This is a genomic window from Microbacterium sp. STN6, from assembly GCF_026410545.1.
GTDB lineage: Bacteria > Actinomycetota > Actinomycetes > Actinomycetales > Microbacteriaceae > Root112D2.
The window spans coordinates 230,687-287,861 of sequence record NZ_JAPMIT010000003.1 but is presented as its reverse complement, the minus strand read 5'-3'; the positions used below and the strand labels follow the sequence as shown (position 1 = coordinate 287,861).

At 69.3% G+C, this 57,175-nt stretch carries 54 protein-coding genes (2 of these 54 cut by a window edge); 39 read left to right on the top strand and 15 right to left on the bottom strand.

The window, feature by feature from the left end:
- Positions 1–248 carry the beginning of a transketolase gene (locus tag OSC27_RS10490; protein WP_267181409.1) on the bottom strand. The gene continues 673 nt to the left of window position 1, outside the view, so the window shows 248 of its 921 coding nt (coding positions 1–248); its start codon is at positions 246–248; its stop codon lies off the left edge, out of view.
- A 92-nt stretch (positions 249–340) separates the two neighbouring features.
- On the opposite strand from OSC27_RS10490, the gene OSC27_RS10485 reads away from it, so the two are divergent.
- Positions 341–1,276, top strand: a complete 936-nt coding sequence (locus OSC27_RS10485; RefSeq protein ID WP_267181408.1) for a nucleoside hydrolase — start codon at positions 341–343, stop codon at positions 1,274–1,276.
- A gap of 11 nt (positions 1,277–1,287) precedes the next feature.
- On the opposite strand, the gene OSC27_RS10480 is transcribed toward OSC27_RS10485, so the two are convergent.
- Positions 1,288–1,896 (bottom strand): TetR/AcrR family transcriptional regulator, encoded by a 609-nt coding sequence (locus OSC27_RS10480; protein WP_267181407.1) that lies wholly within the window; start codon positions 1,894–1,896, stop codon positions 1,288–1,290.
- Complete coding sequence (locus OSC27_RS10475) at positions 1,896–2,510, bottom strand: TetR/AcrR family transcriptional regulator (RefSeq protein WP_267181406.1); 615 nt, start codon at positions 2,508–2,510, stop codon at positions 1,896–1,898. Before OSC27_RS10475 ends, OSC27_RS10480 begins: the two co-directional genes overlap by 1 nt.
- Before the next feature lie 124 nt (positions 2,511–2,634).
- Between OSC27_RS10475 and OSC27_RS10470 the strand changes: the two genes are divergently transcribed.
- From OSC27_RS10470 to OSC27_RS10440, 7 genes are all read left to right on the top strand, one after another.
- Complete coding sequence (locus tag OSC27_RS10470) at positions 2,635–4,161, top strand: ABC transporter substrate-binding protein (protein ID WP_267181405.1); 1,527 nt, start codon at positions 2,635–2,637, stop codon at positions 4,159–4,161.
- Positions 4,162–4,229: 68 nt separating this feature from the next.
- Positions 4,230–5,171: an ABC transporter permease gene (locus OSC27_RS10465; RefSeq protein WP_267181404.1), complete on the top strand. Its 942-nt coding sequence runs from the start codon at positions 4,230–4,232 to the stop codon at positions 5,169–5,171.
- Positions 5,168–7,039: a dipeptide/oligopeptide/nickel ABC transporter permease/ATP-binding protein gene (locus OSC27_RS10460; RefSeq protein WP_267181403.1), complete on the top strand. Its 1,872-nt coding sequence runs from the start codon at positions 5,168–5,170 to the stop codon at positions 7,037–7,039. Before OSC27_RS10465 ends, OSC27_RS10460 begins: the two co-directional genes overlap by 4 nt.
- Positions 7,036–7,914, top strand: a complete 879-nt coding sequence (locus tag OSC27_RS10455; RefSeq protein ID WP_267181402.1) for an ATP-binding cassette domain-containing protein — start codon at positions 7,036–7,038, stop codon at positions 7,912–7,914. The genes OSC27_RS10460 and OSC27_RS10455 overlap by 4 nt, the downstream gene beginning before the upstream one ends.
- On the top strand, positions 7,915–10,041 hold the full coding sequence (locus tag OSC27_RS10450; RefSeq protein ID WP_267181401.1) for a beta-galactosidase: 2,127 nt from the start codon (positions 7,915–7,917) through the stop codon (positions 10,039–10,041).
- The gene (locus OSC27_RS10445) at positions 10,038–11,810 is read left to right on the top strand and encodes a glycoside hydrolase family 3 protein (protein WP_267181400.1); all 1,773 of its coding nucleotides are present in this window, start codon (positions 10,038–10,040) and stop codon (positions 11,808–11,810) included. The genes OSC27_RS10450 and OSC27_RS10445 overlap by 4 nt, the downstream gene beginning before the upstream one ends.
- Positions 11,811–11,840: 30 nt before the next feature.
- Positions 11,841–13,595 (top strand): DUF5605 domain-containing protein, encoded by a 1,755-nt coding sequence (locus OSC27_RS10440; RefSeq protein ID WP_267181399.1) that lies wholly within the window; start codon positions 11,841–11,843, stop codon positions 13,593–13,595.
- 7 nt (positions 13,596–13,602) lie between these two features.
- Here the strand turns inward: OSC27_RS10440 and OSC27_RS10435 are convergent, their stop codons facing one another.
- Entirely contained in the window at positions 13,603–14,847 is a 1,245-nt protein-coding gene (locus OSC27_RS10435; RefSeq protein ID WP_267181398.1) for an aminotransferase class I/II-fold pyridoxal phosphate-dependent enzyme, read from the bottom strand.
- Positions 14,848–14,877: 30 nt separating this feature from the next.
- Between OSC27_RS10435 and OSC27_RS10430 the strand changes: the two genes are divergently transcribed.
- The 7 genes from OSC27_RS10430 to OSC27_RS10400 all read left to right on the top strand — a co-directional run bounded on the left by OSC27_RS10430 (position 14,878) and on the right by OSC27_RS10400 (position 21,429).
- A complete protein-coding gene (locus OSC27_RS10430; RefSeq protein WP_267181397.1) occupies positions 14,878–15,684 on the top strand; it encodes an ABC transporter ATP-binding protein in 807 nt (268 codons plus the stop codon).
- Positions 15,685–15,781: 97 nt separating this feature from the next.
- Positions 15,782–16,882 carry a type III polyketide synthase gene (locus OSC27_RS10425; RefSeq protein WP_267181396.1) on the top strand — a complete coding sequence of 367 codons (1,101 nt, stop codon included), beginning with the start codon at positions 15,782–15,784 and terminating at the stop codon, positions 16,880–16,882.
- Entirely contained in the window at positions 16,879–17,424 is a 546-nt protein-coding gene (locus OSC27_RS10420) for an isoprenylcysteine carboxyl methyltransferase family protein (protein WP_267181395.1), read from the top strand. Before OSC27_RS10425 ends, OSC27_RS10420 begins: the two co-directional genes overlap by 4 nt.
- On the top strand, positions 17,421–18,512 hold the full coding sequence (locus OSC27_RS10415; RefSeq protein ID WP_267181394.1) for an NAD(P)/FAD-dependent oxidoreductase: 1,092 nt from the start codon (positions 17,421–17,423) through the stop codon (positions 18,510–18,512). The genes OSC27_RS10420 and OSC27_RS10415 overlap by 4 nt, the downstream gene beginning before the upstream one ends.
- A gap of 50 nt (positions 18,513–18,562) precedes the next feature.
- On the top strand, positions 18,563–19,744 hold the full coding sequence (locus OSC27_RS10410) for a sensor histidine kinase (protein WP_267181393.1): 1,182 nt from the start codon (positions 18,563–18,565) through the stop codon (positions 19,742–19,744).
- Positions 19,737–20,423, top strand: a complete 687-nt coding sequence (locus tag OSC27_RS10405) for a response regulator (protein ID WP_267181392.1) — start codon at positions 19,737–19,739, stop codon at positions 20,421–20,423. Before OSC27_RS10410 ends, OSC27_RS10405 begins: the two co-directional genes overlap by 8 nt.
- Positions 20,424–20,547: 124 nt before the next feature.
- A complete protein-coding gene (locus tag OSC27_RS10400) occupies positions 20,548–21,429 on the top strand; it encodes a CPBP family intramembrane glutamic endopeptidase (RefSeq protein ID WP_267181391.1) in 882 nt (293 codons plus the stop codon).
- Positions 21,430–21,474: 45 nt separating this feature from the next.
- Here OSC27_RS10400 and OSC27_RS10395 read toward each other — a convergent pair whose 3' ends face one another.
- The 3 genes from OSC27_RS10395 to OSC27_RS10385 form a co-directional block, all read right to left on the bottom strand.
- Positions 21,475–22,176 carry an HAD hydrolase-like protein gene (locus OSC27_RS10395; protein ID WP_267181390.1) on the bottom strand — a complete coding sequence of 234 codons (702 nt, stop codon included), beginning with the start codon at positions 22,174–22,176 and terminating at the stop codon, positions 21,475–21,477.
- A gap of 123 nt (positions 22,177–22,299) precedes the next feature.
- The gene (locus OSC27_RS10390; RefSeq protein ID WP_267181389.1) at positions 22,300–22,953 is read right to left on the bottom strand and encodes a response regulator; all 654 of its coding nucleotides are present in this window, start codon (positions 22,951–22,953) and stop codon (positions 22,300–22,302) included.
- Entirely contained in the window at positions 22,953–23,945 is a 993-nt protein-coding gene (locus tag OSC27_RS10385) for a sensor histidine kinase (RefSeq protein WP_267181388.1), read from the bottom strand. The genes OSC27_RS10390 and OSC27_RS10385 overlap by 1 nt, the downstream gene beginning before the upstream one ends.
- A gap of 166 nt (positions 23,946–24,111) precedes the next feature.
- Here OSC27_RS10385 and OSC27_RS10380 point away from each other — a divergent pair, with 166 nt between their 5' ends.
- A complete protein-coding gene (locus tag OSC27_RS10380) occupies positions 24,112–24,414 on the top strand; it encodes a hypothetical protein (protein ID WP_267181387.1) in 303 nt (100 codons plus the stop codon).
- Between the two features lie 3 nt (positions 24,415–24,417).
- Complete coding sequence (locus OSC27_RS10375; protein ID WP_267181386.1) at positions 24,418–25,704, top strand: ArsB/NhaD family transporter; 1,287 nt, start codon at positions 24,418–24,420, stop codon at positions 25,702–25,704.
- Between the two features lie 20 nt (positions 25,705–25,724).
- Here OSC27_RS10375 and OSC27_RS10370 read toward each other — a convergent pair whose 3' ends face one another.
- From OSC27_RS10370 to OSC27_RS10355, 4 genes are all read right to left on the bottom strand, one after another.
- Entirely contained in the window at positions 25,725–26,138 is a 414-nt protein-coding gene (locus OSC27_RS10370; protein ID WP_267181385.1) for an SseB family protein, read from the bottom strand.
- Positions 26,139–26,216: 78 nt separating this feature from the next.
- On the bottom strand, positions 26,217–26,912 hold the full coding sequence (gene nucS / locus OSC27_RS10365) for an endonuclease NucS (RefSeq protein WP_267181384.1): 696 nt from the start codon (positions 26,910–26,912) through the stop codon (positions 26,217–26,219).
- A 485-nt stretch (positions 26,913–27,397) separates the two neighbouring features.
- Complete coding sequence (locus OSC27_RS10360) at positions 27,398–28,366, bottom strand: hypothetical protein (protein WP_267181383.1); 969 nt, start codon at positions 28,364–28,366, stop codon at positions 27,398–27,400.
- 413 nt (positions 28,367–28,779) lie between these two features.
- The gene (locus tag OSC27_RS10355) at positions 28,780–30,051 is read right to left on the bottom strand and encodes an MFS transporter (RefSeq protein ID WP_267181382.1); all 1,272 of its coding nucleotides are present in this window, start codon (positions 30,049–30,051) and stop codon (positions 28,780–28,782) included.
- Positions 30,052–30,258: 207 nt separating this feature from the next.
- Between OSC27_RS10355 and OSC27_RS10350 the strand changes: the two genes are divergently transcribed.
- Entirely contained in the window at positions 30,259–31,308 is a 1,050-nt protein-coding gene (locus OSC27_RS10350) for a LacI family DNA-binding transcriptional regulator (protein WP_267181381.1), read from the top strand.
- A gap of 8 nt (positions 31,309–31,316) precedes the next feature.
- Here OSC27_RS10350 and OSC27_RS10345 read toward each other — a convergent pair whose 3' ends face one another.
- Complete coding sequence (locus OSC27_RS10345; protein WP_267181380.1) at positions 31,317–32,627, bottom strand: MATE family efflux transporter; 1,311 nt, start codon at positions 32,625–32,627, stop codon at positions 31,317–31,319.
- A 98-nt stretch (positions 32,628–32,725) separates the two neighbouring features.
- On the opposite strand from OSC27_RS10345, the gene OSC27_RS10340 reads away from it, so the two are divergent.
- From OSC27_RS10340 to OSC27_RS10330, 3 genes are read left to right on the top strand one after another with little or no spacing between them, the layout of a single operon-like run.
- The gene (locus tag OSC27_RS10340) at positions 32,726–33,694 is read left to right on the top strand and encodes an ABC transporter ATP-binding protein (protein ID WP_267181379.1); all 969 of its coding nucleotides are present in this window, start codon (positions 32,726–32,728) and stop codon (positions 33,692–33,694) included.
- Positions 33,691–35,316 (top strand): ABC transporter permease, encoded by a 1,626-nt coding sequence (locus OSC27_RS10335; RefSeq protein ID WP_267181378.1) that lies wholly within the window; start codon positions 33,691–33,693, stop codon positions 35,314–35,316. The genes OSC27_RS10340 and OSC27_RS10335 overlap by 4 nt, the downstream gene beginning before the upstream one ends.
- Before the next feature lie 42 nt (positions 35,317–35,358).
- Positions 35,359–35,826: a GbsR/MarR family transcriptional regulator gene (locus OSC27_RS10330; RefSeq protein ID WP_267181377.1), complete on the top strand. Its 468-nt coding sequence runs from the start codon at positions 35,359–35,361 to the stop codon at positions 35,824–35,826.
- Between the two features lie 43 nt (positions 35,827–35,869).
- On the opposite strand, the gene OSC27_RS10325 is transcribed toward OSC27_RS10330, so the two are convergent.
- Positions 35,870–36,445 carry a dienelactone hydrolase family protein gene (locus OSC27_RS10325; RefSeq protein ID WP_267181376.1) on the bottom strand — a complete coding sequence of 192 codons (576 nt, stop codon included), beginning with the start codon at positions 36,443–36,445 and terminating at the stop codon, positions 35,870–35,872.
- 79 nt (positions 36,446–36,524) lie between these two features.
- On the opposite strand from OSC27_RS10325, the gene OSC27_RS10320 reads away from it, so the two are divergent.
- The 8 genes from OSC27_RS10320 (at position 36,525) to OSC27_RS10285 (ending at position 47,306) form a co-directional block, all read left to right on the top strand.
- On the top strand, positions 36,525–38,495 hold the full coding sequence (locus tag OSC27_RS10320) for a M13 family metallopeptidase (RefSeq protein WP_267181375.1): 1,971 nt from the start codon (positions 36,525–36,527) through the stop codon (positions 38,493–38,495).
- A gap of 247 nt (positions 38,496–38,742) precedes the next feature.
- Positions 38,743–39,648 (top strand): serine hydrolase, encoded by a 906-nt coding sequence (locus OSC27_RS10315; RefSeq protein ID WP_416348844.1) that lies wholly within the window; start codon positions 38,743–38,745, stop codon positions 39,646–39,648.
- Between the two features lie 312 nt (positions 39,649–39,960).
- Positions 39,961–41,517 (top strand): HNH endonuclease signature motif containing protein, encoded by a 1,557-nt coding sequence (locus tag OSC27_RS10310; protein ID WP_267181374.1) that lies wholly within the window; start codon positions 39,961–39,963, stop codon positions 41,515–41,517.
- A 236-nt stretch (positions 41,518–41,753) separates the two neighbouring features.
- Positions 41,754–42,161, top strand: coding sequence for a hypothetical protein (locus OSC27_RS10305; protein WP_267181373.1), 408 nt, complete (start codon positions 41,754–41,756; stop codon positions 42,159–42,161).
- A gap of 137 nt (positions 42,162–42,298) precedes the next feature.
- Positions 42,299–43,684 carry a glycine--tRNA ligase gene (locus OSC27_RS10300; RefSeq protein ID WP_267181372.1) on the top strand — a complete coding sequence of 462 codons (1,386 nt, stop codon included), beginning with the start codon at positions 42,299–42,301 and terminating at the stop codon, positions 43,682–43,684.
- A gap of 24 nt (positions 43,685–43,708) precedes the next feature.
- On the top strand, positions 43,709–44,905 hold the full coding sequence (locus OSC27_RS10295; RefSeq protein WP_267181371.1) for a VIT1/CCC1 transporter family protein: 1,197 nt from the start codon (positions 43,709–43,711) through the stop codon (positions 44,903–44,905).
- A 55-nt stretch (positions 44,906–44,960) separates the two neighbouring features.
- Positions 44,961–45,707, top strand: coding sequence for a class I SAM-dependent methyltransferase (locus tag OSC27_RS10290; protein WP_267181370.1), 747 nt, complete (start codon positions 44,961–44,963; stop codon positions 45,705–45,707).
- A gap of 54 nt (positions 45,708–45,761) precedes the next feature.
- Complete coding sequence (locus OSC27_RS10285) at positions 45,762–47,306, top strand: FAD-binding oxidoreductase (protein ID WP_267181369.1); 1,545 nt, start codon at positions 45,762–45,764, stop codon at positions 47,304–47,306.
- Positions 47,307–47,323: 17 nt separating this feature from the next.
- Here the strand turns inward: OSC27_RS10285 and OSC27_RS10280 are convergent, their stop codons facing one another.
- Both OSC27_RS10280 and OSC27_RS10275 read right to left on the bottom strand, forming a co-directional pair.
- Complete coding sequence (locus OSC27_RS10280) at positions 47,324–47,941, bottom strand: GNAT family N-acetyltransferase (RefSeq protein WP_267181368.1); 618 nt, start codon at positions 47,939–47,941, stop codon at positions 47,324–47,326.
- Between the two features lie 24 nt (positions 47,942–47,965).
- Complete coding sequence (locus OSC27_RS10275; RefSeq protein ID WP_267181367.1) at positions 47,966–49,312, bottom strand: glutamyl-tRNA reductase; 1,347 nt, start codon at positions 49,310–49,312, stop codon at positions 47,966–47,968.
- Positions 49,313–49,426: 114 nt separating this feature from the next.
- On the opposite strand from OSC27_RS10275, the gene hemE reads away from it, so the two are divergent.
- The 10 genes from hemE to OSC27_RS10225 all read left to right on the top strand — a co-directional run.
- Positions 49,427–50,584, top strand: coding sequence for a uroporphyrinogen decarboxylase (hemE, locus tag OSC27_RS10270; RefSeq protein ID WP_416348843.1), 1,158 nt, complete (start codon positions 49,427–49,429; stop codon positions 50,582–50,584).
- The gene (gene hemG, locus OSC27_RS10265) at positions 50,584–52,113 is read left to right on the top strand and encodes a protoporphyrinogen oxidase (RefSeq protein WP_267181366.1); all 1,530 of its coding nucleotides are present in this window, start codon (positions 50,584–50,586) and stop codon (positions 52,111–52,113) included. The genes hemE and hemG overlap by 1 nt, the downstream gene beginning before the upstream one ends.
- Positions 52,114–52,130: 17 nt before the next feature.
- Positions 52,131–52,571, top strand: a complete 441-nt coding sequence (locus OSC27_RS10260) for a hypothetical protein (RefSeq protein ID WP_267181365.1) — start codon at positions 52,131–52,133, stop codon at positions 52,569–52,571.
- 62 nt (positions 52,572–52,633) lie between these two features.
- The gene (locus tag OSC27_RS10255; RefSeq protein WP_267181364.1) at positions 52,634–53,047 is read left to right on the top strand and encodes a phage holin family protein; all 414 of its coding nucleotides are present in this window, start codon (positions 52,634–52,636) and stop codon (positions 53,045–53,047) included.
- The gene (locus OSC27_RS10250) at positions 53,037–53,276 is read left to right on the top strand and encodes a hypothetical protein (RefSeq protein ID WP_267181363.1); all 240 of its coding nucleotides are present in this window, start codon (positions 53,037–53,039) and stop codon (positions 53,274–53,276) included. The genes OSC27_RS10255 and OSC27_RS10250 overlap by 11 nt, the downstream gene beginning before the upstream one ends.
- A 55-nt stretch (positions 53,277–53,331) precedes the next feature.
- Positions 53,332–54,102 (top strand): hydrogen peroxide-dependent heme synthase, encoded by a 771-nt coding sequence (hemQ, locus tag OSC27_RS10245; protein ID WP_267181362.1) that lies wholly within the window; start codon positions 53,332–53,334, stop codon positions 54,100–54,102.
- Positions 54,099–55,340, top strand: coding sequence for a ferrochelatase (locus tag OSC27_RS10240; protein ID WP_267181361.1), 1,242 nt, complete (start codon positions 54,099–54,101; stop codon positions 55,338–55,340). The genes hemQ and OSC27_RS10240 overlap by 4 nt, the downstream gene beginning before the upstream one ends.
- Positions 55,337–56,305, top strand: coding sequence for a hydroxymethylbilane synthase (gene hemC / locus OSC27_RS10235; protein ID WP_267181360.1), 969 nt, complete (start codon positions 55,337–55,339; stop codon positions 56,303–56,305). The genes OSC27_RS10240 and hemC overlap by 4 nt, the downstream gene beginning before the upstream one ends.
- Positions 56,305–57,078 (top strand): uroporphyrinogen-III synthase, encoded by a 774-nt coding sequence (locus tag OSC27_RS10230; RefSeq protein ID WP_267181359.1) that lies wholly within the window; start codon positions 56,305–56,307, stop codon positions 57,076–57,078. Before hemC ends, OSC27_RS10230 begins: the two co-directional genes overlap by 1 nt.
- A gap of 4 nt (positions 57,079–57,082) precedes the next feature.
- Positions 57,083–57,175, top strand: the start of a protein-coding gene (locus OSC27_RS10225; RefSeq protein WP_267181358.1) for a pyrimidine dimer DNA glycosylase/endonuclease V. It continues 384 nt past the right edge of the window; the window shows 93 of its 477 coding nt (coding positions 1–93); it begins with the start codon at positions 57,083–57,085; its stop codon lies off the right edge, out of view.

Here is a 57,175-nt window from a genome sequence, read left to right as displayed (position 1 = left end):
GCGTACAGCGTGGTGAGAATGTCGGTCACCGAGAAGTCGCCGCCGATGTGCCCCTGGCCGGCGCTGTCGATCATGCGAACGACGCTGCGTCTGGTCTGTCGTGCCGCCGTGGCCAACGCGGCCGCGCGCTCTGCGGGTGGCGCATCCGCAAGCCTGGCTCGGAGCGCCCGCCAGCTCTCGAGCTGGGCGGGATCGGGGGTCAGCGCGGTCGCGTGCGGCTCGCCTCTCGTGAGTGTCTGTTCTGTCATGTCTTCCGCTTGCATATCTATTCATTAGTGAATTGAACTTGCATGGAGTGTGACATGACGGGCATGATGATGTCAATCGATCAAGGAGGATCATGCAGCCGCGTGCACGCGTCATCATCGACAACGACTTCTCGGGTGACCCCGATGGTCTCGTTCAGCTCGCCCACCACGTGCTTTCGCCGTCAGTCGAGATTGCGGCGATCATCGGGTCGCAGCTGGGGCAAAGCGTTCCGTTCGGGGACTGGCGAGGCGGCGCAGCCCGAGCCGCGGATCGAATTCGCGACGTGCTCGATGCGCTGGGGCGTGCGGGCGAGGTGCACGTGATCGCCGGTTCCGACGTCGGCCTGACCGACACGCAGACACCCGTGGATTCAGACGGAGCCCGGGCGATCGTTGCCGAAGCGATGCGCGACGACACCGACCTGCCGCTGTTCATCGCGTGCGGCGGATCACTCACCGAGCTCGCGAGTGCATGGCTGCTCGAGCCCCGCATCGCCGAGCGGCTCACACTCGTCTGGATCGGGGGTCAGGAGTACCCCGGCCTGGCGGTGCCGCCGCCCGGGTACGACGCCGTCGAGTACAACTTGAACATCGACATCACCGCGGCCAGGGTCGTGTTCAACGACTCGTCGATTCCGATCTGGCAGGTGCCGCGTGACGCGTATCGGCAGGCGATGCTCTCGCGACTCGAGCTCGAAGAGCGCATTCGGCCGTGCGGTGCGATCGGCGCCTTGCTCTTCGACGCGATCGATGAAGTCGAGACCATGGCCGCGCAGTACGGGTTGCCGGCGGGCGAGACCTACATCTACGGCGACAACCCGCTCGTGCTGCTCACGGCACTGCAATCGTCGTTCCAGGCGGATCCCTCCTCCAGCCGGTACGAGGTGCGGCCTGCTCCCCGGTTCGGCCCGGACGGCATGCCCGATTTCGACGGCGGCGGGCGCAGCATCCGCGTCTATACGCAGCTCGACAACCGGCTCATGTTCGAGGATCTGTTCCTCAAGCTGAAGCGGGCAGGGCGTGAATGATGCGTGCCACCTCAGAGGTCGACGGTGAGCAGGGGCTGCACGTGATGCCGCAACTCGAGCGCCATATCGAGGCTCTCGCGGTTGAGCAGCCACTGTACTTGAAGGCCGTCCATGACCGCGATCATCGACCGGCCGGCGCTCGCCGGCTCGACTCCGTCGGCGAGCTCCCCCCGCTGGCGCATGAGCTCGAACGATTCGACCGCATAGCCGACGACGGTGCGGTAGCGGTCGATGAAGTATTGGTGGGCGGGGTGATCGGCTGATGTCGCCTCGGCTGAGAGAGTGCAGTAGAGCTCGACAAGCCCCGGCACGCGGGAGTTGTGCTCGACCAGCTCGAGAAGGCTGCGGACGGCCTCGAGCCCCTTGGGTTGGCCCTGGAGGTCCAGGCGCTCGCGATCTTCATGGTCACGCCACTCGAGAATCGCCGTCAGAAGGTCGATCTTGCTGGCGAAGTGATGGAGCAGTCCGGCCTGACTCATGCCAACGCGGTCAGCGATGTCGCGGATGGAGCCGTTGCGAAAGCCGGAGCTCGAGAAGACCTCGATGCCGGCCGCGAGGATCTCTCGCCGACGTGCCGCCGTCTTGGCGTACGCGCCGCGCGGCTTTCCGTTTCCCGTCATCACACCTCCACCGTGAGCAGTGGGCGCAGGTACGCGCGCACCTCGTCAGACATGCTCACGCTCTCGCGATCGAGGAGCCACTGCACCTGCAGCCCGTCCATGAGGGCGATGAGGTTGCGGGCGGCCGCGAGCGGCTGCACGCCGTCGGCGAGCTGCCCGTTTTCGCTCATCGTCGCAAACGATTGCCCAGTCGATGCGACGAGGGAGCGATAGCGTTCCTGAAAGTACGGGCGTGCCGGGTGGTCCAGGGCTGTGGCTTCGGCCGAGAGCACGCAGTGCAGCTCAACCTGGCCGGGGACGCTCTCGTTGAAGCTCACGAGATCGACGAGCTGGCGCAGCCGATCTATGCCGACGGGCGCGAGCCCCGTTCCCGCATGCATTCGCTCCCACGCCGCGTCGTCACGGGCCTGCAGCACCTGCGCGAGCAGTTCATTCTTGCTTCGGAAATGGTGCAGGACCCCCGCCTGGCTCATGCCGACCCGGTCGGCGATGTCGCGAATGGAACCGCTTCGGAACCCGGAGCTGGAGAAGACCTCAAGTGCGGCGTCGAGTATCTCGCGACGCCGGGCTGCCGTCTTGGCATAGCTGCCACGAGTGCGGCCGATCGTGCTCATGGGGCGAGAGTAGCAGCGATCTCGTCTCGAAATTGCGAAAACCTACTAGGTGCTCGCTTTTTGTGTTATCTTCGCTGATCAGAGATAGCCCGATGGGGGGCTATAAGACCGAAAGGGACCAAGGATGTTCCGATGGAAGAGGCTGACGGCAGTTGCTGCCGTCGTTGCGTTGGGGCTCACCGGCTGCTCTGCTGCCGGTGGTGACTCCTCAAGCGACACCGCATCACAGACACTCAATCTCGGCGTGATCGTTCCCGCGACCACGTTCTCGGCGGCCGACGCCAACTGGGCCAACGAGTCGCCGTACATGCAGGCCGTGTACGACACGGTGCTCAAGGCGGACCCGGACGGCACGGTTGAACCCAACCTTGCCACGAAGTGGTCGTACAACAGCGACAAGACTGAGCTGACGCTCACGCTGCGCACGGATGTGAAGTTCACCGATGGCACGAAACTCGACGCGGATGCGGTGGCGCAGAACCTCCTTCGGTTCCGCGACGGCGTTTCGCCGAACAAGTCGCTGCTCGCGAGCCTGAAAGATGCGACGGCGGTCGACGATAAGACCGTCAAGCTCACGCTCACCGACTCGGACCCCGCGCTGCTCACCTCGCTGACGCAGAACGCCGGCCTGATCGAGAGCCCAAAGGCCTTCTCGAACAAGGATCTCAAGACCAACCCGGTCGGCAGCGGCCCGTACACGCTCGACACGAAGAAGACGGTCGTCGGCACCTCGTACGTCTTTGAGAAGAACACGAAGTACTGGAATCCTTCTGCGGTGCACTACGGCACCATCGTCATGAAGGTGTACCAAGATCCGACCGCCATGCTCAACGCGATCAAGGGCGGTCAGGTCAACGCGGCCAACACGCCCAACAACAACAGCATCGATGAGATCAAGGCATCCGGCTTCACCATCGTGAACGGCGAGCTGAACTGGGAGGGGCTGCTCCTGTTCGATCGCGGCGGCACGATGAACCCCGCCCTCGGCAACGTCAAGGTGCGACAGGCGATCAACTACGCGTTCGACCGCCCTGCGCTGCTCAAGACAATCGGTCAGGGCTATGGAACCGTGACCGAGCAGATCTTCCCGCCCAGCTCAGTCGGCTTCGACAAGTCGCTCGACACGCACTACACCTACGACGTGAAGAAGGCGAAGGAACTCATGGCCGAAGCCGGCTATGCCGACGGCTTCACGCTGAACATGCCCTCGAGCGCGTTCTTTGGCACCGCACCCTTCTCGCTCCTGCAGCAGCAGCTGAAGGAGATCGGCATCACCGTGAAGTACACGGACCCCGGAAACAACTTCATCCCAGACGTTCTGGCACCGAAGTACCCCGCGATCCTGATGGTTCTTCAGCAGGACCCGACCGACTGGCAGCTGATCAACTTCCAAATCGCTCCGAAGGCGTCGTGGAACCCGTTCCACTATGAGGACCCGAAGGTCAACGAGTTCATCGACACCATTCACCATGGCTCGAAGGCCGACTCGGATGCCGCGGTGAAGGATCTCAACGCCTATCTCGTCGACCAGGCGTGGTTCGCACCGTGGTTCCGCCCCGCGTCGAACTTCACGGTCGACGGCAACACAGCCGCGGTCTTCCAGACCGGCAATGCGGTTCCATACCTCTGGAACATCAAGCCGAAATCCTGACCGACTGAGGACCGGGGCGCGCGCATCCGCCGTGCGCCCCGGTCCGCACCTTCTCCCTAAGGACCACCGTGATCAAATTCATCGTGCGGCGGCTGATCTCGGGTGCGGTACTGCTGTTCCTCATCTCCACGATCTCGTACGTGCTGCTCTACCTCGGCGGCGGGGATATCGCCCGACGCATTCTCGGCCAGACCGCGACCGCGCAGACCGTCGCCGACAAGGCGCATGTGCTCGGGCTCGACCGGCCCCTGTTCGTGCAGTACTCCGACTGGCTCAGCCACGCTCTGAGCGGCAACCTCGGCGAATCGTGGTTCACGGGCCAGCCCGTCACAATCGCGATCACCAGCCGGGTCGCGGTCACTCTCTCGCTCGTGCTCGGGGCGACGCTGCTGACCGCCGTCATCTCGATCGCTCTAGGCGTGTGGGCAGCCGTGCGGCGCGGGTGGGTCGACCGCGTCGTCCAGTTCATCTCCGTGCTCGGCTTCGCGGTCCCCGGCTTCCTCATCGCGCTTGGCCTGGTGATCGTCTTCGCGCTCAACCTGAGGTGGTTCAAACCCACCGGGTATGTCAACCTCACAGACTCGTTCCCCGGCTGGCTGGCGACGGTCACCCTGCCGGTGATCGCTCTGGCGGTCGGCGGAATCGCCGGCGTCGCCCAGCAGGTGCGTGGCTCTGTCATCGATGCGCTGCGACAGGATTACGTCCGCACGCTGCGCAGCCGCGGGCTCTCGCAGAACCGCGTGGTCTTCAAGCATGTGCTGCGCAACGCGGGAGGCCCGGCGCTCGCGGTGCTCTCTCTGCAGTTCGTGGGACTTCTCGGCGGCGCCGTCATCGTCGAGCAGATCTTCGCTATCCCCGGTCTCGGGCAGGTGGCCGTCACCGCGACATCGCAGGGTGACATTCCGCTCGTCATGGGCCTCGTGCTCGCGACGGCCATCATCGTTGTCATCGTCAACCTGGTCATTGACCTGCTCCAGGGCTGGCTGAATCCGAAAGTGCGCCTCTCATGATCGACTCCCAGGCAACGGAATCACTCGCCGAGGCGTCGCAACGCAGCGCCTCCCATGCCTCGCTCTCGAAGCGAATGCTCACGAATCCCACGGGGCTCGTGGCCATCGTGCTTCTTGCGCTCGTGGTGCTGAGCGCCGTGTTCGCACCGCTGCTGACAAGCCACGACCCGAACACCGCGTCGCTGCACGATGTGCTTGACCCGATCAGCGGCGCGCATCCGCTTGGTGCTGACAGCTCGGGGCGTGACGAGCTCGCCCGACTGCTGTTCGGTTCGCGCTTCAGCCTCGCCGGAGCCGCACTGGCGCTCGCGATCTCGGCCGTCATCGGCGTAACGGGCGGCCTTATCGCCGGCTACTACGGCAAGTGGTTCGACTCACTCTCGCAGTGGCTCACCGGTCTGCTTATGGCCCTGCCGGGCATCGTTGTGCTGCTGGCGGCAAGCTCGGTTCTCGGCCCGTCGATGTGGATGTCCATGGCGATCTTCGGCGTGATCATGTCACCGGCGTTCTTCCGTCTCGTCTACGCCTCGGTGACCGCAGTACGCAGCGAGTTGTACGTGGACGCAGCTCGCGTCTCAGGTCTCGGTGATTCTCGTATCATTGCTCGCCATATTCTGACGGTCGTGCGCGCGCCGGCCATCATTCAGGGCGCCATGGTCATGGGAATCGCGATCGCCATCCAAGCCGGCCTTGAGTTTCTGGGGTTGGGCGACATGACGATCCCCACGTGGGGATCCATGCTCAACGACGGGTTCGTGAGCATGTACAGGGCACCGCTTCTGCTGCTCTGGCCGAGCGCCATGATCGGCATCACGTGCGTCTGCCTGACGCTGTTCGCCAACGCCATGCGCGATGAGCTGGAGCGCAGCAGCACGAAGCCGTCGCGGCGACGTCGTCGTGCCGCGTCACGGGCGGCGGCGTTCGAGCATGAGCCGGTTGAGCGCCATGACGACGACGAGCGCTCCCGCGAGATCACGGGTGAGGAACTGCTTCGCGTCACCGACCTCGCCGTCGGCTACGACAAACCTGACGGCAGCGTCTCCACGGTCGTCTCCGACGTGTCGCTCACCGTGCAACGCGGCGAGGTGCATGGTCTCGTCGGCGAGTCCGGCTCGGGCAAGACCCAGACGGCATGGTCGATCCTGCGGCTGCTGCCAGACGGCGGGCGCGTGACGAACGGCTCCATCGTCTTCGAGGGAGAGGACCTCGCCGGCGTCTCCGAGAAGGCGATGCAGCGAATCCGCGGTAAGAAGATCGCGTACATTCCGCAGGAGCCGATGTCGAACCTCGACGCCTCGTTCACGATCGGCAGCCAGTTGGTGGAGCCGATGCGCGTTTCCCTGGGACTGTCGAAGAAGGAGGCAACCGAGCGCGCACTGGCGCTGCTGGCGAGAGTCGGCATTCCCGAGCCCAAGCGCACGTTCGCGGCGTACCCCCATGAGGTCTCCGGCGGCATGGCCCAGCGCGTGCTCATCGCTGGCGCGGTCTCATGCGACCCGGACCTGCTGATCGCCGACGAGCCGACCACCGCGCTCGACGTCACCGTGCAGGCCGAGGTGCTCGACCTGCTGCGCGGGCTGCAGGCCGAGATGAACATGGGCATGATTCTCGTTACGCACAACTTCGGCGTCGTCGCCGACATCTGCGACAGGGTCTCGGTCATGCGCAACGGCCGCATCGTGGAGACCGGCCCGGTGCGCGCAATCTTCCGGCAACCGCGGCATGAGTACACCAAGGCGTTGCTCGGCGCGATTCTCGACGAGGGTCCGGCGCGCGGGCCGCTGGCGAGCGGCGTCACGAGCCAGACGACGGATGCCGCCGCAGCGTCGCCTGCGGCCGGAAACGTCAGCGAGGGGGCACTGAAATGACCGAATCTTCTCTGACCGAGACCCTCCTCGACGTGCAGAATGTCACGGTCGAGTACCCGGTCAAGGGCTTCCGTGCCCAGCCGTTCCGCGCGCTGAAGGGCGTGAGCCTGGACATCCGACCGGGGGAGACCGTGGGACTCGTGGGCGAGTCCGGCTCAGGCAAGACGACGCTGGGCCGCGCGGTCCTCGGTCTTGCGCCGGTGACCGGTGGAAGCATTCTGTACAAGGGGCGTGATATCGCGCACGACTCCCGGCGCGCACGACGGCGCCTGTCGAGCGAGATCCAGGTCGTTTTCCAGGATCCGTACACGTCGCTGAACCCGTCGCTCACCATCGAGGACATCCTCGCCGAGCCGCTCACCGTGCGGCGCATGTCGCGCCGTGATGCGAACCGGCGCGTCCGTGATCTTCTCGATCAGGTGGGCATGCCCTCCTCCAGCGGCGACAGGCTGCCTCGCGAGTTCTCCGGCGGCCAGAGGCAGCGCATCGCCATCGCCCGCGCGCTCGCGCTCGATCCGCGGCTGATCGTGTGCGACGAGCCTGTCTCCGCACTCGACCTCTCGACGCAGGCGCACGTGCTCGAGCTGTTTCGCGACATTCAGGAGAACACGGGCGTCGCCTACCTCTTCGTCTCGCACGATCTCGCCGTCGTGCGCCACCTCTCCCATCGTGTTGCAGTCATGTACCACGGCGAGATCGTGGAGTGGGGCGACGGCGAGCAGGTCACGGCGCACCCCGAGCATCCATACACTCAGCGGTTGTTCCTTGCCGCGCCCGTGGCCGACCCCGACGCGCAGGAGCAGCGCCGCGCGGATCGCGAGCGGCTGCTCGCCGCGCAGCAGGAGCAACGCGTGCAGTCCGGGGCGGTGGCCTGAATGGCGGAATCGAACAGCCCCGGCATCCGCTTCGGGGCCGCCTACTACCACGAGTACCAGCCGACTCCGCGGCTCGATGAGGACCTCGACCTCATGAAGCAGGCCGGTTTCACCGCGATACGCGTCGGCGAGTCGGTGTGGTCGACCTGGGAGCCGGAGGATGGGGTCTTCGACCTCGACTGGCTCGAGCCCGTGCTCGATGGCGCCCACGCGCGCGGCATCGGCGTGATTCTCGGAACGCCCACGTACGCGATGCCGATGTGGCTCGCACGGAAGCATCCGGAGATCGCCGGTGAGACCGCCACGGGCAAGCCGATGACCTGGGGCGGCCGCCAGGAGATGGACTTCACCTCTCCCGCGTTCCGCTTCCACGCAGAACGTGTGATCAGGAAGATCGTCGGCCGCTATCGCGATCATCCCGCAATCATCGGTTATCAGGTGGACAACGAGCCCGGTCTGCAACTGCTCTACAACCGCGGCATCTTCGAGGGGTTCGTCGACCACCTGCGGCAGAGCTACGGCGACGTCGAGACGCTCAACCGCGAGTGGGGACTCGTCTACTGGTCGCACCGGCTCTCGACGTGGGCGGACCTGTGGGTGCCGGATCGCAACTTCCAGCCCCAGTACGACCTGGCGTGGCGGCGCTACCAAGCCGGCCTCGTGACCGAGTACATCGCGTGGCAGGCCGGCATCGTGCGGGAGCTGGCGCATCCGCAGCACTTCGTCACCACGTGCATCTCGTACGACCAGCCGGGCGTCGAAGACGTGGATCTCGGCGGTGCGCTCGACGTCGCAGCGGGAAACGCTTACTACGAGATGCAGGACTCCCTCACGCACCCGAGCGAGGATCCGCGCTCGGCCGGGTGGATCGTGAAGGGCACGTGGGCGCTGCACCTGCTCGCAGACCTCATGTACTCGTCGAAGCAGGCGCCGTTCCTCGTCACCGAGACCAACGCCGGATCCATCGGGCTTTCCTCGCTGAACTACTCGCCACACGACGGGCAGTGGCGCCAGGCGGCATGGGCACTCGTCGCTCGCGGCGCGAACATGATCGAGTACTGGCACTGGCACACCCTGCACTTCGGCGCGGAGACCTACTGGGGAGGCGTGCTGCCGCACAGCCAGCGGCCGGGGCGTGTCTACCGCGAACTGGCGCGGCTCGGAGCAGAGTTCGAGGCCGCGGGTACCGCGGTCGCCGAAGGCACCCCGGACAGCGACATCGTGATCCTGTACGACTCCGACAGCAAATTCGCGCTGTCGTCGCAGCCGCCGTTCTCGGCACCGGGCCAGTACTTGGATGCGGATTCGTACCGTCGCATCCTCTCGGCCTTCTACCGGGGAGCGTTCGATGCCGGGCTCCAGGTCAATGTGGTGCGGCCCCAGCAGTTGTTTGCGTCACGAGGAGCGATGACGGATGCTGCCGCATACGCGGCAGCCCACCCCGTCCTGCTGGTTCCCGCCTTCTTCACCGCCGCCGACGGTGACCTCGAGTGGCTTGAGGCCTACGCAGACGCGGGCGGGCACCTGGTGCTCGGGCCGCGCACCGGGTACGCCGACCGCGAGGGCCGCGCGCGCACCGAGGTGCAGCCAGCGCTCCTGAGCGACGCCGCCGGCGTCTGGTACGACGAGTTCGCCAACCTCAGCGAGCCGATCAGCGTCGCGTCCTCGGGCATCGAGTTGCGCGCCGGCGCGGCCGCCACCGACTGGGTGGACGGGCTGACGCTCTCGGGAGCCGAGGCGCTGGTGAGCTATGCGCATCCGCATTTCGGGCGCTGGGCCGCCGTGACGAGTGCCGGCCACGGCGCCGGGCGCGTGACCACGGTGGGCACGGTGCCCAACCAGGCACTCGCGCACTCGCTCGCCTCGTGGCTCGTTCCCGCCCCGCTGGCGGCGTGGCCGTCGCTGCCCGATTCCGTCACAGTTGCCACGCGAACCGACCAGGCCGGTGCGCGCGTGGCGATCGTGCACAACTGGTCGTGGCAGCCGCAGACCGTCACGGCGCCCGCCGACCTCACCGATCTGATCGGCGGCTCCGAGATCGCCGCCGAAGACCCGATCGCTCTCGGTCCGTGGGACGTTCGCGTGCTGCGTTTGAATTCGCCCAGCCGACCGAAAGAGGCCGCATGATTTCCGTTGACAATCGCATCTCGGAGCTGCTCTCGCAGATGACCATCGAGGAGAAGGCGGGGCTCTTCTTCCACTCCATGGCGTGGCTCGACGAGAGGGAACTGCCCGAGCGTGACGGTGACCCGTTGCTGCCGGGGCCCGTGCATGATCTCGTGGTGAAGCGCCACATCACGCATCTCAACGTGGCCGGTCCGGCGTCGGCGCAGGCCATCGCGCGCTTCGCGAGGGCGCTCGCGGCGCTCGCCGAGACGACCCGGCTTCGTATCCCGATCACGCTCTCGAGCGATCCGCGCAGTGCGGCCACGGAACGCGCGGGCGCCTCCCACTCGGCGAACGGGTTCTCGCAGTGGCCTGAGCCCATCGGCATCGCGGCGATGCGCGAGAAGGCGGCGGCCCGACGCTTCGGCGAGGCCGTGTCGGAGGAGTTCGCCGCCGCCGGCATCCGTCTACTGCTTGGCCCGCAGGTCGACGTTGCGACTGAGCCGCGCTGGTCGCGCATCAACGGAACCTGGGGCGGGGATGCCGCGCTGACGGTCGAGCTCGTGACCGAGTTCATCGAGGGGCTGCAGGTCGATGCGGATGCGCCGCGCGTGACCGCCATGGTCAAGCACTTTCCCGGGGGCGGCCCGCAGAAGGACGGCGAGGACCCGCACTTCCCGCACGGCAAGGACCAGGTCTACCCCGGCGGCCACTTCGACGAGCACCTGTCAGTGTTCCCCCCGCTGTTCGCGGCGGGCGCGCGCCAGACCATGGCGTATTACGGGCGCCCGGTCGGGCTCGCGCGAAACGGAGAGGCGATCGAGGAGGTCGGCTTCGCGTTCAACCGCCAGATTCTGACCGACCTGCTGCGCGACGAACTCGGGTTCGAGGGGCTGATCTCCACCGACTGGGGCGTGATCGAGGATGCGGAGATCATGGGTGACCTGCACGTCGCGCGCGCGTGGGGCGTCGAGCACCTCGACCGCGCCTCCCGTGTCGAGAAGGCGTTGAACGCGGGTGTCGACCAGTTCGGCGGGGACTCCTGCACCGAGCTGATCGTGCAGCTCGTGGCGGAGGGCCGCATCAGCGAGAGCCGTCTCGACGAGTCGGCCCGGCGCATCCTTGAAGAGAAGTTCAGGCTGGGACTCTTCGACGGCCCCGCCGAGAGCGAGGGCACGGGCGCGGCGTTCGCGCTCAGTGAGGCGCGCCGTCGCGAGAATGCCGAGGCGGGGCTCGACGCGCAGCGGCGCTCGCTGACCCTGCTGACCAACGCGGATCGCCCCGAGAGCACGACGCCTACGCTCCCCCTGCCCGCCAGGCTGCGCGTGTTCAGCGACAGCGTGGACAACGAGTTGCTCGCGAACTACGCCACGGTCGTCACGGATGCCAGCCAGGCCGATGTCGCGATCATGCGGGTGTCGACACCGTGGGAGCCGCGGCCGACGGTGTTCGAGAACTTCTTCCACTCGGGGCGGCTCGACTTCCCCGCCGATGAACTCGCGAGCATTGTCACCCGGCTGACGGCAACACCGACCGTGGTGGTCGTGGGCCTCGAGCGACCGGCGGTGATTCCCGAGATCGTCGAACATGCCGCGGCGGTTGTCGGGGAATACGGCTCCTGTGACGAGGCGGTGCTCGACGTGCTCTTCGGCCGTGCGCGACCCGAGGGCAGGCTTCCGTTCCAGCTGCCGCGCAGCATGGACGACGTCGTCGGAGGCGAGACGGACACGCCGCATCGCCTCGCCGACCCGCTCTTCGACTTCGGCCACGGCCTCGACTACCCGCACTAACGAGAGAACCGACGAGAGGGAATCACGTTCATGGCCGGATTCACGGGCGCGTCACGGCTTGGCGACGCAGTCGGCAACGCCCAGGCACGAGCCATCGTGCAGCGTGCCCTCCCCGGGGTGATCAACTCGCCCCTCTTCATACAGCTGCGTTCGCTGACCCTTGACGAGGCGGTGGCCCTGCCATTCGTGGCGGCGCTCGCGGATGACGAACTTGAGGCACTCTGGCGGCAGCTGGCAGACGTGGATGCCGGTGAGCCGGCGCCCGTCGTCGAGCCAGAGCCGATTCAACCGAACCTCGGGTACGAGCCTGACACGGTCGCCCGCGGAAGCGCTCGCGTCAGAGTGCCGCACACCGCCGAGCGGTGGGGAGTCGCGGAGATCGTGCTCGACGGCCCTCGGCACGGCAATCCGTTCGTGGACGTGGAATTGACAGGGACGTTCCGCTCCGGCGAGGCGACGATCGAGGTCGGCGGCTTCTACGACGGCGACGGTCGATACCTGCTGAGGTTCATGCCGCCGCATGCGGGCCCATGGCGGTTCGTGACGGCCTCAACGGCTCGCTCGCTCGACGGCATTTCCGGCCAGTTCGAGGCCGTCGATGCGGGCCCCGGAAATCACGGGCCGGTGCGCGTTGCCGATGTATTCCACTTCGCGTATGAAGACGGAGCGCGCTATCTGCCGATCGGCACCACCGCATACGCGTGGACGCACCAGCCACAGGAGTTGCAGGAGAAGACCCTGCGCACGCTCGACACCGCCGGCTTCACGAAGATGCGCATGTGCGTCTTCCCCAAGGCATACCTCTTCAACGCCAACGAGCCCGAGCTGTACCCCTTCGAAGGAGAACCACTCGGCGACTGGGACTTCACCCGCTTCAACCCGGCCTTCTTTCGCCAACTGGAGCGGCGCATCCAGGACCTGGCCGCGCGCGGGATCGAGACCGACCTCATCCTGTTCCATGCATACGACCGCTGGGGCTTCTCAGACATGGGCGCCGCCGCCGACGACCGGTACGTTCAGTACGTGGTGCGCCGGCTGTCGGCCTATCGGTCGGTGTGGTGGTCCCTGGCGAACGAGTACGACCTGCTGCGTTCGAAGACCACCGATGACTGGGAACGCTTCGCCGGCATCATCCAGCACAATGATCCCGTCGGTCACCTGACCTCGATCCACAACTGTTTCGGGTTCTACGACTACAGCCGGCCATGGATCACGCACTGCAGCGTGCAGCGCGTCGACGTGTACCGCACGGCCGAGAACACCGACGCCTGGCGCGAGCAATGGGGCAAGCCCGTCGTGATCGACGAGTGCGCCTACGAGGGCGACATCGACCAGGGCTGGGGCAACATCACCGGTGAGGAGATGACCCGCCGGTTCTGGGAGGGCGCCGTGCGCGGAGGCTACGTCGGCCATGGCGAGACCTACCTGAACGACCGCGAAGAACTGTGGTGGTCGAAGGGCGGGGAGCTGGTCGGGGAGTCGCCGGCGCGCATCCGTTTCCTGGCGCAGCTCACGGCGGAAGCCCCGAACGGCGTGCTCAACCCCCTGCGCGGCGACTGGGACGCGCCGTGGGGCGGCGCAGGCGATGAATACAGGATCGTGTACTTCGGCTTCAACAGGCCGAGCTACCGTGACGTCGTGGCGAAGCGTGGCATCCGCTACCGGGTCGACGTGATCGACACCTGGAACATGACCATCGAGACGCTGCCGGGAACCTTCGAGGGTTCGTTCCGGGTGCCGCTGCCGGCCCGCCAGTACATGGCGGTACGGCTCGTGGCCTGCTGAATCCTGCTCATCCGGCCTGGTGCTCGGCCTCGGCCTCCGCCAGTAGCACGCACGTGCACAGGCCGTCGAGGGCGGCGCGCAGATCGTCGAGCGGCGGGAACGTCGGCGCGATGCGGATGTTCGCGTCGGCCGGGTCGTCGTGGTACGGATACGTCGAGCCGGCAGGCGTCACCGCGATGCCGGCCTGCCTGGCCAGGTCGATGGCCCGCCGGGCGCATCCGCTCTGCACCATGAGGCTCACGAAGTACCCGCCCTTCGGCTTCGTCCACGTCTCGGGGCCGTCGGTGCCGAAGCGGGCGGTGAAGATCTCGTCGACCGCGTCGAAGCGGGGCCGGAGGATGCGGCGATGCTCGAGCATGTGGCGCTCGACGCCGGCGGAATCCACGAGCATCCGCACGTGGCGAAGCTGGTTGATCTTGTCTGGGCCGATGGTCTGCGCGCTCATCCGCTCGAGCAGCCAGGCGATGTTCTCGGGCGAGCCTCCGACGAACGCGACGCCGGCACCGGGGAACGTGATCTTCGAGGTGGAGGCGAAGACGAGCGGGCGGTTCGGGTTGCCCGCCTCTGCCGCAAGCGACAGCACGTCGATCGGCTCGGGCACGTCGTCGGTGAGGTGATGCACGGCGTACGCGTTGTCCCACATGAGCCGGAAGTCCGTGGCGGCGGGCATGGAGACGAGCTCGCGCACGACGCGCTCGCTGTAGATGGCGCCGGTCGGGTTCGAGTGCACGGGCACGCACCACATGCCCTTGATCGAGGAATCCGCGGCGACCATGGCGGCGGCGACCGCGGTGTCGGGCCCCTCGTCGGTCATGGGCACCGGGATCATGCGAATGCCGAGTGCCTCGCACACCGTGAAGTGCCGGTCGTAGCCGGGCACCGGGCACAGAAAGCTGATGGATGCGCCGCCGGCCCACGGGCCGTCGCCGTCGGGTACGCCATGCAGCATCGCGTGCGCGACGACGTCGTACATGATGTTGAGGCTCGCGTTGCCGAGCGCGAGCAGCTGCGGCACCGGCACGCGCAGCACGTCGGAGAACAGCTGCCGCAGCTCGACCAGCCCCTGCGTGCCGCCGTAGTTGCGCAGGTCTGTGCCGGATGCGTCGCGATAGTCGCCCGCGCCGGGCAGCTCGAGCAGGGCGTTCGAGAGATCCAGCTGCTCGGGCGAGGGCTTGCCGCGCGTGAGGTCGAGGGAGAGCCCGCGCGCCGTCAACGCCTCGTACTCGGCGCGGAGTGCACTCAGGTCAGCCATGGTTTTGATGCTACCCGGCAGAATAGCGGCGTGAGTGAATCGCAGCAGGCCCCCGTTCTCGCCGTCGACGCCGTCGACTTCATGCGCCAGGGCCGCGCGATTCTCGACGCCGTCTCGCTCACCGTGCACGCGGGCGAGCACTGGGCGCTCATCGGCGCGAACGGCGCGGGAAAGTCGACACTGCTGAGCATGTGCGGCGCCCTCGCCCACCCCACGCGCGGCACCGTCGAGGTGCTCGGCAGGCGCCTCGGCCGCGTCGACCTGCGCGAGCTGCGCGGCTTCATCGGCCACGTCGACCCGCGCCATCAGGCCCGGCCGACGCTCACGGTGCGCGAGGTCGTGCTCACGGGCGCGACCGGCACGAGCGACACCATGCTGCGCTGGCAGCCGAGCGCCGCCGAGGCCGCGCGCGCCGCCGAACTCGTCGACCTGCTCGGCATGAGAAGCAGAGCGGATGCCGCATGGCACACCCTCTCCCAGGGTGAACGCGGTCGCACTCTGATCGCCCGCGCGCTCATGCCCGACCCGCACCTGCTGCTGCTCGACGAGCCGAGCACGGGCCTCGACATCGCCGCCAGGGAGCACCTGCTCGACCGAATCGACGGGTTGCGGAGGCAGCATCCTGACCTCTCCAGCGTTCTCGTCACCCACCACCTCGAAGAGCTGCCCACGTCGACGACGCACGCCATGCTGCTGCGCGAGGGCCGCGTCGTCGCCCAGGGGCCCGCGGACGCGGTTCTCACGAGCACCCTCGTGAGCGAGACGCTCGACTACCCGGTCTCGATCAGCCGAACCGAAGGGCGCTGGGCGGTGCGCACCCGCCGCCCCGAGCGGTGACGCGGGCAGGACGCGGGCGGTAACGCGGGCGGTGACGTGAGCGGTGACCCGAGCGGTGACGCGGGCGGCGCACGGGCCGCAATGATACGGTGCGCACGTGTCCCGAATCGTGGCGGTCGCTCCGGCGTTGCCGCCGCACGTGTACCGCCAGGAGCAGATCACCGAGACGCTCGCAACCCTCATCACCGATGATCCCAGCCGCCAGGCCCTGATGAGACGGATGCACGCGGCCAGCCGCGTGGACACCCGCCACCTCGTCGCCCCGCTCGACTACTACCGGGACCTCGGATCGTTCGACCAGACCAACGACCTGTTCATCTCGGCGGGCACCGATCTCGCCGAACGGGCGCTGAGTGACGCGCTCGCCGCGGCGGCCCTCGACGCCGCCGAGGTCGACTTCTTCCTCTTCACCACCGTGACGGGCGTCTCGGCGCCCTCGATCGACGCCGAGCTCGTGCGCCGTGTCGGCATGCGCAGCGACGTGAAGCGGCTGCCGTCGTTCGGCCTCGGCTGCGTCGCCGGGGCCGCCGGGCTCGCACGGGTGCACGACTACCTCGAGGGCCACCCGGGCGAGGTGGGCGTGCTCGTCGCGCTCGAGCTCTGCTCGCTCACGGTGCAGCGCGACGACGATTCCATGGCCAACATCGTGGCGAGCGGACTCTTCGGCGACGGCGCGGCGGCGGCCGTGCTCGTGGGCGACGACCGTGCGGCGCGACTCGGCCTGGCCGGCCCCGACATCGTCGACACCCGCAGCCGGCTCTACCCCGACAGCGAGGGCGTGCTCGGCTGGGACATCGGCGGCACGGGCTTCCGCATCGTGCTCGGCGCGGGGGTTCCGGCCGTCATCGACCACAACTTCCGGGCAGACGCGCTCGGGCTGCTGAGCGAGCACGGGCTGACGGTGGCCGACGTCGGGCAGTGGATCGCGCATCCCGGTGGCCCCAAGGTTCTCGAGGCGTTCGCCCGCGCGCTCGAGGTGCCTGACTCGGCGCTCGCGTCGGGCTGGGCGGTGCTGAAGCGGGCGGGCAACCTCTCGTCTGCGGCGGTGCTGCACTCGCTCGCCGACGTGATGGCCGAGGTGAGCACGACACACCCGCAGACGGATGCCGCGCCCGCCGGCGCGGTCATCGGGTTGCTCTTCGCGCTCGGCCCCGGCGTGAGCGCCGAGCTCGTGCTGCTGAAGTGGCGCGCCGCGTGATCGCCTTCCTCGCCCTGATCCTCGCGACCGGCGCCGAGCGCATTGCCGAGCTTGTGGTCTCTGCCAGGAACGCCCGGTGGTCGTTTGCCCGTGGTGGTGTCGAGTACGGCCGCGGCCACTTTCCACCCATGGTCGCGCTGCACACTGCCCTGCTTGTCGCCGCCCTCGCGGAGGCGTGGTTCGCCCACCGCCCGTTCCTGCCGTGGCTCGGCTGGCCCATGCTCGCGCTCGTGCTGGCCTCGCAGGCGCTGCGCTGGTGGTGCATCGGGGTGCTCGGGCCGCGCTGGAACACCCGCGTGATCGTCGTGCCCGGGCTGCCGCTCGTGCGGCGGGGGCCGTACCGGTGGGGCTGGCTGCGGCATCCGAACTATGTGGCGGTCGTCGTCGAGGGGTTCGCGCTGCCGCTCGTGCACACAGCCTGGGTGACGGCTCTCGTGTTCACGGTGCTGAACGCGGTGCTGCTGGCGGCCGTGCGCATTCCGTGCGAGGCCCGGGCGCTGGCCTCGTTGCCCGCGCGGAGCGAGAGGTCCGAGGCGACGTGAGAGCGGATGCCGACGTCATCGTCGTCGGCGGCGGTCCCGTCGGTCTCGCCACCGCGATCCGGGCGAGGGCGCGCGGCCTCGACGTGATCGTGGTGGAGCCCCGCACGACGCCCATCGACAAGGCGTGTGGCGAAGGATTGCTGCCCGGGGCGCTCGCGGCGCTGACGGCTCTTGGCGTGCCCGGGCCCGGCGCGCCCGCCCTCGAGGGGCACGATATTGTCGGCATCGGCTACCTCGATGGCCGGACGCGCGTTGAGCATCGATTCGCGGCGGGGCTTGGCCGCGGCATCCGTCGGCCCGTGTTGCAGGCGGCGCTCGCCGAGCGGGCGGCAGGTCTCGGCGCCGACCTCGTTGAGGGCCGTCTCGAGGGCCTCGAGCAGGATGCCGGTGGGGTCACGATTCTGCTGGCCGACGGCGGCAGGCTACGCGCGGACTGGCTGGTGGCCTGCGACGGGTTGCACTCGCGCGTGCGGCGGTTGGCGGGGCTGGAGGGGCGAGGGCAGCCGGTCGGCGCGCGGCGTTTCGGCCTGCGCCGGCACTACGAGGTGACGCCGTGGAGCGACCTGGTCGAGGTGCACTGGGCGCCGCACGCCGAGGCGTACGTGACGCCGGTCGGGGCCGGGCTCGTGGGGGTCGCCCTGCTGGGCGGTCGTCTTGAGCGCGGCGGCCGTCTCGAGGGCGGTGGCGACTTCGAGGACAGGGTCGCCGCCTTCCCGCTGCTCGCCGACCAGCTGCAGGGCGCTCGCCCAGCTGGCGAGGTGCGCGGTGCCGGCCCGCTTCGGCAGCGTTCGCGTGCGCGCGTGGCGGGCCGCGTTCTGCTCGCGGGCGACGCCGCCGACTACGTCGACGCGCTCACCGGCGAGGGCCTGCGCATCGGCTTCGCGCAGGCGGATGCCGCCATCGCCGCCATCGCACGAGGCGAGCCGCGGTCGTACGAGGCCGCGTGGTCGGCCGGGACCCGGCAGATGCGCCGGCTGACGGCGGGGCTGGTGGCGGCGGCGCGCTCGCCCGCGCGCTCACGCATTGTTCCGGTGGCTGCGCGGCATCCGCGGCTCTTCGGTGCCATTGTGGAGCGGCTCGCGCGCTGAGCCCGACGCTGTTCGCCTCGATAGGGTGAACGAAACGAGCGACGGGCGGGGTGGTGGCGGCGATTCTGCGAGAACACGGCGCTCGGGTACGCCCAGCCGTCGAAGACGCAGCGGTCGCCCTCGTCGTGACCGTGCTGGCGCTCGTGCCGCTCGGCGTTCCGGCGCTCGAGCTCGGAGGGCTGAAGGGGCACGCGTCGGGATGGGCGGTGGTGGCGCTGTCGCTGGCCCAGACCGTTCCGCTGCTGCTGCGCCGGAGGGCGCCGGCGGTCGCGCTGGTGATCATCGGCGCCGGGTTCGCCGCCGCGCAGCTGCTCGGCGCGGACACCGGCCTTGCCGGGCTCGGGGTGCTCGTGGCGCTGTACTCGTGCGGGCGCCATCAGCGGCGCATGCGGTGGCAGAGCGTCGCCGTCGGAACCGTCGCGTACGCGCTGCTCGCGCTCGGGCTCGTCGCGGCCGGGTCGCCGGAGCGGCCTCTCGACTGGGTGACTTTCTGGGTGGTGCTCGCGGCGCCCTGGTGCGCGGGGGCCGCCGTGCGCACCCAGCGCGACCGGCAGGAGGAGCACGAGCGGCTGCTCGCCCGGCAGGCGGTGGCGGACGCTCGCACGGCGATCGTTCGTGACTTGCACGATGTCGTCACACACCACGTGACGGCGATGGTGGTGCAGGCCGAGTCCACCGTGTTCGCAACTGAGAACCTGGCCGCGGACGAGCGGTCTGCCGCGCTCGCCAGCATCGGCGTCTCGGGGCGGGCCGCGCTGCAGGACCTGCGTGCGTTGCTCGACGCGCTCGATCCCGCCCACCTCGGCGGCGAACCTCGGGAAGCGGCGAGCGTAGCCGGCCTCGTTGCCCGGCTTGCGGCGACTGGCTACCCGATCACCGTGGAGGGTGCCGCGCTCGCTGACGCCGATGCGGCGTCGGCGGCTGTTCTGCACGACGTCGCGCGCGAGGCCGTGACGAATGCGATGAAGCACGCGCCGGGGATGCCGGTGCGGCTCGTGTTGCGGGCCGTGGAGGGCGGCGCGGCGGTGGAGCTCAGCGTGCAGAACGCGGTGCCTGGCGACGCGCTCGGAAGTGCGGTCGGCGGGCGCGGGCTGTCGATCATGAGCGAGCGCGTCTCGGAGGCGGGCGGCACCTTCGACGCCGGGCCCACGGCGGACGGGACGTATCGGGCGACCGCGTGCCTGCCGATCCCCGTTGGCACGCGGGACGCGGAGGAGGCACCCGATGCGTGACGACGTCGCAGAGGAATCCGGACAAACGATCCGCGTCGCGGTGGTCGACGACCAGCCCTCGATCAGGGAGGCGTTCACCAGGGCCCTCGCGTCGCGCCCCGATATCGAGGTGGTGGCGACGGGCGCGAGCGGGAACGAGGCCGTCGCGATCGCGGCGGCCGAGCATCCGCATGTCATTGTTATGGACATTCGGATGCCGGGCCTTGACGGCATCGGAGCGACGCAGCAGATCGTGGCCGCCGGCCCGCACCCGCCGCGCGTTCTCGTCGTCACGACGTTCAACCTCGACGCCTACGTGTACGAAGCGCTGCGCGCTGGTGCCAGCGGATTTCTACTCAAGGATGCGCCCCCGCAGGATCTCGTCGCCGCGGTGCGAGTGGTCGCGCGAGGCGATGCGATGCTCGACCCCGCCGTCACTCGGGCGCTGATCGGCGCGCACGCCGAGCGCGTGCGGCCCCGCGCCGAGCCGGCCGAGGCACTCGAGAGGTTGACCCCGCGCGAGCTCGAGGTGCTGCGGCTGCTGGCACGTGGCATGTCGAATGCCGAGATCGCGGGTGTGCTCGTGGTCACCAGGGAGACCGTGAAGACCTACGTGTCTCGGCTGCTAGCGAAGCTCGGGTTGCGGGACCGGGTGCAGGCGGTCGTGCTCGCGTATCGAGCGGGGCTCGCGGACGAGTGACGGGCTTCGAGTGACGGTCGCGGCCCGCCCCTTCGTCATCCTTTGGGGGACCCGGCCGGGTACCGGCCGTTCATACGCTCGTGTCGAGGCCGGGAACCATCCGGGCCACGAGGAGGACACCCTGGTGAACACGCGAGAAGACATCGCTTCTGATCTGCCCGGCACGCCGCCGGCGCGCTCGGCTCGGCTGCGGAGGGTTCTGGCGCATCCGCTCGTATGGATGCTCATCGGCATCGTGGCCATCGTTGCGGTCGACGCTGTCTGCACGGGCGTCGGCTCGCTGTTCGGCTGGCTCGGCACGATTCTCGGCGCCCTGCTCGGCGGGGCTCTCGCGATCGTCCTCTACCGACTCGTGATGCGCCGGCTTGCCGGGCGGCCGACGCCGGAACTCACGCTCGAACCCCGCCCCGCCGCCCGCGGAGCCCTTCTCGGAGCGGCGATCGGCGCCGGATTCGTCGTGGTCTCGGTCGCCCTCGTGGCCCTGCTCGGCGGCTACACGGTGGCGTGGCATCCCGTCGATGCGGCGCGAACGGTCGCGCTTGTCGTGGCGGTGAACATCGGCGCCGCCGTGGTCGAAGAGCTGGTGTTCCGCGGGCTGGCATTGCAGGCGATCGAGCGCCTCGGCGGCGGGCGGCGGCTCGGCCAGGTGCTCGCCGTCGCGATCACGGCCGCGTTTTTCGGGGGAGCGCACCTGCTCAACCCGGGCGCCACCCTGTGGAGCGGATTCGCGATCGCCGTCGAGGCCGGTCTGCTCACCGGCGCCGCGTTCCTCTGGAAGCGCAACCTCTGGCTCGTCATCGGGCTGCACGCGGCGTGGAACATTCTCGAGGGCCTGCTCGGCATCGCGGTCTCGGGCCATCGCGACCCCGGCCTCTTCGTCACCACGGCGCACGGGCCGGCGATCCTCAGCGGCGGAACGTTCGGCCTCGAGGCGTCCATTGTTCCCGTGCTGGTCGGCATCGCGATCGCCGTGCCGATGCTCATCGCTGCGCGCCGCCGCGCCTGAAGGGCAGCGCAGTGCCCGCGGCTTCGGTTCTCGAAACTGCGGGCGCTACCCGAGCAGCAGCGTGCTGAGCTGGTCGACCGAGTGCACGATCGCGATGGCACCCGCGGCCTCGGCGGGCGAGCCGTAGCCCCACTCGACGAGGATGGTCGGGATGCCATGCTCGCCTGCGCCGAGCACGTCGTGCGCGCGGTCGCCGACCATGACGGCCTGCTCCAGATCGATGCCCTGCTCGGCCAGCCGGCGGATCGCCTCGGCCACCACGTCGGCCTTGGCGCTGCGCACCTCGTCGACGCTCGCGCCGGTAATGACGGTGAAGTATTCGGCGAGCCCGAAGTGCTCGAGAATCTCGCGGGCGCGCCACTCCGGCTTGCTCGTGGCGATCGCGAGCGGCACGCCGGCCGCCTGCAGGCGCACCAGCAGGCCCTTCATGCCGGGGAACACCGCGTTGTTGTTGAGGTCGCTGCCAGACTCGCTCGACACCGTGCGGTAGAGCTCGGCAGCCTCGAGAACCTGCTCGGGGTTCATGCCCGCGAACACCCGGAACGACTCGAGCAGTGGTGGGCCGACGTAGCCAAGCAGCTCATCGTCGCTTGGCACCGCGCGTCCGAGGCGGCGGAACGTCTCGGCGAGTGAGGCGGTGATGCCGGGCGCCGAGTCGGTGAGCGTGCCGTCGAGGTCGAAAAGGACGCACGTCCAGGTGCGGGTGAGCGCATCGGTCGGCGTCGGGGAGAGTGTGGGGGAAGTCATAACCAAGCCATCTTAGGGAACCTCGCCGTGAACCGTCTGTTCAGCGACATCGGGGAGTGGCCTCGGGAGTGGCCCCAGGAGAGGCCTCAGGGATCCGGCCCGAGAGTCCGGTGCCGGTTCGGGTCACGGCTCGACGAGCCCCGTGCGAATGGCGAACCGTGTGAGCTCGAGGCGGTCGCGCATCCCGAGCTTCTGCAGAATATTGGCCCGATGGCGGTCGACCGTCTTCACACTGATCGACAGCGTCTGGGCGATCTCCTTTGCCGAACCGCCTTCGGCGATGAGCTTCGTGATCTGTTCCTCACGCGGTGTCAGGATGCTGCTCGGCATGCCGTCGCCCTGCCGGTCGCGTTCCAGGTAGTCGCGGATCAGCGCCGTGACCGCCCCCGGGTAGAGGAACGACTCGCCCCGCATCGCCGCCCGGCACGCCTCGATGAGGTCGCGGTCGGCCACCGACTTCAGCACGTAGCCGCACGCGCCCGACCGCAGCGACTCGAAGAAGTACTGCTCGTTGTCATACATCGACAGCATCAGGATGCGCACGCCGGTGGACTCGCGCGAGATCTCGCGCGCCGCCTGAATGCCGGTCATGCGCGGCATGGCGATGTCGAGAATGGCGAGGTCGACACCCGCCGCGGCCGCCGTCACCGCCTCGGCGCCGTCCGAGGCCTCCGAGACCACCACCAGGTCGGGCTCCGCGTCGAGAATGAGTCGCAGGCCGCGGCGCACCAGGGCGTGGTCGTCTGCGAGCAGAATGCGCGTGCGCGTCTCGGTCATCAGGTGTCGCTCCGTCCCGCCTGCACCGGCACCAGCAGGCACACGTCGGTCCCGCCGGAGGCCGAGGGCGCGATGCGCAGGCGAGCACCGACGAGCGAGGCGCGCTCGCGCATCCCTCGAATGCCTGCCCCTTCACGGATGCTGCCGCCCACGCCGTCGTCGACAACATGCAGTCGCAGGCCGGTCGGCGTTCGCGCCAGCGTCAGCTCGACGGTCGCGGCGTGCGCGTGGCGCGCCACGTTCGTGAGGCATTCCTGCGCCACGCGATACAGCACGAGCTCGACGTCGCTCGTGAGCTCGGGCAGGTCCGCGTCGATGTCGCGGGTGACCGCAACCCCGCTCGACTGGGAGAACTCGGTGCTCAGCGAGGCGAGAGCGCTCTGCAGCCCGAGGTCGGTGAGCACGCCGGGGCGAAGCCGGTGGGCCACCTGGCGCACGTCGTCGATGCTCGTTCGCACCGCGTCCTGCGCGATCAGTGCGTCTTCGCGCAGGTCATCGGGAGCGCGGTCGACCACCCGCTTCAGGCCGAGCAGCGCCACCGTGAGGCTCTGGCCGATCTCGTCGTGCAGCTCGCGGGCGATGCGCTGCCGTTCCGCCTCCTGGGCTGCAAGGGCCCGAGCACTGTTGGTCGTCTGTTCGCTCTCGAGACGATCGAGCATGCCGTTGAAGGCCTGAATGAGCTCGGCCACGCTGTGGTTGCCGTCTGTGGCCACGCGGTCACCGGTCCACAGAACGTCGATGCGCCGCATGACCGAGGCGAGGGCGTCGAGCCGCGAGAGGCTGGCCCGCACAAGCATGGCGTTCGCGGTCAGGATGAGCGCGAGGCCCACGACGAGAATCGGGATCTCCGTCAGCAGTGGCGGCGACGAGATGGTGGCCGGTGAGACGGCGAGCACGAGCGTGCCCACGACGAACAGCAAGCCGTTGATCAGGAAGAGGCGCCAGAAGAGCGAGTTCACGGGGCTGCCTCGACGAACCCATTCCATGCCCATGACACCAGCATCACGGGCCGGCGGGGCAAAGTCCATCGGGGTCACCACCCACACCGGTGAGGAGTGAGTGGGTGACGCCGCGCTGAGGATGGGTGCTGCAGCCGATGGTGCCATAGCTGCCTTCCGCGCGAAGCTGGAATCACGAGCCAGAACAGAGGAACGCCACATGAACGTGACGCGAACGACCGCCCCAGGAGCGGGAACGATCTTCCACTGCATCAGCCGCGAGGGGCAGCACTTCAGGGTGCTCGTGGAGTACTCGGGCCGCCGCCGGCTGTTCGTCTACGAGCCGGACGCCCCCGAAGGTGCGCCGCCGGGTGAGAGGGGCGGCTCGAACAAGCCCGCCGTGACCATCACCCTCGAGAGCGACGAGGCCGACCAGCTCGCCAACCTCCTGCACACCGCTCCGCTGCCCGACCGCATGGCCGAGCTGGAGCGCCGCCTCGCCGAGATCGCCGAGGGCACCTAGATCGTGAACGGCGTCATCGCCCTCGCCATCTTCCTCGTCGCATTCTTCTTCATCGCCACCGAGAAGGCCGACAAGGTCAAGGTCGTGCTCATCGCCGCGGCCGGCATGGCCGTACTCGGCCTGATCCCCGGCTCCGGGGTCTTCTATTCGCAGCACACCGGCATCGACTGGGACGTCATCTTCCTGCTGTTCGGAATGATGGTCATCGTCGGTGTCATCAAGCAGACGGGCGCCTTCGACTACCTCGGCATCTGGGCGGCGAAGATCTCGCGCGGCAAGCCGTACCGGCTCATGGTGATGCTCATGATCATCACGGCCCTGGCCTCGCCGTTTCTCGACAACGTCACCGGCATCATGCTGGTGGCGCCCATCACCATCGTGGTGTGCAGCAAGCTGCGCATCCCGCCACAGCCCTATCTGATCGCCGAGGTTCTCGCGGCCAACATCGGTGGCGCCGCGACCCTCGTGGGCGACCCGCCGAACATCATCATCGGCAGCCGCGCCGGCCTCACGTTCAACGACTTCATCATCCACATGACGCCGATCGTCGCGATCACCTTCGTCGTGTTCGTACTGCTCACCCGCGTGCTGTTTCGTAAGTCGTTCCAATACCACCCGCAACACGTCGCCGAGGTCATGAAGCTGAACGAGCGCGAGGCCATCACCAACCCGCGCCTGCTCGTGCGCTGCATGATCGTTCTCGGCGGCGTGATCGTCGGCTTCGGCCTGCACTCGGTGCTGAACGTCGAACCGGCGGTCGTCGCTCTCGTGGGCGCTGGCCTCATGCTGCTGGTCGCCCGCACCGAGGTGAGCGTCACCATGCGCGAGGTCGAGTGGACCACCCTCGTCTTCTTCATGGGCCTCTTCGTGGTCGTCGGCGGGCTCGTCCACACGGGCGTCATCGCCACCCTCGGCGACTGGACCATCACCGCATTCGGCGACAACGTGTTCGGCGCGGCGACCGCTCTGCTGTTCGGCTCGGGGGTGCTCGGCGCCTTCTTCGACAACATCCCGTACGTCGCCACCATGGCGCCCATCGTCGAGGGTCTCGTGGAACAGGTGCCGAACGCTCAGCAGGGCGAGGCACTCTGGTGGTCGTTCGCCCTCGGCGCGGACTTCGGCGGCAACGGCACCGCCGTGGCAGCGAGCGCGAACGTGGTCGCCATCGGCATCGCGGGCAAGTCCGGGCATCCGATCAGCTTCTGGCAGTTCACCAAGTACGGAATCGTCGTCACCATACTGAGCATGGCCATCGCGTGGGTCTACGTCTGGCTGCGCTACTTCACCTGAAAAGCGGATGCGCGGCCCGCCTACAGCGCGGCCTCCACGTGGGCGCGCGCGACGACCAGGGCGTCCGGCCCGGGGTTGAACTGCACCGCGACGAAGTCGTCGTCGGTGCGGATCAGCTCGAGCGCCTGCCGTGAGGGGACGATGGTGGCTTGCACCTGCATGCCCTCCTCGGCGGTCTCGGCGACGGCCCGCTGCAGCTCCTTCATCGAGGTGAAGAGGGGCAGCACCTGCTTGCCGTCGGTCGAGGCGACGGTGCGAACGTGGGTGCCGGTCTCGGCGCTGGAGCCCGTGATGTCGAGTACGAGGCCGCCCTTCGTGGCGGCATCCAGCAGGGCGCTCAGCGTCTGCTCGCTCGGAGCGGCGGCCAGGGCGGCGAGAGCGCGCTCGACGCCGGTGTTCACGTAGCTTGCGGGGAATCGCGGGGTTGCCTTCACGGTGTCTCCTGTGCCTGGCTTCGGTGCCTGTCGCCTGTCGCTTGTGCCGGTCGCTTGTGCCGGTCTTCCTGGCGCGGCTCAGAACAGGCGGGCGAGGCCGTCGTCGAGGCCACGCATGGCGTCGTAGTCGAGCACCAGGCAGCGGATGCCGCGATCCTCGGCCAGGGTACGCGCCTGCGGCTTGATCTCCTGCGCGGCGAACACGCCCGTCACGGGTGCGAGGTGCGGGTCGCGGTTCATCAGCTCGAGGTAGCGGGTGAGCTGCTCGACGCCATCGATGTCGCCGCGGCGCTTGAGCTCGACCGCGATGGAGCCGCCGTTCGCGTCGCGGGCGAGAATGTCGACGGGGCCGATCGCGGTCATGTACTCACGACGCACGAGCGTGTGGCCGTCGCCGAGCAGCTCGATCTGCTCGGCGAGGAGCTTCTGCAGATGCGCTTCGACGCCGTCCTTCACGAGGCCGGGGTCGATGCCGAGCTCGTGGCTCGAGTCGTGCAGCACCTCATAAATCGAGACGATCAGCTTGTCGTCGGTCTTCTTCTGGGTGACGGTCCAGACTTCGGTGACCCCCGCATCCGCCTGGGCTTCATCGGGTTCATTCACGCTGAGGGTGCAGGGCGGGCTCATCCAGTTGAGTGGTTTGTACGAGCCGCCGTCTGAGTGCACGAGCAGGCTGCCGTCGGCCTTCACCATGAGCAGCCGCGGGGCGAGCGGCAGGTGCGCGCTGAGCCGACCGGCGTAGTCGACGGAACACTGGGCAATGACGAGACGCACCCAACAAGGGTACCTGCGCGCTGCGCAGCCATGAGCGCTCGCCCTGCCCGCTCGCGGTGCCCTGCCCTGCACTGCACCGCCCGCTGCCCGTTCGTGCCGCCCTTTGCCCGTCGCCCGCTCACCTCGAGCTCGATCGCCGCGACTCGGGTCGAATTGTGGGTGTTCATCCGCCGGACTCGCTATTTCCCCCGACCTGTCGCCTCGCGGTGCGTCCACAATATTGCGCCTCGGGCCTCTTTGCGGGTGCCTTTGCATGGCACTGACAGTTCTCCCCGAGCGACGTGAGCGGCTCGTTCAGGGCGACCACGTCACGGGCGCGGCTCGTTCAGGGCGACCACGTCACGGGCGCGGCTCGTTCACGGCGACCATGTGACGGGCTTGGCTCGGTCAGGGTCAGGCACAAGTGATGGGCCAGCTCGTTCGGGTTAGGCACAAGTGATGGGCCAGCTCGGTCAGGGTTAGGTACGAGTGATGGGCCAGCTCGGTCAGGCCGCAGTACGCGCGACGTACTCGGTTCGGTTAGCGATCCGATGACGAATGCGTAGCTCGAGCGTTGCGCGCGAAGCGGCCGTTGCCAAATCGTCCTCGGTCACGCGCATTCGGTCCCAGTCAACGTCAGCAAAATGTTCATGTCGAGTGATGTCGCTGCGGAACTTGCGGCGATCGGTTCTGTGCCAATCTCCTTCGTATTCGAAGCCGAGGCGAAGATGCGGGTATGCAAGATCGAGAAGGCGCTCAACGCCATCACGGCAGACCACCGGATGGTTCAATGCTGGTTCCGGTAGTCCGCACCCTACGAACAGGAGTCGAAGCTGCGTTTCCTTGCGCGAGTATGCGCCGATGCGAACAAGTGGCAACGCCTGCCGCAGCCGTCGAGCTCCGGGCCTTCGGGTTGCCGCGAGAGACGTTCTACTGAGGTCCTCCAAGGTGGCAAGCGCCGGGGCTCCCTTGAGTGGATCCGGCCCTGTCACGATAAAGTCACCGACCGCAACAAGATCGTCGACAGGGAGTTGTGTAGCGAGCTGGCACCAGGTGGAGACGGGATCGCTTACTCGTTTTCCCGACAGCCGAATGACGCGAGCGGTCGAGAGCCGGTGCCCGCGAACGTGGCGTGATTGCGGCGGGTGTGCCGGCGCGACGACGGCAACATGCAGCATCCGATCGCCTTCAAAAGCACGTGGAAGTGGCATGCCAAGAAGCCGAGCCGCGGTCGAATGGCTGAAGAACTCGTCAGGCGCCATTCGCGCCTGGTAGCCGGCGACGGAGTCCAGCAGTGGGTCGACGCCTTCTGCGGCAGTCGGCCCGACATGACTTGTGAGCGAATGAACACCATGGAAAGGATGCGCCAGATCGTGCGCCCGGAGCCGCGAGGGCGGCACCCCCAGCTCGCGAGCTTCAGCCGTCGTGAACGACCGCGCGAGTAACGGTACCGGCAGCGTGTGCTTCTGAGACATGACGAAATACTGGACGCCTTCTTGCCCTTGCCATCGCCGTTTGGGCAAATCCGTGGAGTAGAGAACAGTTGCGCATCCTGTGGAGGGGCCGCCCGCGTTATACGCATCGGGCCGAATCGCGGGTGTCACGCCAGCTCACCCACGAAGCGGCCCGACCCGCGGAGTGCGCGTGGGTGCACGCACTCGCCTCGCGCACGATGCTGGGCGAGTTGTGGGTACCACGGGCGAACACTCGCAATATGACCCGACCCTCGGTGATGCGCCCCGACGCTCGGTGATGCGCCCCGACGCTCGGTGATGCGCCCCGATCCTCGGTGATGCGACCCGACCCTCGGGCGATGCGACCCGACCCTCGGTGGTACGACCCGACTGTCGGCGGAGCGCGCCGCTCCGGTCCTGACCTGGGGAGGGCGTCAGGCTGCAGGCCCGCGGCGCGGGCGATCCTTGTGCCGGGTCGCGGGGGCGCAGATGCCGGCGGCCACGATGAGCGCCAGGATCAGGAAGAGCGCGTGCAACAGCCCGATCGTCTGGCCCAGGAAGCCGATGAGCGGCGGGCCGACCAGGAACGCGCAGTACCCGATCATCGCCACGGCGCTCACGCGGGCGGCGGCGCGCTTGGGGTCGTCTGCAGCGGCGGACATGCCAACGGGGAAGCCGAGCGACGCACCCATTCCCCACAGCGCCACGCCAACGATCACGAGCCAGTCGACGCGCCCCACAATGAACATCAGCAGCCCCGCCACGCCGAGCACGGCCGTCACCTGAATGACGATCACCCGGCCGAAGCGGTCGATGAACGGCCCGCCGAGCACGCGGCCCACCGTCATGGCGGCGACGAAGATCGAGAGGTACAGCGCGCCCGTGGCGTTGCTCTGGTGGTGCCCGTCGACCGTGGCGAGCGCGATCCAGTCGTTCGCCGAGCCCTCCGCGAACGCCATGCCGAGCATGACGATGCCGATGAGAATGAGCTTCATATCGGCCCACACCGAGAGGGCGTCGAGCAGACGCGCGCGCCATCCGGGCTTCGAAGCGGATGCGGCATCCGCCCCCGTCTCCTGGCCCTCGTCGTCGCCCAGCTCCACGCGCGTCGGCACGTAGCGCACCACGATGATGACGGCGGCGGCGATCACGATGGCCGTGCCGATGAGGTGCCAGGAAACGGGAACGCCGATAGCGGCCGCCGCGGCGCCGATGCCAGCGCCACCCACGGTGCCCACGCTGAAGCATGCGTGCATGAGCGGCATGATCGTCTTGCCCACGGCTTTCTCGGCCGCTGCCGCCTCGACGTTCATCATGACGTCGCACGCCCCGTTGCCGAAGCCGAGCAGAATGAGGCCGATCGAGACGAGCGGGATCGAGGGCAGCAGCGCGGCACCGACGCCGATGAGCACGACCCCGAGCGCCACGATGAGGATCGCGAACATCATTCCGCGCCGCGCGCCCAGCCTGGCGAGCGTGGGCGGGGCCGCGATGAGGCCGAAGATCGAGCCGATCGACATGCCAAGGATGAGCAGGCCGACGGTGGCGGTGCTCAGGTGCAGGTCGTCGCGCACCCCAGGGATGCGTGCCACCCACGTCGCGAGCGCGAGGCCGCTCAGCACGAACACGAGGAAGATGGCGTTGCGCCAGGACTTCACCTCGTGTTGGGTGAGCTCCTCGACCGGGCGCGGCGTCGTTGTCTGCATTGTGAAGGTCACTCCAGGTGGGAAGCCGGTCGTGCCGGCCAGAAGAGGTGTGCCGGGCGTGCCGGCCAGAACCGAATCGCACAGAGATCGAATCGATTCGATACGCTTCCATTAAGCTAGCTGAGACCGCGGCAGGCGGTCAAGTGGGTGCACGCGCCGGTGGCGCATGCCGGCCCCGCGAGCGTGGCACGGCAAGGGAGGCTTCAGATGGATGCGCAGCGCCCCACCCTCGCCGACGTCGCCCGGCGCGCCGGCGTCTCGGCCTCCACCGCTTCGCTCGCCTTCAGCGGCACCGGCCCGGTCTCCGACGCGACGCGCGAACGCGTGCGCGCTGCGGCCGACGAACTCAACTACGCCGGCCCCGACCCGCGGGCCCGCTCGCTGCGTCGCGGCCGCTCGGGAATCGTCGGCGTCGTGGTCGAGGAGCGCATCCGTCAGGCCTTCCGTGATCCGGTGAAGATCTCCATTCTCGACGGACTCTCCGAAGAGCTCGGCGAGATCGATGCGGCGCTGCTGGTGCTCGCCGATTCGGGCGGCACGGGCGTCAGCGTGGAGTCGGCGCCCATGGACGCGGCCGTGCTCGTGGGGTGCGGACCGCAGCTCGACGCCTCCATCGCGACGCTGCGGCAGCGCGGCATCCCCGTGGTCGCCATCGAGGGCACGCCCACCGAGGGCGTTCTCACGATCTCGCTCGACAACCGCCAGGCGTCGTGCACGCTCGCCGAGCATCTGCGCGACCTCGGGCACGAGAGGGTCGCCGTCATCGCGCTTCCGCTCGAGAGCATTCCGGAGCGCGGGCCGCTCACGCCCGAGCGCGAGGCGGCGAGCACGGCCGACACCGCTCTCGAGCGCCTGGCGGGCATCAGGCAGGTTTATCCGCAGGCGAGCGGCGTGGTCGCCGCGGGCAGCGACCCCGACGAAGGGGCGGCGGCAGCGAGAGCGCTGCTGGATGCGCCTGGCACCCAGCGCCCCACGGCCATCGTGGCGCAGAGCGACCTGCTCGCGGTCGGCGCGATCCGGGCCGCCGAGGAGCTCGGGCTGAGTGTGCCAGGCGATGTGAGCATCGTCGGCTTCGACGGGGTGCAGGTGCCCGGCCTCTGGCCCTACGAGCTGACCACCATGGTGCAGCCGTCGGTCGAGAAAGGTCGCGCCGCTGGGCGCGGCATTCGGCTCATGCTGCAGGGCGGCGAGCCCGAGGCTGTGGCGTTCACGAGCGAGTTCCGGCTGGGCAATACGACGGCGGCGCCGGGGAGCTGAGGTGCGCCTCAGCGGCTCGCGCCGGCCACCATCCACGTTGTGCCGCGCGATCGCAGGCCGAGCGTCACGGCGCGGGCACCGATGTAGCCGAGCGCGAAGGCCGCGGCGAGCCAGGCCAGCCCCGCGGCATCCGCTGGGCTGAGGAACAGCACGAGCATGGCGAGCGGCACGAAGGCGGCGGCGTTGACAAGGCCGGTCCACGCGAGGTAGCGCGCGTCGCCTGCGCCGATCAGCACGCCGTCGAGCACGAAGACGAAGCCGGCGAGCGGGGCGCCGAGGCCCACGAGCGCGAGCGGCGCGGGCAGGGCAGCCACGACCGCAGCGTCGCCTGTGAAGACGTGGCCGAGCACCGGGCTGAGTGCCGCCGTGACCGCCCCGAGAGCCACCCCGGCGAGCACGCCCCACTGAAGGCAGCGGCCGAGGATCGCGCGGGCCGCCGGCAGGTCGGACGCGCCGAGCGAGCGCCCGATCAGCGCCTGCGCGGCGATCGCGAGCGCGTCGAGGGCGAAGGCGAGCGTGTTGAACACCGTCATGGTCACCTGGAACGCCGCGAGCTGGGTCGCGCCCAGCTGCGTGGCGACGAAGACGGCGAGCAGAATGGCCGCACGCAGGCTGGCCGTGCGCACGAACAGCCATCCGCCTGCGCCCGCTGACGCGCGAATTCCGGCGTGCCGCGGCGCCAGCGACGCGCCCACCCGCCGCGCATGCCGAACGACCATCACGAGGTAGACGACCACCATGCCCCACTGCGCGATCACCGTGCCGATTGCCGAGCCCACCACGCCAAGGCCGAGCGCGTAGATGAACACGAAGTTGAGCACGATGTTGCCGGCGAACCCGGCCACGGCGACGGCGAGAGGCGTGCGCGTGTCCTGCAGGCCGCGCAGCAGGCCGGTCGCGGCGTAGACCAGCAGCATGGCGGGCAGCCCCAGCATCGAGACCGTCAGATACGCGGATGCCGCATCCGCGACAGCGGGCCCGGCACCGAATGCACTCACCAGAGCGGGCGCCGAGAACCAGCCTGCCGCGGCCAGGGCCACGCCGAGGCCGAGGGCGAGCCAGAGCCCGTCGACACCGGCCGCCATCGCGCCCCGCTCGTCGCCCGCTCCCAGCCGGCGGGCCACGGCGGGCGTCGTGCCGTACGCGAGGAACACCATGAGGCCGACGATCGTCTGCAGAACCGCGCTCGCGATGCCGAGGCCGGCGAGCGGCTCGGCGCCGAGGTGGCCGACCATGGCCGAGTCGGCGAGCAGGAAGAGCGGCTCGGCGACCAGCGCCCCGAGCGCGGGCACGGCGAGCCGCAGGATCTCGCGATCCACGGTGCGGCGACGGAAGACGGTTATGGCATCGAGCGTAGCGCCGCGCGCTCTTTCATAAATTTCACAAAACTATGAAAACTAGGCGTAGCATCCCAAGCATGAACACAGTGATTGAGGCCCGCGGCCTCGAGAAGCGATTCGGCCGGGTACGCGCCCTCGACGGCCTCGACCTCACCGTCGGCCCCGGCGAGGTGCACGGTTTCCTGGGCCCGAATGGCGCGGGAAAGTCCACGACGATCCGGGTGCTGCTCGGCCTCGCCCGGGCCACTGGCGGCAACGTGAGTGTCTTCGGACGCGACCCCTGGGCGGATGCGGTCGACCTGCACAGACGCATCGGTTACGTGCCGGGTGACGTGAGCCTGTGGCCGAACCTGACCGGCGGCGAGGCCATCGACCTGATCAGCCGCCTGCGCGGCGGCACGACGGATGCCGCGGGCTTCGCCACGCGCAAGGCGCGACTCATCGACGTCTTCCAGTTCGACCCGTCGAAGAAGGGCCGTTCGTACTCGAAGGGCAACCGGCAGAAGGTAGCGCTCATCGCGGCCTTCGCGACGCGGGCCGAGCTGCTCATTCTCGACGAGCCGACGAGCGGGCTCGACCCCCTCATGGAGGCGGCGTTCAACGCGGAGATCCGGCGGGCGGCCGGCGAGGGATCGACCGTGCTGCTCTCGAGCCACATCCTCTCGGAGGTCGAGCAGCTGTGCGACCGCGTGAGCATCATTCGCAGCGGCAGAACGATCGAGTCAGGAACACTCGCCGAGCTTCGCCACCTGACTCGCACCGAGATCTCGTTCGCCGCCGATGGCATGACGGATGTCGCGCTGGCGCGCATCCCCGAGGCCCATGACCTCGCGACCGCCGACGGCCGCGTGCGCTTCACGGCCGACAGCGATCGCCTGCAACCGGTGCTCACCGCGCTCGCGGCCCTCGACGTGAAGAGTCTCACGGTCGCGCCGCCCTCGCTCGACGAGCTGTTCCTGCGGCACTACGAGACCGGGCAGGGCCGCGCCGCACTCGCCTCGCAGGAGCGCGCGGCCGAGGCAGCGCCGACGGGAGCGCGACGATGAGCACTTTTCGCGTGCTGCTTCGGCAGCGCTTCCGCCGCGACCGCTGGCAGCTGCTGATCTGGGTGGGCTGTATCGCCCTGCTGTCGTTCGTCGCGACGACGTCGGTCGCCTCGACGTACGGCACCGGCGCCAGCCGGGCATCCGTTCTCGCCCTCGCGGTCTCGAACCCCGCGATTCTGATGTTGCGCGGCCTGCCGCAGGGCAGCAGCCTCGCGGCCGTCACCTACTTCGAGATCTTCACGTTCCTGGCTCTGCTCGCCGGGCTCATGAGCACCTTTCTCGCGGTGCGTCACACGCGCGCCGAAGAGGAATCGGGCCGTGCCGAGCTCGTGGCGTCGACGCCGGCCGCGCGACTGACCCCCACCGCCGCGACGCTCGTGCACGGCGTGCTCGCCAACCTCGTCGTCGGCATCGTCGTGGCCGCGGGCTTCGCCGCCTCGGCGCTGCCCGTCGCAGGATCGCTGCTCGCGGGTGCGGCCGTCGCCGCCACCGGCATCGTCTTCGTCGGCGTCGGCCTGCTCACCTCGCAACTCATGGTGACCTCGCGGGCAGCGAATGGTGTGGCCGCCGCCGCCGTGCTGCTCGCCTACGTGCTGCGCGGCATCGGAGACGCGGCGGGCACGCCCTCGGCCGACGGCGTGCACATGACGGCGGCCTGGCCGAGCTGGCTCTCGCCCATCGGCTGGGGCGAGCAGGCGAGCGTGTACGACCGAAACCTGTGGTGGCCCCTGCTCATCAGCCTCGCGTTCGCCGCGGCACTCGTCGTGGGCGTGTTCGCCCTCCAGAGCCGCAGAGACAGCGGTGCGAGCCTCGTCGCGCAACGAGCAGGCAGAGCGGATGCGCGCCCCAGCCTCACCGGTTCCTTCGCCCTGGCCTGGCGACTGCAGTGGCCCACGATCCTCGGCTGGGCGACCGGCGGCGCCTTCGCCGGGCTGCTCGCGAGCTCGCTCGGACCGCTGGTCGACAAGGTCGGCGCCGACGCGAATCTCGATGCCGTGCAGAAGGGCCTGACGAGCATGGGCGGCGGCGGCAGTGGTTCCCTCGACGCCCTCTTCGTCAGCGCCATCTTCTCGCTCATCGGCGTCCTCGCCGCCGCCTGTGCCACGCAGGTGGTCATCCGCATGCGCCAGGAGGAATCCAGCGGAACGGCCGAGGTGCTCCTGGCGACCCCGCTTTCCCGCGTGCGCTGGCTCGGCGACTACCTCATGGTGGGTGTCGTCGCCGTCGTGATCGTGCTGGCCGCATCCGCGCTCGTGTCGGCGCTGTCGGCGCTGTCGGCGTCCGGCGGTGAGCAGGCGGCGCAGTCGCTGCGGGCCGCCCTCGCTCAGCTTCCGGCCGCGCTCATCTACCTCGGCGTGCTCGCTCTCGTCTTCGTTCTGCTGCCCGCGTGGACCATCGCGCTGTCGTGGGCGCTGCTCGGCCTCGGCGCGTTCCTGGGGCTCTTCGCCGGCTTCGTCGGCCTGCCCGATTGGATGCGCCAGCTCTCGCCGTTCGCGCACACGCCCGAGTCCGCGGGCCCCCAGCAGGATTGGACCGGAGGGCTATGGATGCTGGCCATCGCAATCGTGGCGGCGGCCATCGCAGGCCTCCTCATGCGCCAACGAGACCTCGTCACGACCTGATCCCGCAGCGTATGAGACCGTCGAACCTGAAAGACTGGCAGCATGGCCCGTGACGAGACGGCATTGCGCGAGGTGGCAGAGCAGTCGGCCGCCATCCTCGCCGCTGCGGGCATGCCCAAGATGCCGTCACGCGTGCTCATGGTGCTCACCCTCGCCGAGGATCCTGGCCTCACAGCCGTCGAACTGGCCGAGTCGCTCGCCGTGAGCGCGGCCGCGATCTCGGGGGCAGTGCGGTACCTGCAGACGCTCGGTATGGTGCGGCGCGTTGCCCAGGCCGGCAGCCGCCGGGACCGCTACGCGATCCCTGACAACGTGTGGTCGTCCACGGTTGCGCACGAGCGACCGGTGTATCGCGCGCTCGCCGCGCAGGCGGATGCCGGGCTCGCTGCCATCACGGATCGCGACTCCGCGGCGGCGGTGCGACTGCGCGAGATGGGGGACTTCTACCGCTTCATCGAGCGTCGGCTGCCGGAACTCATGGTCGAGTGGGAGCAGCAGCGCGACGGATAGCCGGAGTGTAAGTCGGCCGTTTCCGTAGCGCCGCGAAGCCGTATCACCGGGCGCGGAGGAAGGCCAGGGTGCGTTCGAGCAGCAGCGCGGCCGCGTCGGCGTCGTATGAGGGCAGCGAGTCGTCGGCGAAGAGGTGCTGATCGCCGGGATAGAGGAACAGCTCGGCTGCACCCGCCGATTCGACGAGGTCCCTGGCCGCATCGATGTCCCCCTCGCCGACGAAGAACGGGTCGGCATCCATACCATGCACCTGCACCGGCACGCCCTCGGGCCAGGCAGAACCGAACTCCGATACCGGAATGCATGAATGGAACAGCAGTGCACCGCGTGCACCGGCCCGCGTCTGGGCAAGTTTCTGCGCGGGCAGAACGCCGAGGGAGAATCCCGCGTACACCAGGCCGGCCGGCAGGGCCCCAGCCGCCGCTTCGCCGCGGTCGAGTATGGCGTCGATGCCGAGCTGCTGCACGAACGCCATTCCGGAGTCGAGGCTGTCGAAGACACGGCCGTCGAAGAGGTCAGGGGTGTGAACGACGTGACCCTGGCCGCGAATACGGTCGGCGAACGCGATCACGCCCGGCGTGAGTCCCTGCACGTGATGAAAGAGCAACACGTCGGCCATGGCGGTCTCCCCTCGGTTCACACTCCATGATCCACGATCACGGCAGAAGCGCGATACCGGCGCGGATTAGGCTGGAGAAATGACTGAGCAGCCCATGGCATCCGGAATTGCCGTCGACGAGTTCGACCCCAGCATCCGCCCGCAGGACGACCTGTTTCGGCACGTCAACGGCCGCTGGCTTGAGAAGACCGAGATTCCGGCAGACAAGGCTCGCTACGGTTCGTTCCTCGTGCTCGCTGAGGAGGCCGAGAAGGCCGTGCGAGACATCATCGTCGAGGCGCAGGGGGCATCCGACGCGGCCAGTGTCGAGGAGCGCAAGATCGGCGACCTCTACTCCAGCTTCATGGACACCGACCGCATCGAGGAACGCGCCGCGCGCCCTCTCGCCCGTGGCCTCGCCGCCGCCGAGGAGGTCGACTCGATCCCGGCTCTGCTCGAGACCGTGGGGCGCATGGAGCGGGGCGGGCTCGCCGGCTTCTACCAGCTCTTCGTCGACAACGACCCCGGCGACCCCGAGCGGTACATCGTCTTCGCGGAGCAATCAGGCATCTCGCTGCCCGACGAGAGCTATTACCGCGAAGAGCGCTTCGCCGACATCCGCGACGCCTATGTCGCTCACGTCGAGCGCATGTTCAACCTTGCAGGTCTAGCGGATGCCGCGGGCCGCGCCCGTCGCGTGTTCGACCTCGAGACGGCCATCGCCACGGGCCACTGGGACAACGTGCGCAGTCGCGACAGCGAGGCGACATACAACCCGCTCGGCTGGCCAGAGGTGCTCGAGCGCGCCGAGGGCGTGGACCTCGACGTGTGGCGGCGGGCGCTCGGTGCTCCCGAGGGTGCGCTCGAGGAGGTCGTGCTGCGACAGCCGAGCTTCACGACGGCGCTCGCGGCGCTGCTCACCGAGGATCGCCTCGTCGCGTGGAAGGACTGGCTCGCGTGGCAGGTCATCCACGGGTTCGCGCCGTTCCTCAGCCAGGCATTCGTCGAGGAGAATTTCGACTTCTACGGCCGCACGCTCACGGGTACGCCCGAGATGCGCGACCGCTGGAAGCGCGGGGTCTCTCTCGTCGAGGGCGCCATGGGCGAGGCCGTGGGTCGCGTCTACGTCGAGCGGCACTTCCCGCCAGAGGCCAAGGAGCGCATGGATGTGCTCGTGGGCAACCTGATCGAGGCGTACCGCCGCAGCATCCGCTCTCTTGAATGGATGGGGGAGGAGACCCGCCAGCGCGCGCTCGAGAAGCTCGAGAAGTTCACGCCGAAGATCGGGTTCCCGGTGAAGTGGCGCGACTACTCGGCGCTCGAGATCGACGCGACCGACCTGATTGCGAACGTCGAGGCGACGAGCGCGTTCGAGTTCGATCGGGAGCTGGGCAAGATCGGGCGGCCCATCGACCGCGACGAGTGGTTCATGACGCCGCAGACGATCAACGCGTACTACAACCCGGGATTCAACGAGATTGTGTTCCCGGCGGCGATCCTGCAGTTCCCGTTCTTCGATCCTGCACGCGACGACGCGGCGAACTACGGGGCGATCGGCGCCGTGATCGGGCACGAGATCGGGCACGGCTTCGACGACCAGGGCTCGAAGTACGACGGCGACGGGCGGCTCACCGACTGGTGGACCGAGGCCGACCGCGCCGCCTTCGAGGAGCGCACGGGCTCGCTCATCGCGCAGTACAACGCGCTCGCGCCGCGGCAGGTGCCCGAGCACCACGTGAACGGGGCGCTCACGATCGGCGAGAACATCGGCGACCTGGGTGGGCTCGGCATCGCGTGGAAGGCCTACCTCATCTCGCTCAATGGCGTTCAGCCGCAGGTGATCGACGGCATGACCGGCGCCGAACGGTTCTTCCTGTCGTGGGCGCAGGCGTGGCAGCAGAAGGGGCGCGACGAAGAGGTGATCCGCCTGCTCGCGATCGACCCGCACTCGCCGAACGAATTCCGGTGCAACCAGATCGTGCGCAACATCGACGCGTTTTACGAGACCTTCGGCGTCGGCGAGAACGATGAGCTGTGGCTCGATCCGGGGCAGCGCGTCAGCATCTGGTAGCGGGCGTGGCGGTGTGCGGCTGACGGGCGTGGCGGTGTGCATGTGGCGGATTCCGGGGGTCGCCCTGGCGAGCGTGGAGAGGCCCGCGCATCCGCTCGTTAATGGACCGCGCCGTGCCCGCGAATCGGGGTCGACTTAGGTACCATCGAGAGTGTCGGTGCGCGCGGGCACAACCCTTAAGCGCGCTGGCACGAGTAGTGCGCGGGGGGAACGTATCCGTAATCGGATTGAAGGACTGCACCCTGCCGTGACCATGCCCATTCAGGAGTCGGAGCGTCGCACACGTCGTAGCGCCCGGCGCGGGCGGCACCGTGGGGCTGACAGCAATGAGAACTTCTCGCGCGGGTTCGCGGCGCTGGGCAAGCTCGCCCTCGACGGCGTGCAGGTGTCGGCGCGCGCCACCGACCTCACCACCGGCGCAGTGGTGTTCTCGGTCGATGACCACGTGGTCATGCCCACCGCCAGCATCGGCAAGGTGCTGCTGCTCATCGAGGTGGCGGCCCGTATGCAGGCCGACCCGGTCTCGGCGCTGAACCTGCTCGAGCGTTCGCCGGAAGACGCGGTGACGGATGCGGGCATCTGGCAGCACTTGCGTGCTCCCCAGCTGCCCGTCGCGGACCTCGCCGCGCTCGTCGGCGCCACCAACGACAACCTCGCCACCAACGTGTTGCTGCGGCAGGTGGGGCTGGAGGCCGTCTCGCGGCGCACCCAGTCGCTCGGGCTGACCCGCACGGCACTGCTGGACCTCGTGCGCGAGCACCGCGGGCCCGACGACGCGCCGCAGCTCTCGGTCGGCAGCGCGAACGAGCTCACCTGGCTGTTCTCCGCCCTCGCTCGCGGTGAGATCGTGAACGCCGAGACCTCGCGTCGGGTCGTCTCGTGGCTGTCTCTGAACGCGGACCTCTCGATGGTGGCCAGCGCGTTCGGCCTCGATCCGCTCGCGCATCGCTCGGCGGATCACGGCATCATGCTCATGAACAAGACCGGCACCGAGCCGGGCGTGCACAGCGAGGTCGGCGTGTTGCGCGGGCCGCGGGCGGGTGTCGCGTACTCGGTCTCGACCTACTTCGATGACGCGACCCTCGAGGGCCGCCTCGGAGTTCTCGAAGGGATGCGCGTGGTCGGCCTCGATTTGCTGGAGTACGTGCACTGAGGCGTCTCTTCGGTGGTCGAGCGGCGCTCTCTCGGTGGTTGAGCGGCGCTCTCCCGCTGGTCGAGTTGCGCGTGAGGCTCGGGTGTCGAGACTGTCGTGTAGCGGTCTCCCGCTGGCTGGTCGAGTGGCGCGTGAGGCGCGCGTATCGAGACCTCTTCTCCCGCTCCTTGGTGGCCCTGCTTCCCCCTTGCGCGACCCGTCGCCTGGCCTCCTCCGTCCCCCACTCGTCCTCCACACCCAACTCCCCAGCTACTTCTCCACAGATTCCGCCAATCTATAGAACATATGTTCGAATCTTGAGACAATGGAGTCATGAATGAAAGCGACGAGAGAGACCGCGGTGAGCTGATCGCTCAGGCCGCCGGTGCGATCTCGATGCTGTTCGGAGACAAGGGCTTCACGGGTTTCAGCGATGACGACGTGGTCACGCTTACCCAGGCGGCTGAAGATCTGGGTCGCCGTCTCGATGCGGCGCGTACCGGTCTCGCCGCTGAGGTCGACAATCGCTCATTGCCCGCGCTCGGCCCGAATGGGCTGAGCGCCAGGTACGGGTGCCGCACCGCGGTCGACTTTCTCACGAGGCTGACAGGCGTCTCTCGGCGCGAGGTCGTGAAGCGCGTTCGCCTCGGCGACCTCATCTGTGCCCACCGTGACCTCGTGAGCACAACCCCTTCTCGATTCCCCGCGGTCGCCCAGAGCTTCTGGCGTGGTGAGCTCGGGGTGGAATCGGCCGAAGCGATCACTCACGGGCTCGCGCCCATCCAGCTGAGGGCCGAGGCAGAGCACTACGCGGCGGCAGAACGCGCCCTCGTTTCCTGCGCGACCGGGCAGGTTACCGACGAGACGGCGAATCTTCCCGGCGCCGGGCTGCGGTTCCCCGCCGATCAGGTGAGGCAGCAGGTACAGGTGTGGTGTGCTCGGTTGGACCCGGACGGCGCTGCGCCGGAATCTTCGGTCATGGAACCGCGCAGCCGCATCGGATTCGGCCGGCTGAAAGACGGCGTGTATCCCTTGCGAGGCGCCGTCACCCCCGATCTTCGCGGCATCATGGATGGCGTGTTCGGTGCGTACATTTCAGCGCGTGCCGGCACCTCTTTCCCGAGCGAAGAAGAGCAGCGCACAGCCGAGCAGAGCTCAGGTGAGCGGGGCGCAGACGGGCAGGACGGCGCCGGGCATAGCGCGGGCCAGCGCGAGCAGAGTAGCCAGAGCGACCCAAGCGCCGACGGCACAGCGGATGCCGACGAGCGCAGCCCCCGGCACCTGGACATGCGGTCTTCCGACGAGAAGCGGGCCGACGTGTTGAGGGGCGTCTTTGACCTCGCCGCTCGTGCGCCTGAAACGCCATCACACGGCGGCGGAGCGCCGACCGTGATGGTGCACGTCAATGCGAGCGACCTCGACGCTGGTGTCGGCGTCGGATGGGTCGACGGGCATGCCGATGCTGTCTCGCTTCGTACGGTGCGGCAGATGATCTGCCGCGGTGGATACCAGCCGGTGGTTATCGGAGACGGTGGAGAGGTTCTCCATCTCGGTGTGACGCAACGCTGCTTCTCGAAGAGGCAACGCAGGGCGATCGAGGCGCGTGACGGCGCGCACTGCCTCATCCCGGGCTGCGGTGCGCCGGCGCAGTGGACCGAAGTGCACCACGTCGTTCCCTGGTTTGCCGGTGGCAAGACAGACGTCGACAACGGCGTGCTGCTGTGCTGGCGATGCCATCATGACATCGAGGAATCCGGCTGGAAGATCCGAATGGTCGAGGGCGTGCCTCAGATCAAGGCACCGCCCTGGCTCGACCGAGCTCAGAAATGGCGGCGTGCGAGTACGCATCCCGCCAACATGCCGGTGAGCCGCAGACGCCGGGCGGCGTGAGCGCGGTGGCACTCGCGGGGGCCGCCGGTGGCGGTCGCGGCGGTGGCGGTCGCGGCGGTGGCAGTGGTGCTGCAGGTGCGGTCGCGGCGGTGGCGGAGCAAACAGTGCTGGCATCTTGCCGGGCGCCCGTTCCGGGTTCACACTCATCGGCAAGAGGATCGGCGTTACGCCGACCGCGTCTTCAGGCGCGACACCCGTCGCATTCCCGACTGGAGCAGATCTGGAAGGGAAGAATCATGAACACACTGGAGACCCAGACGCACTCAGCAGGGCGTTTGTCGGCGCGGCGCTCAGCCGCGCGGCTATCGTCAGCGCAGCGTTTGTCGGCGCGGCGTTCGGCTGCGGCCATCGCACTCGCCGCGGCGGCAGTCACCGGGGCAGCCGTCTTCCTCGGCGCACCAGCGCCGGCGGAAGCGGCCACGTCCTGCCATTCGGTGAGCTACGACCAGAGCACCGGTCGCGCGGTGGCGGCGTGCAGCGGTAGCGGCAGCATGCGCTTCGTCGTCACGTGCAATGCGGTCTGGCCATACTCACCCTGGACACACAGAAGCGGCTGGATCTACATCAACGGGGGCGGAAACCCCGTCGCCATGTTCTCCAGCTGCCCGTGGCCCGCCTCGTACAGCGTCCGCGCCGAGTACTGAATCCCGCCACACCCAATCCCGCCACACCCAATCCGCACCCAAGACAGCCGGTGGCTGGCCCGGGCGATGAACTCCCGTAAAATGGGCCCATTGCCCGGGCACTCGCTCGGATGCCACCCGCACCCATTGGAGCCACCATGGCCGCGCCCACACGTCTCGATGCCGTCATCGCCCTCGCCCGCCACCGAGGGTTCGTCTTCCAGGCGGGCGAGATCTACGGAGGCTCCCGCTCGGCGTGGGACTACGGTCCCCTCGGCGTCGAGCTGAAGGAGAACATCAAGCGGCAGTGGTGGAAGTACATGGTGACCCGCCGGGATGACGTGGTCGGGCTCGACTCGAGCGTCATCCTGCCCAAGCAGGTGTGGGAAGCATCCGGCCATGTCGGTGTGTTCACCGACCCGCTCGTCGAGTGCCTGAACTGCCACAAGCGCTTCCGCGAGGACCACCTCATCGAAGCCTTCGAGGGCAAGAAGGGGCACGCACCCGAAAACGGCATGGGCGACATCGTCTGCCCCAACTGCGGCGTGCGCGGCCAGTGGACGCCGCCGCGCGACTTCAACATGATGCTGCAGACCTATCTGGGCCCGGTGCAGGACGAGTCTGGTCTGCAGTACCTGCGCCCCGAGACTGCCCAGGGCATCTTCGTGAACTTCGCCAACGTGCTGCAGGCGGCCCGCATGAAACCGCCGTTCGGCATCGGCCAGATCGGCAAGAGCTTCCGCAACGAGATCACGCCGGGCAACTTCATCTTCCGCACGCGGGAGTTCGAGCAGATGGAGCTCGAGTTCTTCGTCGAGCCGGGCGACGACGAGACGTGGTTCCAGTACTGGGTCGACTACCGCTTCGCCTGGTACACGGGTCTCGGCGTCGACCCCGAGAACCTGAGGCTGTTCGAACACCCCAAGGAGAAGCTCTCCCACTACTCGAAGCGCACCATCGACATCGAGTACCGTTTCGGCTTCACGGGAGGCGAGTGGGGCGAGCTCGAAGGCATCGCGAACCGCACCGACTTCGACCTCTCGACCCACGCGAAGCACTCCGGCAAGGACCTCTCGTACTTCGACCAGACGAAGAACGAGCGCTGGGTGCCCTACGTGATCGAGCCGGCAGCCGGGCTCACCCGCTCACTCATGGCGTTCCTCGTCGACGCGTACCACGAGGAGGAGGTGCCCAACGCGAAGGGCGGCACCGACAAGCGCACGGTTCTGCGCCTCGACCCACGGCTCGCGCCGATCAAAGTGGCGGTGTTGCCGCTCAGCCGAAACGAGCGCCTCTCGCCGATGGCGCGCGAACTCGCCACCAGCCTGCGCGAGAACTGGAACGTCGACTTCGACGATGCCGGCGCCATCGGCCGCCGCTATCGTCGCCAGGACGAGATCGGCACACCGTACTGCGTCACCGTCGACTTCGACTCGCTCGATGACAAGGCCGTCACCGTGCGCGACCGCGACAGCATGAGCCAGGAGAGGGTTCCGCTCGACACCCTGCAGGAGTACCTGGCCGTGCGGCTGCTCGGGGCCTGACCCAGGCTCCGCGGAGGCAGTGTCATGACCAGCGGTCCCACTCGTGCGCAGGTGCGGAGGTGGCGGCGGTATCTGGCCGATGAGCGAGCCGAGGCATCCGTCTACCGTGACCTCGCCCGGCGCCGGGAAGGCGAGGAACGCGAGATCCTGCTCGCTCTCGCCGAGGCAGAAGGGCGGCACGAGGCGCACTGGCTCGAGCTGCTCGGCGATGAGGTCGGCAAGCCCGTGCGCGGAGACGTTCGCACGCGGATGCTCGGGTTCCTCGCGCGGCGATTCGGCTCCGTGTTCGTGCTCGCCCTGGCGCAGCGCGCCGAGGGTCGCTCACCGTACGAGGCGGACTCGGATGCGACGGATGCCATGGCCGCCGACGAACGCATTCACGAAGAGGTCGTGCGTGGCCTCGCCACCAGAGGCCGGCAGCGGCTCTCTGGCACCTTCCGCGCCGCGGTGTTCGGCGCGAACGACGGCCTGGTCAGCAATCTCTCGCTGGTGCTCGGCATCGGCGCCACGGGCGTGTCAAGCCAGCTCGTGCTGCTCACCGGGATCGCCGGGCTGCTGGCAGGCGCCCTCTCGATGGGCGCGGGGGAGTACGTCTCGGTTCGCTCGCAGCGGGAGCTGCTCGAGGCATCGCGCCCCGGCGAGCACGCGGAGACCGCCGTGCCGCATCTCGACATCGACGGCAATGAGCTCGCCCTGGTGTACCGCGCGCGCGGCATGAGCAGCGAGGAGGCCGAGGCGCACGCCCAGGCGACGCTCGCGCGGCTGCGGCTGCAGACCGGGGCGCTGCCCGCGGCGCCTGCGCTCGACGGCCCGCCCGCGCTCGATGGCCCGCCCGCGCTCGGTGGCCCGCCTGCGCTCGACGGCCTGCCGACGATGGTGGCGGGCGGGAGCGCACTCGAGAGCGCAGTCGAGAACCCAGTCGAGGTCGACGAGCACGAGGCGATCGGCACCGGCATGGGGGCGGCCGTCTCGAGCTTCTGCTTCTTCGCGTCCGGCGCGATCATTCCGGTGCTGCCGTACCTCTTCGGCCTTCAGGGGCTCACCGCGATCATCGTTGCGGCGATTCTCGTCGGCGTCTCCCTGCTCGGCACCGGCGCCATCGTGGGCCTGCTCTCCGGTGCGCCGCCCGTACGTCGCGCCCTGCGCCAATTGGGCATCGGCTACGCGGCGGCGGCGGTGACGTACCTGCTCGGTCTTCTCTTCGGCACGAGCGTGCACTGATTGCTGCCACGAACCGGCTCACCCTGCCAAGCTGAAAGGCATGGAGCCGGAACACATGGATGACGCAGCCAAACTCGCGCACGCACGCTCGTTCTCTCAGGCCGCGGACGCCTACGACCGCGGGCGCCCCGGCTACCCAGACGACGCCGTCGACTGGATGCTGCCGGCAGGCGCCGCCCGTGTGCTCGACCTAGCCGCGGGCACCGGCAAGCTCACGCGCTCCCTCGTCGCACGGGGCCTCGATGTCGTGGCGGTCGAGCCGCTCGCTGAGATGCGCGCGCGGCTCACCGCGGCGCTGCCCGCCGTCACCGCGCTCGCCGGCGCGGCAGAGAGCATCCCGCTTCCCGACGCGAGCGTGGACGCGGTTCTCGTGGCCCAGGCCTGGCACTGGGTCGATACGCGCCTGGCCGTGCCCGAGGTGGCTCGCGTTCTGAAACCGTCAGGAACGCTCTCACTGGTGTGGAACATCCGCGATGAGAGCGTCGACTGGGTGTCCCGCTTCGGCGAGATCATCACGCGCACCCGGGAGCACGAACTCGACAGTGAGCTGCCCGTCATCGGAGCGCCTTTCGGCGAGAGCGAGCACCTCGAGACCCGCTGGGAGCAGACGCTGACCCGCGCCGAGCTGCTCGACCTCGTCGCCTCCCGCAGCTACGTGATCGTGCTGCCGGCCGACGAGCGCCGCGAGCTCCTGCACCAGGTGGATGAGTTGCTCGACACGCACCCTGAGATTGCGCCGGGCGACCGCATCCGCCTGCCCTATCTCACCCACGCGACGCGCGCCCGGCTCGCGGCGGCCTGAGGTGATAGCTGGGGTGGGCCTGAGGTGAGGGCGCGACCTGCGTAACATGGCGGCATGGCCGAGCTGACCCGTCGATCCGTGCTGGCCATGGGGGCGGCGGGTGCCGTCACCCTGCTGGCCGGATGCGCCCCGACCCGCCCGCAGCCCTCCCCGAGCGCGACACCCACCGCGCGCAGGCCCGACTGGGCGGCGCTCGAACGGTCGGTCACGGGCCCTCTGCTCCGCCCCGGGGACACGGGCTACGGGCGCGCGAAGCTCACCGAGAACCCGGCGTACGATGCCGCGCGGCCGCTCGCCGTGCTCACGGTGGCAAGCGCCGCCGACGTGCAGGCGGCGCTGCGGTTCGCCGGCCGCTACGACGTACCGCTCGCCATTCGCAGCGGCGGCCACAGCTACACCGGCTTCTCGTCCGGCGGCGCGCCGGGCACCGGCATGCCCGCCTCACTCGTCATCGACACGCGCAATCTCGCCCAGGTGACGCTCAACGGCGACAGGAGCGCCACCATCGGTGCCGGTGCGCCGCTCTCCCTCGTCTACGGCGGCCTCGGCGACGCGGGCCGCGCCATCGCCGCCGGCTCCTGCGCCACGGTCGGTGTCTCCGGGCTCACCCTCGGCGGCGGCGTCGGCGTCATGACGCGCGCGTACGGGCTCACGTGCGACGCCCTGAAGTCGGTCGAGATCGTCACGGCCGACGGCACGATCCGGCACGTCGACGCGAACAACGACTCCGACCTCTTCTGGGCCTGCCGGGGCGGGGGCGGTGGGCACCTGGGCGTCGTCACCGCGCTCACGTTCGCGACCGTGCGCGCCCCGCAGGTCACCATGTTCGCCCTCTCCTGGCCCATCGAGCAGGCGGCGGCTGTGATCGACGCGTGGCAGAACTGGGCGCCGACGGCAGATCCCAAGCTGTGGTCGACACTGAAGATCCTGGGCGGCTCGCGGCATCCCGACACCCTGGGCCTCAGCGTCTCGGGAACCTGGCTCGGCGACGAGAGCGGGCTCGACGCGCACGTGGCGCCGTTCTTCGACGCGGTCGGCAGCCGGCCCGCCTCGCAGAGCGCGGGCACGCACACGTATCGAGACGCCATGATGCGGTACGCCGGATGCGCGGGCGTCGCCCTCGACGCCTGCAACACGGGCCCGGGCGGCGCCCTCACCCGAGAGCCGTTCGCCAACACCTCGCACGTGGCGTACGACAGGCTCGACGCGGCAGGCATTGACGACCTGCTCGCGCAGGCACAGGCCGCCCAGAAGGTGGATGGCATGGTGGAGGGCGGGGTCTCCCTCGACGCGCTGGGCGGTGCGGCGGCATCCGTGTCCCCTGATGCAACCGCGTTCGTGCACCGCAAGGCGCTCGCCACCGTGCAGTACACGTCGACGTTCGACACCGGCGCCGCGGCCGACCCGTACTTTGCGTACGTGCGCGGGTTCCGCGAGGCGATGCGGCCGCACTGGGGCGACTGGGCGTACGTCAATTACGCGGATGCGCGCATCGACGATCCCGCCACCGCCTACTTCGGTGACAACGCGCCCCAGCTCGCCGCGGTCGCAAGCAAGTACGACCCGGAGGGACTGTTCACGCAGCCGCAGGGGTACTGAGCAGGGGTACTGCCGTCTTACGCGTGCAGCGCGCGGAACTCGCGGTCGAGGATCGCGTGGATGCAGCTGTCGACCCAGGCATCGTCGACGAGGGCGCTCTCGATGTAGTGGCCCTCGCGGCGCATGCCGAGCGAGTCGCAGAGCCGGGCCGACGCCTCGTTGCGCGGGTCGAGCTCGGCGACCACGCGGTGCGCGCCCAGCGTGTCGAAGCACAGGCGCAGCAGGGCCTCGGCCGCCTCGGTGGCGTAGCCGCGACCGTGCACGGCCGGGTGGAACACCCAGCCGACCTCGACCTGCGCATCCGCTGCGCTCTTCAGAAAGACGCTCATGTCGCCGATGACCCGGCCCGCGCCGCCCTCGTCGCCACGCAGCTCGACGGCGAAGACGAGGCCGTCGCCGTCGCGCTCCAGGCGTCGGCGGGCGCGTCGGCGGGCGAACGGCTCCTCGGCCTGCTCGCGCTCGTGCACCTCCCAGAGCAGGTAGCGTGCCACGCCCACGCCCTCGCGCTGGCGGTACGACTGGGCCGTCTCGAGGTCCTCCTCCATGAGGGGCCGCAGCAGCAGGCGGTCGGTGGTCAGCTGCTCGGCCTCGTAGGGCAGGCCGGTCAGCGCCGTGGTGTGTGCGTCATTGCTCACGTGCATCTCCCTTGTCGCGTGCCGTCAGGATGCGGCGGTGTTCCTGATGTAAGACCCGGCGGCGGCAGCGGTGGTGTCCGCAGCGGCGGCCCCGTCGGTGTCCGCAGCTGCAGCGGCAGCGGCATCCGCCTCGACGCCGAAGAGCGCGGCCACGCCGTCGATGAACGCGTCGGCCTCGCCGCCGCGGGCGAGCTCGCGAGCCCGCACCGACGGCGTGTGCAGCAGCACGCCGGCGAGGTGGCGCAGCGCCGCCTCGGTCTCGGCGCTCGAGTCCCCTCGGCGCCTGGCCCACTCGATCTCGCCGTCGAGCACATCGAACACGTGCCGGCGAAGCGCAACGAGGGCGGGTGTCACCGCCTGCTCGGCCGCCTTGGCCTGGAACTCGGCGACGGCCTCGCCCACGAGTGCGCGCGCCTCGTCGGTTGCGTTCAGCTCGGCCAGTGGCGCGTGCTTCGAGATGGTTTCGAGGTCGAGCAGTTCGACGCCGTCGATGAGGGCGACGGCAGGGTCCACGTTGCGCGGCAGGCCCAGGTCGATCACGAGGCGCCGCTCGAGTGCGCCGGCGATGTGGGTGGCCGCCGACACGAGTGACGCGTCGAGAATCACGGTGGGCGCGACACTGCAGGTCACCACGAGATCGGATGCGGCGACCGCCTCCGCGAGGCCGTCGCCGGGCACGTGGTCGATGTCGTGCGTCGCCGCGAACTTGTGCGCGCGGCCCGTGCGCGAGTACACCCGCACGTCGGTGACCCCGCGATCGCGCAGCGCAGCGAGGCTGGCGCCAGCGTATGCACCGGTTCCGACGAGCAGCACCCGCGTGCGCGCCCAGTCGGTCACCCGGCTCTCGGCCATATCAAGCGCGAGGCGCACAACCGAGCGGCCGGCGCTCGTGATGCCCGTACGATTCTTCACGCCCCGAGAGGTGCGCGAGGCGTCCTGGAAGAGGCGCTCGAGTTCGCTCGTCACGGTGCCATTCGAGCGCGCCGATTCGAGCGCGCGCCGCACCTGCCCCGCGATCTCCCCTTCGCCGACGACCACCGATTCGAGCCCGCTCGAGACCGCGAAGAGGTGCGCCGCGGCGTCGTCGCCGCACTTGACGGCACTCGCCTCGCGCAGCTCATCCGTGCCGATGTCCGTGGCCTGACCCACTGCTTCGAGAACCGCCGCGACGGCGGCAGCCTTCTCACCCGTGAGCGGCTCGTCGATGTCGAGGTACGCCTCGAAGCGGTTGCACGTGGCGAGCACGACGCTGCCGTTGACGAGCTCGTCTCGAGAGGCGATCGCTGCTGCCACTTCGGGTGCGCGCCGTTCCAGCCGTTCGAGCATGTCGAAGCCGGCTGTGCGATGACTCGAGGTGAAGCACAGAAGCACGCAATGAGACTACGCTCGCGAACGACCGACCTCGAATCGAGCGCCTCTCATGTTGGCGACGCCTCTGGCAGCGGTGGCGACGCTTCTCCCAGCGGTGTTTGAGAGAATCGGCGCGTGAGTAGCGACGTGAGTGCCGACCCCCACGACCAGCCCGCGACCGCAGCGCTCGGCGCTGCGCATCCGCTGTCTCGGGGGGTCACTGCCGCCGCACCGCTCATTCGCGCCTACCAGGGCGAGCGGATGCCGCAGCCCCCCGTGTGGTTCATGCGACAGGCCGGGCGGTCGCTGCCCGAATACCGCGCCCTGCGCGAGGGCACCGCCATGCTCGATGCCTGCCTCGACCCACAGATGGCCAGCGAGATCACGCTGCAGCCGGTGCGCAGGCACGGGGTGGACGCGGCCATTTTCTTCAGCGACATCGTGGTGCCCCTGCGGCTGGCGGGGGTCGCGGTCGACATTGTGCCGGGCCGCGGGCCGGTGCTCGAGCGGCCCGTCCGCACGGCCTCCGACGTGGCGAGGCTGACGGCGGCCGACCCGGCGGCGCTCGCGCCGGATGACGTGTGCGGCCCGCTCGGCCCCGTGATCGAGGGCGTGCGGCGAACGGTCGATCAGCTGGGGCCGACACCGCTCATCGGGTTCGGCGGTGCACCGTTCACGCTCGCGGCGTACCTGGTGGAGGGCGGCCCGTCGAAGGACCACCTGCGCGCCCGCACCCTCATGCACGCCGACCCGGAGTCATGGCAGGCGCTCATGCGCTGGTGCGCCGACGTCACGGGCGCGTTCCTGCGTGCCCAGGTGCTCGCGGGCGCGAGCGCGGCACAGCTGTTCGACTCGTGGGCGGGCTCGCTCTCGCTCGATGATTACGCCAAGCACGTCGCCCCCGCGTCGACGCGCGCGCTCGAGCACGTGCGCGGCCTCACGTATGACGCCGAGGGCGGCGCGCGCAACGTTCCGCTCGTGCACTTCGGGGTCGGTACGGGCGAGCTGCTGAAGGCCATGCGCGACACCGGCGCCGACGTGATCGGCGTCGACTACCGCATCCCGCTCGACGAGGCGAGCCGGCGGCTGGGCCACTCGGTGCCGCTGCAGGGCAACGTCGACCCTGCCATGCTCGGCGCCCCCTGGAGTGTGCTCGAGCAGCACGTGCGCGATGTCATCGAGCGGGGTGCGAGCGCCCCCGCCCACGTTCTGAACCTCGGCCACGGGGTTCCGCCCGACACCGATCCCGGCGTGCTCACGCGGCTGGTCGAGCTCGTGCATGGGCTCGACTGATGGCAGAAGAGAGCGAGCCGCTCGCCTCAACCCGCGCCACCCGCGTTGTCGTCATCGGCGCCGGCGTGGCGGGCCTCGTCGCGGCACGCGAGTGCGCGCGAGTCGGCTTCGACGTCACGGTCATCGAAGCAGCGGATGCCGCCGGCGGCAGCGTCGCCTCGCGTGACGTCGCGGGCCTGCGTCTCGACGTGGGCGCCGAGAGCTTCGCGACGCGCGGCGGCAGCGTCGCCGAACTGCTGTCGAGCCTCGGGCTCGCCGACGATATCGTGGGGCCAAACCCAGCCGGCGCCTGGCTGCGCCTGGCCGATCGCACGGTGCCCATGCCGAAGGCGGGCCTGCTCGGCATCCCCGGCTCGCCCCTGGCAAGCGATGTCGTGCGCGCCATCGGCTGGGGTGGCGCGTTGCGTGCGTACCTCGACCGGCTCATGCCCGTGATGAAGATCGGCCGTGAGCACAATCTTGGCGCTCTCGTGCGTCGGCGCATGGGGCGCGCTGTCTACGATCGGCTCGTCGCGCCCGTGGCGGGCGGCGTGTACTCGGCGAGCCCCGACGAACTGGATATCGGAGTGGTGGCGCCCGGCCTGAACGGCGCGCTCACGAGGGCGGGCTCGCTCTCGGGCGCGGTGGCGGAGCTGCGCGGCGCCGGGGCAACGGGCCGAGACGCAACCGGGGGCACCAAGCCGGGGTCGGCGGTGGCCGGCATCGACGGCGGCATGTGGCGGCTGGCCGAGGCGCTCGTGGAGGATCTGGAGCGGCGTGGGGGCCGCATCCGCCTCGGCGTCGCGGCGACGGCCGTGCGGCCGGGGCTGGCGGCCGACGGCGAGGGGGCTGCAGACGAGCAGGCCGCGTGGCTCGTCGAGCTTGCTGACGGCGAGGTGCTGCCGGCCGATGCGGTTCTCGTCGCGGCGCCGGGCGGGGTGTCGCTCGAGGTGCTGAGGGCGGCATCCGCGACTCTTGAGAACGTTGCTGAGCTCGACTGGCCCGCACCGACGAGCGTCGAGATCGTGACACTCGTGCTCGACGCGCCGGCCCTCGATGCAGCCCCGCGTGGGACCGGCCTGCTCGTCGCGGAGGATGCGCACGAGACGGTCGCTGCCAAGGCCATGACCCACTCGACGGCGAAGTGGGCGTGGCTCGCACAGCGGGCTGGCGCGGGAAGGCACGTGCTGCGCCTCTCCTATGGCAGGGCCGGGCAGCAGAACGTGACCACCAGCATGACGGATGCCGAGCTGCGCGCCCTCGCCCTGCGTGACGCGGCGGCGCTCACCGACATGCCGCTCGAGGAATCCATGCTGGCCGGGTTCGCGCGCACCCGCTGGCGCAACGCGCTGCCGTTCGCGGCGCTGGGTCAGCGCGCCCGCATCGACGCGGTTCGGGCCGCCGTCGACGAACTGGAGGGAATCGAGGTGACCGGGGCCTGGCTGACGGGCACCGGGCTCGCGCAGGTCGTTCCGGACTCGATACAGGCGGCGCGGCGCATCCGAGGGTTACGCTGGAGGGCATTGACGCAGGAAGCTGACCGGCGATAAAGAAGAGGTGGACAGGCATGAAGGGCAAGATTCTCTTCGTCACAGGAGCAGCGATCGGCTACGTGCTCGGCGCGAGGGCCGGGCGCAAGCGGTACGAGCAGATCAGGTCCGCGGCCGACAAGGTGTGGCAGACGCCGGGCATCCAGCGGCAGGTGCAGCAGGTGCAGGATTACGCGGCCGACAAGATCGGCGACGTGCCCGGCATGCTTGTCGACGGGGCGAAGAAGGCCGTCTCCGGCGTCATGAAGAAGACGCAGAACGGCGGCGGGAACGGCACGAACGTCTCGAACAGCACGAGCGCCTCGAGCAGTGGCGGCGTCTCCCGTGACGAAGACGCCCTGCCCGGCACGGTGCAGAACCCGGCCACGAGCGACGCCTCGCCGACCAAGGCCGGCACGAAGAAGAAGTCCTCATCGAAGTCGGCCTCGTCGTCGGCTCCCACGACCGGGAGCGACTGAGGCACGACCGTACCGAATCGACGCGAGACGCAACGAAACGCGAGACGAAGAGGACGAAAGACATGACCGACGACGTCAAGGTGAAGAGTTCACGCTCGCTGCTCACCCTCATCAAGGATCTGCCCACTCAGCTCATCGCGCTTGTCAAGGCCGAACTCGCGCAGTTGAAGGCCGAGATGGTCTCCAAGGCGATACATGCCGGAGTGGGCATAGGCCTCTTCGCGTTCGCCGGACTGCTCGCGTTCTTCCTTCTCGCGCTCCTCATCACGGCGGGCGTGCTCGCGCTCGCGCTGGTGTTCCCCGGCTGGCTGGCCGCGCTTCTCGGGGCCGCAGGCCTCGCGATCATCATCATCGTGCTGGTACTGGTGGGCATCCGCTGGTTCAAGAAGGGTATGCCGCCGCTGCCGACCAAGACGATCGGCAGCGTGAAGGAAGACGTGAACGCGATCAGGGGGATGGGTAAGTATGACCACTGACGTGACAACGACGACCGATGAGTCCATCGATGTTCAGAAGGCGAGGGCCGCGCTCGCGACCACGCTGACAGGCATCGAGGACCGCATCAACCTTCCCAAACGCGCCGTCACGGCGGCCCGACGGCTGCGGCAGACACGGCCGGTGGTGTTCTCCCTGGCAATGGTGAGCGCCCTCGCGGCGGTCGGTGCCTCGGGCTGGGCCGCGTTCCGGCTGCTTCGACGACGCTGACGCGCCGACTGGGTGCGTTTTGCTCTCCCGTCACGAACGAGGGAGGATGGAACCCATGACCAACCCGGCTGCCGCCGCGGCAGCGTCCGCACCACAACCTGCTCAACTCGACAGCGACACCGATGTCCCGCTCTCCGGATTCACGCTCTGGGCCGTGTTCCGCCGCGATCCGCTGCGCCCGCAGACGTGGGCGCGCGAGGGCGGTAGTGAGGCTGCGGGTGAGGGCGCGGCGCACGCCACGAGCGAGTTGGCGCGCGCGATCGAGCGGGTCGAGGCATCCGGTGTAACGCTTCGTGGCATCTACGACGCGTCGGCGTTCAAGGCGACGAGCGACCTCATGTTCTGGCTTCACGGCCCCACGGCAGAGGGCCTGCAGGCAGCACTGCGCACGCTGCGGCGCACGAGCCTCATCGCCGGCCTGGCACCCGAGTGGAACTACATGGCCGTGCACCGCGACGCCGAGTTCAACAAGAGCCACGTGCCCGCGTTCCTGCGCGGCGTGCCGCCGCGTGACTGGCTCACCGTCTACCCGTTCGTGCGCACGCACGAGTGGTACCTGCTGCCCGACGCCGAGCGCAGCCGCATGCTCGCCGACCACGGCCGCAAGGGCGCCGCGTTCCGTTCGGTGCTCTCGAACACCGTCGCTGCGTTCTCGCTTGGCGACTACGAGTGGGTTCTTCCGCTCGAGTCAGACACGCTGACCGACCTGGTCGACCTGATGCGTGCACTGCGGCAGACCGACGCCCGTCTCTACGTCAAAGAGGAGACGCCGTTCTTCACGGGCCGTCGCATTTCGGTCGACGATGTCGCCGAGGTGGTTTCGTGAGCGCGGGCGCGTATGACGCCGTGCTGCTGTCGAGCTTCGGCGGGCCCGAGGGGCAGCGCGACGTCATCCCGTTCCTGCGCAATGTGACGCGCGGTCGCGGCATCCCCGACGAGCGCCTCGAGCAGGTCGCTCACCACTACCGCCACTTCGGCGGCATCAGCCCCATCAACGCCCAGAACCGCGAGCTGAAGGCGGCGCTCGAGGCCGAGCTTGCGGGGCGCGGCGTCGACCTTCCGGTGTACTGGGGCAACCGAAATTGGGCGCCCTATTTCGCGGATGTCGTGGGCGACGCCCACGATGCCGGCCATGACCGCCTGCTGGGGCTCGTCACGAGCGCGTACACCTCGTACTCCGGCGTCGGCCAGTACCGCGAGGACTTCGAGGGTGCGCTCGAGGCTACGGGGCTCACCGACGTTGTGAGCATCGACCGCATCCGCGAGTACTTCGACCACCCCGGCTTCATCGCCCCGCTCGTCGAGGGCGTGCGCGACGCGGTCGCGCGGCTGCGATCGGGTGGTGAGGGCGCGGGAAGTGACGGCATCCACGTGCTGTTCGTCACGCACTCCATTCCGAACACGGCGGCGGATGCCTCGGGGCCCGGCTTCGGGCCCGGCGGCGCCTATGTGGCGCAGCACCGCGCGGTGGCCGACCTCGTCGCACGCGAGGCCGCGCCCGGCCTGCCGTACTCGCTCGTGTATCAGTCGCGCAGCGGCAACCCCGCGACGCCATGGCTGGAGCCGGACATCAATGACGCGATCGATGAGCTCGCGGCCGCGGGCGGCACGAGCGCCGTCGTGATCGTGCCGATCGGGTTCGTGAGTGACCACATGGAGGTTCTCTGGGATCTCGACAACGAGGCGCGCGAGACGGCCGCCAGCCACGGCATGCGGGCTGAGCGGGTGCCGACGCCGGGTGTGCACCCCGCGTTCGTGTCGGCACTCGTCGATCTCATCATGGAGCGCGTCGAGGGGACGCCGGACACCGAGCGGCCGCACCTAACCGCGCTCGGCCCGTGGCCAGACCACGAGACGGTGGGCGCGCAGCGCCCGGCCGAGCGCCCGGCCGAGCGCCTTGAGGAGGGCGCGCAGCGCCCGGACGAGCGCCTTGAGGAGGGCGCGCAGCGCCCGGCCGAGCGCCTTGAGGAGGGCGCGCAGCGCCCGGACGAGCGCCTTGAGGAGGGCGCGCAGCGCCCGTCTCGAAAGGCCGACGCCCCTCAAACGGCAGGCGTGCGCCAATGACTGACACCCTGCGCGTCGCGACCCGCGGCAGCGCCCTCGCCATGGCCCAGACCCGTGTGGTTGCCGACGCCATCGCGAAGGCCGCGGGGGCTCCCGTCGAGATCGTGCCCATCACGACGCACGGCGACACCTCGCGTGAGTCGCTGAGCACCCTCGGTGGCACGGGCGTGTTCGCGAACGCGCTGCGCGAGGCGCTGATGGCCGGCGAGGCCGACCTCATCGTGCACTCCCTGAAAGACCTGCCGACCGCAGGATTCCCCGGCCTCACGATCGGCGCCGTTCCCCGCCGTGCTGACGCCCGAGACACGCTCGTCGCCCGCGACGGCCTCGGGCTCGGTACCCTCCCACCCGACTCGCGCGTAGGCACCGGTTCGCCCCGTCGCATGGCGCAGCTCCGTGCCGCGCGCGGCGACCTGGAGGTCGTCGACATACGCGGCAACGTCGACACGCGTCTTGCCCGCCTCGACGCCGACGCCGACGACCGCCTCGACGCCGTCGTGCTGGCCGCCGCCGGGCTCGGCCGGCTCGGTCGCCGCGATGTCGCGACCGAGTTCCTCGAACTCTCGGCCTGGCCCACCGCACCCGGCCAGGGGGCGCTCGCCATCGAGGTGCGAGAGGGTGCCGAGAAGGGCCACACCGCACTGGCGAAGGCGCTGACATCCGTGAACCATGTGACGAGCAGGGCGATCGTTCGAGCCGAGCGCGCGGTTCTCGCGGGGCTTGAGGCCGGATGCGCCGCGCCTATCGGCGCGACGGCCGAGATCGCCGACGGGCTCTTCTTTCTCACGGCCACCGTCTACAGCCTGGACGGCACCCGCACGCTCACCGCGTCGCACGCTGCCACGCCCGACAGCATGGCCGCGCCGGCGCTCGCGGAGGCCGCAGACGAGGTGGCGCAACGCGTGGTCGACGAACTGCTCGAGCGCGGTGCGGCGGATCTCGCGCCCGTGGGAGGTACCGCCTGATGGCCGCCGCGCAGAAGCCGTTGACCGGGTGGCGCGTGCTCGTGCCCCGGGGTGGCCCGTGGGGCGACACCGTCGCCGCCGACCTGCGCGCCGTCGGGGCGACCCCGGTGGTGGCGCCCATGATCAACTTCGCGCCGACCGACGATGCGCCCGCGCTCGAAGCGGCGCTCTCGCGGCTCGCGAATGCCGAGTTCGACTGGCTCACGGTTACCAGCGCGACCACCGTCGACGTCCTGTCGGCGTGGCGGGCGAGCGTGCCGGCATCCACCCGCATCGCGGCCGTGGGCGAGACGACGGCGGCGGCTCTGGTCGCGGCCGGCTACAAGGTGGATCTCGTGCCCTCCGAGGACAACTCGGCGCGCGGGCTCCTCGCCGAGTGGGAGGCGGCGACGAAGGGCGTCGTGCCGCTGCGCGTGCTCACCCTGCGCTCCGAGATCGCCAAGCCGCTGCTCACCGAGGGGCTGAAGCGCATCGGGCACGAGGTGTCGTCGGTCGTCGCCTACCGTACGGTCGGCGTGCCCGTCGCCGAGAAAGTCGTCGACGACGTCGCGAGCGGCCGTGTCAACGCGATCCTCGTGACGTCGGGCAGTGTGGCCGAGCAGGTGCAGCAGCAGCTCGGGCCTATCCCGGACGGCACGGTTGTGGCGGCCATCGGCCCGCGCACCGCGAAAGACGCCCGTGCCGTGGGACTGCGCGTCGACGTGATCGCGGACGAACGCTCGGCCGAGTCGCTCATCGACGCGGTCGTGCGGGTGGCCTCCGCCGGCGAGTGACCTCATGCGATTGTGGTCGGTTCACCCGCGCTATCTCGACCGGCAGGGGCTGACCGCGGCATGGCGCGAGGCGCTCCTCGCGCAAGCGGTTCTCGCC

Bases quoted from the DNA above. Each gene is read 5' to 3' on its own strand.
- OSC27_RS10260 (WP_267181365.1), top strand. From the start codon at position 52,131: ATGAAGGGCAAGATTCTCTTCGTCACAGGAGCAGCGATCGGCTACGTG.
- hemQ (WP_267181362.1), top strand. From the start codon at position 53,332: ATGACCAACCCGGCTGCCGCCGCGGCAGCGTCCGCACCACAACCTGCT.
- OSC27_RS10395 (WP_267181390.1), bottom strand. From the start codon at position 22,176: ATGACTTCCCCCACACTCTCCCCGACGCCGACCGATGCGCTCACCCGC.
- OSC27_RS10445 (WP_267181400.1), top strand. From the start codon at position 10,038: ATGATTTCCGTTGACAATCGCATCTCGGAGCTGCTCTCGCAGATGACC.
- OSC27_RS10440 (WP_267181399.1), top strand. From the start codon at position 11,841: ATGGCCGGATTCACGGGCGCGTCACGGCTTGGCGACGCAGTCGGCAAC.
- OSC27_RS10320 (WP_267181375.1), top strand. From the start codon at position 36,525: ATGACTGAGCAGCCCATGGCATCCGGAATTGCCGTCGACGAGTTCGAC.
- OSC27_RS10405 (WP_267181392.1), top strand. From the start codon at position 19,737: ATGCGTGACGACGTCGCAGAGGAATCCGGACAAACGATCCGCGTCGCG.
- OSC27_RS10230 (WP_267181359.1), top strand. From the start codon at position 56,305: ATGGCCGCCGCGCAGAAGCCGTTGACCGGGTGGCGCGTGCTCGTGCCC.
- hemG (WP_267181366.1), top strand. From the start codon at position 50,584: ATGGCAGAAGAGAGCGAGCCGCTCGCCTCAACCCGCGCCACCCGCGTT.
- OSC27_RS10475 (WP_267181406.1), bottom strand. From the start codon at position 2,510: ATGAGCACGATCGGCCGCACTCGTGGCAGCTATGCCAAGACGGCAGCC.
- OSC27_RS10300 (WP_267181372.1), top strand. From the start codon at position 42,299: ATGGCCGCGCCCACACGTCTCGATGCCGTCATCGCCCTCGCCCGCCAC.
- OSC27_RS10340 (WP_267181379.1), top strand. From the start codon at position 32,726: ATGAACACAGTGATTGAGGCCCGCGGCCTCGAGAAGCGATTCGGCCGG.
- OSC27_RS10285 (WP_267181369.1), top strand. From the start codon at position 45,762: ATGGCCGAGCTGACCCGTCGATCCGTGCTGGCCATGGGGGCGGCGGGT.
- OSC27_RS10310 (WP_267181374.1), top strand. From the start codon at position 39,961: ATGAATGAAAGCGACGAGAGAGACCGCGGTGAGCTGATCGCTCAGGCC.
- OSC27_RS10305 (WP_267181373.1), top strand. From the start codon at position 41,754: ATGAACACACTGGAGACCCAGACGCACTCAGCAGGGCGTTTGTCGGCG.
- OSC27_RS10330 (WP_267181377.1), top strand. From the start codon at position 35,359: ATGGCCCGTGACGAGACGGCATTGCGCGAGGTGGCAGAGCAGTCGGCC.
- OSC27_RS10485 (WP_267181408.1), top strand. From the start codon at position 341: ATGCAGCCGCGTGCACGCGTCATCATCGACAACGACTTCTCGGGTGAC.
- hemC (WP_267181360.1), top strand. From the start codon at position 55,337: ATGACTGACACCCTGCGCGTCGCGACCCGCGGCAGCGCCCTCGCCATG.
- OSC27_RS10390 (WP_267181389.1), bottom strand. From the start codon at position 22,953: ATGACCGAGACGCGCACGCGCATTCTGCTCGCAGACGACCACGCCCTG.
- OSC27_RS10470 (WP_267181405.1), top strand. From the start codon at position 2,635: ATGTTCCGATGGAAGAGGCTGACGGCAGTTGCTGCCGTCGTTGCGTTG.
- OSC27_RS10380 (WP_267181387.1), top strand. From the start codon at position 24,112: ATGAACGTGACGCGAACGACCGCCCCAGGAGCGGGAACGATCTTCCAC.
- OSC27_RS10295 (WP_267181371.1), top strand. From the start codon at position 43,709: ATGACCAGCGGTCCCACTCGTGCGCAGGTGCGGAGGTGGCGGCGGTAT.
- OSC27_RS10250 (WP_267181363.1), top strand. From the start codon at position 53,037: ATGACCACTGACGTGACAACGACGACCGATGAGTCCATCGATGTTCAG.
- OSC27_RS10460 (WP_267181403.1), top strand. From the start codon at position 5,168: ATGATCGACTCCCAGGCAACGGAATCACTCGCCGAGGCGTCGCAACGC.
- OSC27_RS10385 (WP_267181388.1), bottom strand. From the start codon at position 23,945: ATGGGCATGGAATGGGTTCGTCGAGGCAGCCCCGTGAACTCGCTCTTC.
- OSC27_RS10480 (WP_267181407.1), bottom strand. From the start codon at position 1,896: ATGACGGGAAACGGAAAGCCGCGCGGCGCGTACGCCAAGACGGCGGCA.
- OSC27_RS10290 (WP_267181370.1), top strand. From the start codon at position 44,961: ATGGATGACGCAGCCAAACTCGCGCACGCACGCTCGTTCTCTCAGGCC.
- OSC27_RS10455 (WP_267181402.1), top strand. From the start codon at position 7,036: ATGACCGAATCTTCTCTGACCGAGACCCTCCTCGACGTGCAGAATGTC.
- OSC27_RS10325 (WP_267181376.1), bottom strand. From the start codon at position 36,445: ATGGCCGACGTGTTGCTCTTTCATCACGTGCAGGGACTCACGCCGGGC.
- OSC27_RS10255 (WP_267181364.1), top strand. From the start codon at position 52,634: ATGACCGACGACGTCAAGGTGAAGAGTTCACGCTCGCTGCTCACCCTC.
- OSC27_RS10360 (WP_267181383.1), bottom strand. From the start codon at position 28,366: ATGTCTCAGAAGCACACGCTGCCGGTACCGTTACTCGCGCGGTCGTTC.
- OSC27_RS10450 (WP_267181401.1), top strand. From the start codon at position 7,915: ATGGCGGAATCGAACAGCCCCGGCATCCGCTTCGGGGCCGCCTACTAC.
- OSC27_RS10350 (WP_267181381.1), top strand. From the start codon at position 30,259: ATGGATGCGCAGCGCCCCACCCTCGCCGACGTCGCCCGGCGCGCCGGC.
- OSC27_RS10435 (WP_267181398.1), bottom strand. From the start codon at position 14,847: ATGGCTGACCTGAGTGCACTCCGCGCCGAGTACGAGGCGTTGACGGCG.
- OSC27_RS10335 (WP_267181378.1), top strand. From the start codon at position 33,691: ATGAGCACTTTTCGCGTGCTGCTTCGGCAGCGCTTCCGCCGCGACCGC.
- OSC27_RS10355 (WP_267181382.1), bottom strand. From the start codon at position 30,051: ATGCAGACAACGACGCCGCGCCCGGTCGAGGAGCTCACCCAACACGAG.